Origin of the sequence: Bacillus sp. (in: firmicutes) (assembly GCA_017656295.1) — a bacterium.
Lineage (GTDB): Bacteria > Bacillota > Bacilli > Bacillales > JACDOC01 > JACDOC01.
In genome coordinates this window covers 1-57671 of the sequence record JACDOC010000005.1, presented here as the reverse complement: position 1 = coordinate 57671, position 57671 = coordinate 1, and the positions used below count along the sequence as shown (strand labels likewise).

Annotated in this window: 52 protein-coding genes and 4 pseudogenes (1 of these 56 running past the window's edge); 43 read left to right on the top strand and 13 right to left on the bottom strand. The window is 39.3% G+C overall.

Features of this window, described 5'->3' with window-relative positions:
* The 8 genes and pseudogenes from H0Z31_06700 to H0Z31_06665 all read left to right on the top strand — a co-directional run.
* Positions 1-364, top strand: the 3' portion of a protein-coding gene (locus H0Z31_06700) for a hypothetical protein (protein ID MBO8177127.1). The gene continues 1121 nt to the left of window position 1, outside the view; only the last 364 of its 1485 coding nucleotides appear in the window; its start codon lies off the left edge, out of view; the stop codon is at positions 362-364.
* Positions 365-392: 28 nt separating this feature from the next.
* Entirely contained in the window at positions 393-734 is a 342-nt protein-coding gene (locus tag H0Z31_06695; GenBank protein ID MBO8177126.1) for a hypothetical protein, read from the top strand.
* A 463-nt stretch (positions 735-1197) separates the two neighbouring features.
* A pseudogene (locus H0Z31_06690) lies at positions 1198-2096 on the top strand (Rpn family recombination-promoting nuclease/putative transposase).
* Between the two features lie 567 nt (positions 2097-2663).
* Positions 2664-4160 (top strand): TIGR02677 family protein, encoded by a 1497-nt coding sequence (locus tag H0Z31_06685; GenBank protein MBO8177125.1) that lies wholly within the window; start codon positions 2664-2666, stop codon positions 4158-4160.
* A gap of 47 nt (positions 4161-4207) precedes the next feature.
* On the top strand, positions 4208-5338 hold the full coding sequence (locus tag H0Z31_06680; GenBank protein MBO8177124.1) for a TIGR02678 family protein: 1131 nt from the start codon (positions 4208-4210) through the stop codon (positions 5336-5338).
* Positions 5328-9479: a TIGR02680 family protein gene (locus H0Z31_06675; protein MBO8177123.1), complete on the top strand. Its 4152-nt coding sequence runs from the start codon at positions 5328-5330 to the stop codon at positions 9477-9479. Before H0Z31_06680 ends, H0Z31_06675 begins: the two co-directional genes overlap by 11 nt.
* A gap of 87 nt (positions 9480-9566) precedes the next feature.
* Entirely contained in the window at positions 9567-10796 is a 1230-nt protein-coding gene (locus H0Z31_06670) for a TIGR02679 family protein (protein MBO8177122.1), read from the top strand.
* A 343-nt stretch (positions 10797-11139) separates the two neighbouring features.
* A complete protein-coding gene (locus H0Z31_06665; GenBank protein MBO8177121.1) occupies positions 11140-11664 on the top strand; it encodes a DoxX family protein in 525 nt (174 codons plus the stop codon).
* 130 nt (positions 11665-11794) lie between these two features.
* On the opposite strand, the gene H0Z31_06660 is transcribed toward H0Z31_06665, so the two are convergent.
* A complete protein-coding gene (locus H0Z31_06660) occupies positions 11795-12370 on the bottom strand; it encodes a helix-turn-helix transcriptional regulator (GenBank protein MBO8177120.1) in 576 nt (191 codons plus the stop codon).
* 197 nt (positions 12371-12567) lie between these two features.
* Between H0Z31_06660 and H0Z31_06655 the strand changes: the two genes are divergently transcribed.
* Genes H0Z31_06655 through H0Z31_06645 form a run of 3 tightly spaced genes read left to right on the top strand, consistent with a single transcriptional unit; the run spans position 12568 to position 13849 of the window.
* A complete protein-coding gene (locus H0Z31_06655; GenBank protein ID MBO8177119.1) occupies positions 12568-13257 on the top strand; it encodes an AzlC family ABC transporter permease in 690 nt (229 codons plus the stop codon).
* Positions 13250-13570 (top strand): AzlD domain-containing protein, encoded by a 321-nt coding sequence (locus H0Z31_06650; protein ID MBO8177118.1) that lies wholly within the window; start codon positions 13250-13252, stop codon positions 13568-13570. The genes H0Z31_06655 and H0Z31_06650 overlap by 8 nt, the downstream gene beginning before the upstream one ends.
* Entirely contained in the window at positions 13571-13849 is a 279-nt protein-coding gene (locus tag H0Z31_06645) for a hypothetical protein (protein MBO8177117.1), read from the top strand. It begins immediately after the preceding gene.
* A 34-nt stretch (positions 13850-13883) separates the two neighbouring features.
* Here the strand turns inward: H0Z31_06645 and H0Z31_06640 are convergent, their stop codons facing one another.
* Both H0Z31_06640 and H0Z31_06635 read right to left on the bottom strand, forming a co-directional pair.
* Positions 13884-14369 (bottom strand): hypothetical protein, encoded by a 486-nt coding sequence (locus H0Z31_06640; protein MBO8177116.1) that lies wholly within the window; start codon positions 14367-14369, stop codon positions 13884-13886.
* On the bottom strand, positions 14366-15940 hold the full coding sequence (locus H0Z31_06635; protein MBO8177115.1) for a sodium/proline symporter: 1575 nt from the start codon (positions 15938-15940) through the stop codon (positions 14366-14368). The genes H0Z31_06640 and H0Z31_06635 overlap by 4 nt, the downstream gene beginning before the upstream one ends.
* 775 nt (positions 15941-16715) lie before the next feature.
* On the opposite strand from H0Z31_06635, the gene H0Z31_06630 reads away from it, so the two are divergent.
* A complete protein-coding gene (locus H0Z31_06630; GenBank protein ID MBO8177114.1) occupies positions 16716-17654 on the top strand; it encodes a MarR family transcriptional regulator in 939 nt (312 codons plus the stop codon).
* A 102-nt stretch (positions 17655-17756) separates the two neighbouring features.
* Here the strand turns inward: H0Z31_06630 and H0Z31_06625 are convergent, their stop codons facing one another.
* Positions 17757-18347: a cell wall hydrolase gene (locus H0Z31_06625; GenBank protein ID MBO8177113.1), complete on the bottom strand. Its 591-nt coding sequence runs from the start codon at positions 18345-18347 to the stop codon at positions 17757-17759.
* A 610-nt stretch (positions 18348-18957) separates the two neighbouring features.
* Positions 18958-19983 (bottom strand): low-specificity L-threonine aldolase, encoded by a 1026-nt coding sequence (gene ltaE, locus H0Z31_06620; GenBank protein MBO8177112.1) that lies wholly within the window; start codon positions 19981-19983, stop codon positions 18958-18960.
* Positions 19984-20220: 237 nt separating this feature from the next.
* Here ltaE and H0Z31_06615 point away from each other — a divergent pair, with 237 nt between their 5' ends.
* The 7 genes and pseudogenes from H0Z31_06615 (at position 20221) to H0Z31_06585 (ending at position 29452) form a co-directional block, all read left to right on the top strand.
* Positions 20221-21045, top strand: a complete 825-nt coding sequence (locus H0Z31_06615) for a hypothetical protein (GenBank protein ID MBO8177111.1) — start codon at positions 20221-20223, stop codon at positions 21043-21045.
* Between the two features lie 351 nt (positions 21046-21396).
* On the top strand, positions 21397-22602 hold the full coding sequence (locus tag H0Z31_06610) for an aminotransferase class I/II-fold pyridoxal phosphate-dependent enzyme (protein ID MBO8177110.1): 1206 nt from the start codon (positions 21397-21399) through the stop codon (positions 22600-22602).
* Between the two features lie 380 nt (positions 22603-22982).
* Positions 22983-23511 (top strand): annotated as a pseudogene (locus H0Z31_06605) (2'-5' RNA ligase family protein).
* 528 nt (positions 23512-24039) lie between these two features.
* Positions 24040-25611, top strand: a complete 1572-nt coding sequence (locus tag H0Z31_06600; protein MBO8177109.1) for a long-chain fatty acid--CoA ligase — start codon at positions 24040-24042, stop codon at positions 25609-25611.
* Between the two features lie 437 nt (positions 25612-26048).
* Positions 26049-27269: an IS110 family transposase gene (locus H0Z31_06595; protein ID MBO8177108.1), complete on the top strand. Its 1221-nt coding sequence runs from the start codon at positions 26049-26051 to the stop codon at positions 27267-27269.
* 935 nt (positions 27270-28204) lie between these two features.
* Positions 28205-28969, top strand: a pseudogene (locus H0Z31_06590) (alpha/beta hydrolase).
* 264 nt (positions 28970-29233) lie between these two features.
* Positions 29234-29452 (top strand): hypothetical protein, encoded by a 219-nt coding sequence (locus H0Z31_06585; GenBank protein MBO8177107.1) that lies wholly within the window; start codon positions 29234-29236, stop codon positions 29450-29452.
* A gap of 575 nt (positions 29453-30027) precedes the next feature.
* On the opposite strand, the gene H0Z31_06580 is transcribed toward H0Z31_06585, so the two are convergent.
* The 3 genes from H0Z31_06580 to H0Z31_06570 all read right to left on the bottom strand — a co-directional run bounded on the left by H0Z31_06580 (position 30028) and on the right by H0Z31_06570 (position 32854).
* The gene (locus H0Z31_06580) at positions 30028-30897 is read right to left on the bottom strand and encodes a sulfite exporter TauE/SafE family protein (protein MBO8177106.1); all 870 of its coding nucleotides are present in this window, start codon (positions 30895-30897) and stop codon (positions 30028-30030) included.
* Positions 30898-31288: 391 nt separating this feature from the next.
* A complete protein-coding gene (locus H0Z31_06575) occupies positions 31289-31591 on the bottom strand; it encodes a hypothetical protein (protein ID MBO8177105.1) in 303 nt (100 codons plus the stop codon).
* Positions 31592-31606: 15 nt separating this feature from the next.
* A complete protein-coding gene (locus H0Z31_06570; protein MBO8177104.1) occupies positions 31607-32854 on the bottom strand; it encodes an MFS transporter in 1248 nt (415 codons plus the stop codon).
* 178 nt (positions 32855-33032) lie between these two features.
* Here H0Z31_06570 and H0Z31_06565 point away from each other — a divergent pair, with 178 nt between their 5' ends.
* Genes H0Z31_06565 through cysC form a run of 5 tightly spaced genes read left to right on the top strand, consistent with a single transcriptional unit; the run spans position 33033 to position 36826 of the window.
* Positions 33033-33800, top strand: coding sequence for a phosphosulfolactate synthase (locus H0Z31_06565; GenBank protein MBO8177103.1), 768 nt, complete (start codon positions 33033-33035; stop codon positions 33798-33800).
* Positions 33785-34357, top strand: a complete 573-nt coding sequence (locus tag H0Z31_06560) for a phosphoglycerate mutase family protein (protein MBO8177102.1) — start codon at positions 33785-33787, stop codon at positions 34355-34357. The genes H0Z31_06565 and H0Z31_06560 overlap by 16 nt, the downstream gene beginning before the upstream one ends.
* Positions 34342-35049 carry a phosphoadenylyl-sulfate reductase gene (locus H0Z31_06555; protein MBO8177101.1) on the top strand — a complete coding sequence of 236 codons (708 nt, stop codon included), beginning with the start codon at positions 34342-34344 and terminating at the stop codon, positions 35047-35049. Before H0Z31_06560 ends, H0Z31_06555 begins: the two co-directional genes overlap by 16 nt.
* A 25-nt stretch (positions 35050-35074) precedes the next feature.
* A complete protein-coding gene (gene sat, locus H0Z31_06550) occupies positions 35075-36214 on the top strand; it encodes a sulfate adenylyltransferase (GenBank protein MBO8177100.1) in 1140 nt (379 codons plus the stop codon).
* A 15-nt stretch (positions 36215-36229) separates the two neighbouring features.
* A complete protein-coding gene (cysC, locus tag H0Z31_06545) occupies positions 36230-36826 on the top strand; it encodes an adenylyl-sulfate kinase (protein ID MBO8177099.1) in 597 nt (198 codons plus the stop codon).
* 11 nt (positions 36827-36837) lie between these two features.
* Here the strand turns inward: cysC and H0Z31_06540 are convergent, their stop codons facing one another.
* Positions 36838-37455 (bottom strand): YitT family protein, encoded by a 618-nt coding sequence (locus H0Z31_06540; GenBank protein MBO8177098.1) that lies wholly within the window; start codon positions 37453-37455, stop codon positions 36838-36840.
* Between the two features lie 621 nt (positions 37456-38076).
* Positions 38077-38772 (bottom strand): hypothetical protein, encoded by a 696-nt coding sequence (locus tag H0Z31_06535; GenBank protein MBO8177097.1) that lies wholly within the window; start codon positions 38770-38772, stop codon positions 38077-38079.
* A gap of 158 nt (positions 38773-38930) precedes the next feature.
* On the opposite strand from H0Z31_06535, the gene H0Z31_06530 reads away from it, so the two are divergent.
* A complete protein-coding gene (locus H0Z31_06530; GenBank protein ID MBO8177096.1) occupies positions 38931-39113 on the top strand; it encodes a hypothetical protein in 183 nt (60 codons plus the stop codon).
* 43 nt (positions 39114-39156) lie between these two features.
* A complete protein-coding gene (locus H0Z31_06525) occupies positions 39157-39900 on the top strand; it encodes a DUF3784 domain-containing protein (protein ID MBO8177095.1) in 744 nt (247 codons plus the stop codon).
* A gap of 73 nt (positions 39901-39973) precedes the next feature.
* On the opposite strand, the gene H0Z31_06520 is transcribed toward H0Z31_06525, so the two are convergent.
* The 3 genes from H0Z31_06520 to H0Z31_06510 form a co-directional block, all read right to left on the bottom strand.
* Entirely contained in the window at positions 39974-40456 is a 483-nt protein-coding gene (locus H0Z31_06520) for a hypothetical protein (protein ID MBO8177094.1), read from the bottom strand.
* A gap of 215 nt (positions 40457-40671) precedes the next feature.
* Complete coding sequence (locus H0Z31_06515; protein ID MBO8177093.1) at positions 40672-40851, bottom strand: small acid-soluble spore protein H; 180 nt, start codon at positions 40849-40851, stop codon at positions 40672-40674.
* Positions 40852-41027: 176 nt separating this feature from the next.
* Complete coding sequence (locus H0Z31_06510; GenBank protein MBO8177092.1) at positions 41028-41675, bottom strand: hemolysin III family protein; 648 nt, start codon at positions 41673-41675, stop codon at positions 41028-41030.
* Positions 41676-41901: 226 nt separating this feature from the next.
* Between H0Z31_06510 and H0Z31_06505 the strand changes: the two genes are divergently transcribed.
* From H0Z31_06505 to H0Z31_06425, 17 genes and pseudogenes are all read left to right on the top strand, one after another.
* On the top strand, positions 41902-43746 hold the full coding sequence (locus H0Z31_06505) for a sigma-54-dependent Fis family transcriptional regulator (protein MBO8177091.1): 1845 nt from the start codon (positions 41902-41904) through the stop codon (positions 43744-43746).
* 183 nt (positions 43747-43929) lie between these two features.
* Complete coding sequence (locus H0Z31_06500; protein MBO8177090.1) at positions 43930-44925, top strand: thiamine pyrophosphate-dependent dehydrogenase E1 component subunit alpha; 996 nt, start codon at positions 43930-43932, stop codon at positions 44923-44925.
* 19 nt (positions 44926-44944) lie between these two features.
* The gene (locus H0Z31_06495) at positions 44945-45979 is read left to right on the top strand and encodes an alpha-ketoacid dehydrogenase subunit beta (protein ID MBO8177089.1); all 1035 of its coding nucleotides are present in this window, start codon (positions 44945-44947) and stop codon (positions 45977-45979) included.
* Between the two features lie 88 nt (positions 45980-46067).
* The gene (locus H0Z31_06490; protein MBO8177088.1) at positions 46068-47318 is read left to right on the top strand and encodes a 2-oxo acid dehydrogenase subunit E2; all 1251 of its coding nucleotides are present in this window, start codon (positions 46068-46070) and stop codon (positions 47316-47318) included.
* 337 nt (positions 47319-47655) lie between these two features.
* Positions 47656-48183, top strand: coding sequence for a DUF1641 domain-containing protein (locus H0Z31_06485; protein ID MBO8177087.1), 528 nt, complete (start codon positions 47656-47658; stop codon positions 48181-48183).
* The gene (hypA, locus tag H0Z31_06480) at positions 48176-48559 is read left to right on the top strand and encodes a hydrogenase maturation nickel metallochaperone HypA (GenBank protein MBO8177086.1); all 384 of its coding nucleotides are present in this window, start codon (positions 48176-48178) and stop codon (positions 48557-48559) included. The genes H0Z31_06485 and hypA overlap by 8 nt, the downstream gene beginning before the upstream one ends.
* Positions 48525-49220, top strand: coding sequence for a hydrogenase nickel incorporation protein HypB (gene hypB / locus H0Z31_06475; GenBank protein MBO8177085.1), 696 nt, complete (start codon positions 48525-48527; stop codon positions 49218-49220). Before hypA ends, hypB begins: the two co-directional genes overlap by 35 nt.
* Positions 49221-49293: 73 nt before the next feature.
* Positions 49294-50265, top strand: coding sequence for a hydrogenase (locus H0Z31_06470; GenBank protein MBO8177084.1), 972 nt, complete (start codon positions 49294-49296; stop codon positions 50263-50265).
* Positions 50266-50396: 131 nt separating this feature from the next.
* Positions 50397-52031 (top strand): nickel-dependent hydrogenase large subunit, encoded by a 1635-nt coding sequence (locus H0Z31_06465; protein MBO8177083.1) that lies wholly within the window; start codon positions 50397-50399, stop codon positions 52029-52031.
* Between the two features lie 164 nt (positions 52032-52195).
* Entirely contained in the window at positions 52196-52663 is a 468-nt protein-coding gene (locus H0Z31_06460) for a hydrogenase maturation protease (protein ID MBO8177082.1), read from the top strand.
* Positions 52653-52955 carry a hydrogenase maturation protease gene (locus H0Z31_06455; GenBank protein ID MBO8177081.1) on the top strand — a complete coding sequence of 101 codons (303 nt, stop codon included), beginning with the start codon at positions 52653-52655 and terminating at the stop codon, positions 52953-52955. Before H0Z31_06460 ends, H0Z31_06455 begins: the two co-directional genes overlap by 11 nt.
* A 195-nt stretch (positions 52956-53150) precedes the next feature.
* Positions 53151-54383, top strand: coding sequence for a tetratricopeptide repeat protein (locus H0Z31_06450; GenBank protein MBO8177080.1), 1233 nt, complete (start codon positions 53151-53153; stop codon positions 54381-54383).
* Between the two features lie 19 nt (positions 54384-54402).
* Positions 54403-54780, top strand: a complete 378-nt coding sequence (locus tag H0Z31_06445; protein ID MBO8177079.1) for a hypothetical protein — start codon at positions 54403-54405, stop codon at positions 54778-54780.
* Positions 54781-54782: 2 nt separating this feature from the next.
* Positions 54783-55634, top strand: coding sequence for a NifU family protein (locus H0Z31_06440; protein MBO8177078.1), 852 nt, complete (start codon positions 54783-54785; stop codon positions 55632-55634).
* Positions 55616-56716 (top strand): hypothetical protein, encoded by a 1101-nt coding sequence (locus tag H0Z31_06435; protein ID MBO8177077.1) that lies wholly within the window; start codon positions 55616-55618, stop codon positions 56714-56716. Before H0Z31_06440 ends, H0Z31_06435 begins: the two co-directional genes overlap by 19 nt.
* Before the next feature lie 108 nt (positions 56717-56824).
* Positions 56825-57106: a HypC/HybG/HupF family hydrogenase formation chaperone gene (locus tag H0Z31_06430; protein ID MBO8177076.1), complete on the top strand. Its 282-nt coding sequence runs from the start codon at positions 56825-56827 to the stop codon at positions 57104-57106.
* A 150-nt stretch (positions 57107-57256) separates the two neighbouring features.
* Positions 57257-57595: pseudogene (locus H0Z31_06425) on the top strand (hydrogenase formation protein HypD).
* Positions 57596-57671: the final 76 nt, after the last annotated feature.

The following is a 57671-nucleotide window of genomic DNA, read 5'->3' as shown; positions in this document are numbered from 1 at the left end:
ATCATGTGAAACACTTGGGATTAATTATACGTATGATTATAAAGGAATAAAAAAGATATATTGTATTACTGATGCTGGTCTTACCTGTCTTCAAAATTCCAATATTGATATTACAGAAGGAAATGATGCTGATACTAATCGAGGAATGAATGATCCACAATTTAATGATGATCCAATAGATCCAATGGAACTATTTCATCAAGAAAGAGTTCTTCTGAAAATAAAAAAGCAAATGTTAGAGAAAGCAATTGACGAAGGAGATGTAAATAAGATTAAAGGCATTGTGGCTGAATTAAGTAAAATGAATACCCCGGAAGCAAATGAAATAATCAAGGAATACGGATTAACAACTTCACGTTTCTAAGCTGTTTTACAGTGTGAGGTGATAAAAAATGTATTTTGTTAATCTGAGATATTTAAAAAACTACGATAGAGAATTGGTAAAAGCCTTAGATACTTTGTTAGTAAGCTTTCATTCTTCTTCGGAACTTTTTACTCCAAAAAGGGTGGGTAAAAATCTAAATATATCAATAGATTTGTCTTATCAATTATTGTTACGTGCTAGAGATTTGGGTGTAGTTGATACTATTTTTGTAAAAAAATGTTCTAATTGTGGTAGAATATATAAATTAAAGAAAAGTATTGAGGCTTGTACTATTTGTCAAAACTCTAACTTTAAAGAGGGATATTATTTTACTACAGATTTGCATCAAAAAGATGCAGTAAGAATGTAATGGATATTAAATAATAAAGGGTCTATTTTATTTCTTTTTCCCTATACGTTTAGCGAGTCAATAAGGTATCTTGGTCACCAAACTGGTCACATACTTTAAATAATTGACGATTACACCAGGATATTAATTAATCATAAAAGCGACCACAACCCTTGATACGAGTAGGGTTGCGGACATTTCGAGAAATTATCAGAAATTCCATAATTGGTTTTGACAGGGTAGAGGTCGCTGTTTCGAGCTAAGTCGTAATAAGGGATCGGTGCCTGGCACGCCCCGAAGTATGTCGAAGATGATTAGATTATCAGAAAAAGAGAGTCCGTAATTCCAAAAAATCACTCGGCTCTCTTACTATTTTTATCCAGGAAATTCAGTTTAGAATCTTGATTTTTCCCTCTTCATTCCGCTTTAATAAAATCGTATCCACCTATCTCCTCTCAAAATTTCCCCGAAAGGATGGTTCTCCATGCCAAAAGAATACCTCTACTTGAAAATGGATTTTATGTTTAAGCAGCTGTTCGGCCACCCGAGTCGAAAGCGTATCACAATTGCTTTTTTGAACGGGCTTTTGGACCGAATCGGCCGCGATCGGTTTGTTGATGTGGAATATGAAAATACCGAACTTCCGAAAGAGACGGAAGATGTCAAGATGAGCCGATTGGATCTGCTCGTGATCACTAACCTTGGCGAACGAATCAACGTTGAAATCCAAGTCGTCTATCAGTACGATATGCCAGAAAGGGTGCTGTATTATTGGGCGCGGTTGTTTTCGTTTTCTCTTTCAAAAGGACAGGAATATAGCGAACTTCCGCTAACGATTATGATCACGATCTTCAACTACCCGCTATTCCCTCACAAACGGACCGCTTCCACACCGTGTTTCACATCCGGGAAGATGAAGAACATTTCCTTTGGAGCCCTCACCTTGAATTCAATGCGATTGAATTGTCACAGTTTATGGTAAAATGGAAGAAATATAGACGTGAGATGAAAAAATCCGCCGAATGGCCATAGCTAATGATGTTATCGGCAGTCGATTCCCGGAAACGAGACGTAGATGAACAGATTATAAACGAATTGGAGGTGTTGGCGATGAATGAGGAGGAAATCCGCGAAGCGCTGGAAGAGTGGGAAAAACTAAGCGTTAACCCGGAAAATCGCTATGCCTATGAAATGCGGCTGAAATGGCTGCGCGACCAGCTTTCCAACATCCGCGGCGAACGGTAGGCGGGATTTGAGGAAGGAATGAAGAAAAAAGAGCGTGATTTAATTAGCAAAATGAAAGCAAAAGGAATGGGCATCGTACAAATTGTAGAGTTGCTGGAAGTAGAAGAAGAGGAAGTTCGTAACATATTGGAAGACTAAGGGGGCGTGCTTGGGAACCTTGAAAAACAAATATTTAGAAATCTGTCTTAATCAGCACGTCTAACAATGTAAAGGCTCTAAAATAATCGTGAAGAGTAATTAGTAAATTAGCATACCAAGGTGAAATAAATGACCCGTCCTTTTGTACTTTGGCTTGTTTGCGTGCCTGGCACGCCCCGAAGTAAATTTTTGACTATAGGCACACAACTGTGCCATCAAAGGATTCTCTGAAAACATTCCTCTTCAGAAGTGATCGAACTTAATAATTACAACCACCAATGATATAAGGTATCGACGAATAATGGTGAGTACATGATTTATAAGTTGTGCTTAGAAAAATCCAGGAGATTGTCGAGTTTGGTAGAATTTAAGAAACATAAAGCCTCTCGATTTGATATGATACCCTTATAATTGACAGATGTGCTTTCTTTTTTCTGTCTTCAATAAGGGGATTTATTTTGGTTGGTTATACCCCCTTGGTTTTACAAATTTTCGGGAATTTTCACCCAATCTTCTCTTTAAATCTATTACAATAGGGATGAAACATAATTCATAAGGTGATGCGTAATGGATTCTTCATGGCTGAAGCCAATTACAGAAGCAAAGTATTTGGCAACGGATAATGCATATCGCTATCGGGCGATTTTAAGATATTTTTATATGCAGCATGAACGAATGCGGCAATATTTGTTTCCTGAAGAAGTATTTGAGTTTTTAAAAAAGCATGAGGAGTTTCGGAAATATACAGAAGACGATCTGCAGCAGGATTTAGATCAGCTTGTCAAATGGAAAAACTTAATTGCCAGGCAAGAGACGGTGAATATCCGCACAATCGAAGAATTTAAAAAGAAACGGTTTCGTTATCAATGCAGTCCTTACACGGTCGAAATTGAGCGGATGATCCGCACGTTAGAAAAGCTGGGGGATTCATTCGGAGGGTCTTTGGAAAAAACGCGGTTTGACCGCTTATATTCTTCACTCGTTCGAATAGAAAATATTATACAAAATGATTTTAAAGAAAAACGTGAAGAGATTAATCAAATTTGGGAAGAAACGTTCGATTATTTCAAAAAAATCATTCAAAATTCTGCGGATTACATCGCTTACCTCAACAGTGAGAACACGGAAGAACGAATGATGTCGGAAGCGTTTCTTGTATATAAAGAAAAATTTACGACATATTTACGGGATTTCATCGTCGCCTTACAGAAAACATCATTAAAAATTGAAAAGTTGCTGGAAGATATCGCAGAAGATGATGTTCGCAAACTTGCTGCGACTGTTGCTGATTATCAAATGACGATTCCGAGATTAGAAGAAATGAAAGTTTCGAAAGAACAACTCGAGGAAGATTTGTTCGAAAAATGGAAAGGTTTAAAAGAATGGTTTTTAGGCAGAGACGGTCGGGAGAGTGAATTGTATTTTCTTCAGCATCAAACGAATGAAGCAATACGCCGCATGACCCGGGTTGTGCAAAGGCTGGGGGAACGTCATCACAATTTCCGCAGCCGCAAGAAAGATTTTCTCCATTTAGCAAAGTGGTTTTCCGAGCTTCCGAGTTTAGAAGATGCCCACCGGCTATCCTCTGTTGTTTTCGGATGTTTTCATACGAAGCATCTCATAACAGAAAACGATGCAACAGAAAACTTTTATCGCGATATTTGGGAAGAAGAGCCGACAGAATGGACGGTAAAGCCTCGCGTTCGCCATTACCGTGAAAAGACAAAACCTGAAGCAATCGAAACCCGTGAAAGAGAAAAACAGGAGATGATGGAGAAATTTTTGCTGGAGAAAAAACGTGAGAAAGAAGAGTTAGAGAGTCTCATTCAAGACAACAAAATTATTTTGCGTGAACTGCCGGTGATCGAACCGCACATTCGAAAAACATTGTTAAGCTGGATAGCAAAATCGATGACAAAACAAGACGGTGTCGTAAAAACGGAAAACGGTTGGAAGGTGAAGGTCATGCAAAAAGATTCATCCTCGATTCAATTGAAAGCTGCTGACGGAATACTTACGATGCCGAATTATGAACTTTATGTCCTCGAAAAGGGAGAGATGTAACGTTGGAAAAGACAGAGCAAGGGTTTGATGAAAAAGCGAAAGAAGCTATGACTGCCCTGTTTGAAAACTTCTGGATTGTGCGGGAAGACCAACCGGAGCTTTATCAAAAGATTAGAGAGCGGGAAAAAGTGTTGAAACGTTACTTGCAAGAAAAGTTTGGATACAGACTGATCGTTCACCGCTATTTTGCTAAGCTCGAGAAAATCCCTGCTGAGCCTGAATCTTGGATGGGTATTCAAGAATTTCAAGATATGTTAGATTATGCCTTGTTTTGCTGCTTGCTAGCATATTTAGAAAGCAAAGCCGTAGATGAGAAATTTCTTCTGTCCGATTTATGCGAAGAGATTCAAGCGCTGTATCCAGGGGAACTGCCAATCGATTGGACGAGTTATCAGCATCGGAAATCGCTCATTCGCGTGCTCAAGACGTCTGAACAAATCGGTATCGTAAAACGTGTCGACGGGGATCTTGAAGGGTTTGCAAGTAAAGAAGATCATGAAGCGCTCTATGAAGTCCCCGTTGTATCCCGCTATTTTATGAGATCGTATCCAAAAGATCTTTTTCAATATGAAACAATAGAGGAAATTTTAGAAGAAGAATGGAAAGCATCTCCGCAAGATTATCGCCGACATCGCATTTATCGTCAACTTTTTCTATCGCCGGTCATTTATCGCATGCAAAAAGACGACCCAGACTTTTATTACTTAAGAAACTTTCGTCATCGCTTGCGTGAAGATTTTGAAAAACACACTGATTTTCGCTATGAACTTTATAAAAATGCGGCACTTTTAACTTTACCAGAACGGCAAAGCCGATATACGCTGTTTCCAGATCAAAAAGGTACTTCAGAGATTATTCTTCATTTTTCTAACATTGTTCGCCAGCATCTTGAAGTATACATGCCTGATGAGTACGGAAAAATCCACTTAACACCAAATGATTTTTTAGGGTTATTAAAAAAATGTCGTGACGAATTTTCTGAAGGTTGGAGCAAAACATACCGCGACATGACAATTACTCAACTTTCTAATGAGGTAATGAATGCTTTAAAGGATTGGAAAATGGCCGAACAAGAAAAGGAGACCGGGATGATTATTTTATACCCGCTTTTAGGAAGATTAATCGGAACATATCCTGATGATTTTCTAACGAAAGGAACGAATGAAAATGACGAATAAATGGGAGTTACATCGCGCGGGACTGTTAAATTTTTGGTATTATGATGAAGAATATTTTCATTTTGCAGACGGAAAGCTTTTATTGCGCGGTAGCAATGGATCCGGCAAATCAGTGACGATGCAAAGTTTTCTCCCTGTTCTACTTGATGGAAAAAAGAGTCCTGACCGACTCGATCCGTTCGGTTCTCGTGCCAGAAGGATGGAAGATTATTTGCTAGGGGAAAAAGAAGTCGTCGACAGGGACGAACGAACAGGTTATTTATTTTTAGAGTATAAGAGGAAAAACTCTGACCAATTTATCACTACAGGCATCGGTTTACGGGCTAAAAGGCAGAAAAAAATGGATTTTTGGGGATTTGTCATTTTTGACAATCGACGCATCGGAAAAGACTTGCGTTTATATAAAATAGAAAAGACAGGTGGAGAAACGCAAAAAATCCCTTTAACCAAACGGGAGTTAATCAATGTTATTAGTGAGGGTGGAACGGTTGTTGATTCGCAAAGTGAATATATGGAGTTAGTGAATAAACATATTTTCCGATTCGAGTCCTTGGATGCGTTCCACGAACTGATTGAATTACTCATTCAATTACGCAGTCCGAAGCTTTCAAAAGATTTTAAACCAACCGTGATCTACGAAATATTAGAAAGCTCGCTGCCGGCGCTTACCGATGAAGAGCTGCGCCACTTGTCAGAAACGATAGAAAACATGGATCAGGCAAAACAACAGTTAGAACAACTTGAAAAAGACGAGCGAGCTCTCAAGAAACTTTGCCAGCACTATTCGACTTATAATGAATATATGTTGGCTGAAAAAGCGAATGAATATTTAAAATCGGAAAAAAGCTTTAAAAAGTTGAAGGAAGAAAAAGAGCAGTTAGAAAAGCAGCAGCGAGAATATGAGGACATGCAAACAACATTGAAAGCAGAGATCCAACAATTAACGAATGAACAAGAAGTACTGCGTAAAATGGAACTTGATTTATCAAATCATGAAGTGTTTCAGACGGAAGAAAAGCGGAATGAAACAGAGAAACATCTGAAAAATATAAATGATCAGATCAAAAAGAAAGAAAGGTTTGTAGAGGAAAAACGGGAGCAAGAACGGAAAATCGAACAAAACTTAAACACGTATGAAGAACGTTTCCATCAGTTATCGAAAAAGCTAGTAGAACAGTTAGATATGATGCGGAGCGATGCGTTAGAAAGCTCTTTTTCAGAGCATACAATCAACGAAGAGGATTTTCAGCGGAATCGAGAACATGAATTTGATTTTACCGTATGGAAACGGGAAGCTAGTGCGCATTTTGAAAGGTTGGAGCAAATTAACAGTCTATGGAAGGAACATGATGACATTCAAATCCGTTATGAAGAAACGTATAAAGAGCTCGGCGAATTAAACCGTGAATTAGATCAACTAAAGAATGAAGAGAAAAAATGGCACGAGCTGTTTGAAGATGAAAAATCACGTTTGCAGGAAAATGTGTTTGAATGGAGCAAAATGTTTCCAGATATAAAGGCGGATGACGAAACGTTTCAAGTATTTTTGCAGCGGTTGAATGAGCTTTATGAGCGCTATCATTTTGAAGAAGTGAAACAACCGTTTACAGATCAATATTATCAATCAATCGAAAAGTGGAAAGCAGAAAAAATTAAACAACAACATGAAATGAAATTGCTAGAAAATGAAATCCGTGAAACGGAAGAAAAATTGCGCTATTGGAAGGAACAAAAAGATCCAGAACCAGAACGAGACATGCAAACGGTGCAAACAAGGGCGTCGCTAAAAGAAAAAGGAATACCTTTTGTTCCGTTTTATGCGGCGGTGGAGTTTCAAGAGCAAGTGTCCGAAGAGTTACGGGAACGGATCGAATCTACATTAAATCATGCTGGATTGCTCGACGCTTTAATTGTGGAAGCGGAATTAGATATCCAATATGATCGAGTGATTACGCCAAACCCAGCAATGATGGCACATACGCTGGCGGATTATTTAAAACCTGATTTAGAGAATGACAGTGGTGTTTCTAAAGAAAAAATTGAAGCGGTATTACGAAGTATAATCGTATCGGACGAACAGCAAGGAAACGAATATTTTGTCATTAACGAAGCCGGACAATATTCCCTTGGACTATTAAAAGGACATGCCCCCGAAAGGGAAAAGGCGAAATATATTGGACGAGCTGCACGGAAGCGGCTGCGTCTTGAAAAAATTCAGCAATTTGAGGAAGAATTATGGCATTTAAACACTCAACTTAAAGAAAAACGAGAGCAGCTCGCGGCAGTGGAACAACGAATCCGCCACATTACGGAAGGGTTTCAATCGTTTCCATCTGACCAAAATGTCAAATATGCCTATGACCAGTGGAAGAAAACGAAACTTAAGGCAGAGAGCAAAGAAAAAGAAACAGAAAAGAAAAATGAAAAATTAGGGCAAATTGCTCGAAAGTGGCAACAAATCAAACATACTTTACGCAGTAAGACAGAAGGACTTGACCTGGAATATTCAAAAAAAGGGTACGAAGATGCTTTGTCTTTTATGGGAACATATTTGAAAGAGTTAAATGAGATACAAATTACGCATGGAAACATCGTCAACACCAGTGAAATGATCAAAAATTTAATAGATCAGCTTGAAACGGTACAAAGCGAAATGGACGATGCGAAAGGTGAATTCAACGTTCTTCTTGATCAACAACAGCGGGTATCACTTGAACTTGAGCATATCGAATCGATGTTAACGAAAATGGGAGCGGAACATATTCGTCAAGAGATTCAACGGATTCGAGAACGATTAACGTTTTTAACAACGGAAATTCCTGAGAAAATTAAGAAGCAAGAAGGTATAAGGAATCAGCTTTCAAACATGGAAAGCAAGTTAAGTAGTTTAGAGAGAAAACTGGAATTTGCAAAGGTTCTTGCCCAAGCATGGGAAGAGCTGTTTTCACAAGAATTGGAACGAGGACTAGTGTTTATTGACGAGAATAAAACAGGTTCGCTTTTGCACAAAGCAATGGCTATTACCAAGAAATTTGATTCTGTATTAAAAGAGAATACACGATCTTTTGTCAACGACCAATTAAACCGAATATTTTTCAAAGAACTACCAAATTTAATCGAATATCGGCCGACACAGGAACCTGCGAAATGGAGCAAACAAGATCCTTTTATCCAGTTTTCGTTAGATGAAGAAGCGGAGCTGAAAGCGAACGATTGGAAGGAAAAAGCAGGACGTATCATCATTTTGCTTGATTATAAAGGTCAACGCGTCACACCATATTATGTGTTAGAAGAGATTGAAAAAGATATTTTGCTGCAAAAAGAATATATTAACGAACAGGATCGCGAATTGTACGAAGACATTATTTTGAAAACGATCGGACGAATATTGCGAAGCCGCATACAGCGTGCTGAACGCTGGGTAAAAGATATGAACGCTTTAATGGAAAAACGTGATACTTCTTCCGGTCTGACATTTTCAATTCAATGGAAGCCGAAAACAGCGGAAACCGAAGAAGAAATGGACACGAAAGATTTAGTCGAATTGTTGCGAATGAATTCGCGGCTTTTGAAGGAAGAAGACTTACAGCGGGTTACGCTTCATTTCCGCTCAAAAATAAATCGGGCGAGAGAAATGCTTGAAGAACGTGGGCAAGGCAATACGCTGCACCAAGTCATTAAAGAAGTGCTCGATTACCGAAAGTGGTTCTCGTTTACCCTTTATTACCAAAAAACAAATGAACCGAAGCGGGAATTAACAAACCAAAAGTTTTATAAATTTAGCGGCGGAGAAAAGGCTATGGCGATGTATATTCCACTTTTTGCTGCGGCATATTCACGTTATCAAGAGGCGGCAGAGGATGCTCCATATATTATTTCGTTAGATGAAGCGTTTGCCGGCGTGGATGAAAACAACATACGTGATATGTTCGCGTTAGTCGAAGAGCTTGGTTTCAACTATATCATGAACTCACAAGCACTTTGGGGAGACTATGATACGGTACCAGCGCTTTCTATATGTGAATTAGTCCGCCCGAAAAATGCTCCGTTCGTAACGGTTATACGTTATCATTGGGACGGAAAGGTGAAACGACTTGCGACAAATCCGGATGAAGAATTTACTTTAGCATCATCCATATAGAGAGGATGGTTTTTGTTGGAACAAAAAATAGCGGAAGCTGTTGCGTTTTTTCGCGGTGAACCTGGTTTTCACCGTCTTTTTTTGCTAATGAAAAAGAAATACCAATCACTCGGGAGAGTTGGAGGAACGGTCAAATTAGACGGTTTTTCATTTGAAGAAAAAGAAGCGATCGGAGCTTTTTTTGGGAAGGATTTTCATCAAGAAACTTCTCCTTCAGTTTCATTGAAGATATTTACCGAACAATTAGAGAAAACGCGCTTTGCCGGTATACCGTTCGTTACATTACTTGAGAGTTATTTTGGTGAAGACATCACCACCAATCAAGAGAAGAAGGAAACAGATCGGAAGAAAAAAGAGGAATTTTTTCAAATCCTTATTCATCAATATCCTGAACAAGCGAGGTTGCTGTCTTCTTTAGCTGAAGCGGCTCCCCAAAACCGATTTATTCATATCGCCTATTCGCAAGATTGGGAAAATTTGGAAACGGTGTTAAAGAATGTGTGCACGGCACTTCACCATTTGCCGAAAAAAGGTGAATATGAACGCCTTTCGATTTTTTCGCAAAAAGTGTTAAAAGACCCGCACGCATTTGATTTGCATACGTTTCAAGGAAAAGTATTTCTTCATGCACTTCAATTTTATTCTGATCAAGATTATGACTTATCCTCAGTTGAGGAAGTTAATGAGCTCCTTCAATCATTCGGTATTTTACGGGAAGAGATATTAAACTTTGTGACGTGCGCGGGTATTTTGGCGGAAGCGGAACAGGGAATTCATCCTGTGTTTTCTTCTGCTGTAAAAACAAATTCGGTACTCAATGTGCCATTGCGTGAAATATTAAAGTTAAAGCGTGCATATCCGGAAAAGGGGCAAACCGTATTTGTCGTTGAGAACTCTGGCGTTTTTTCGGCTTTGTTGGATTTTTTTCTTGACGATTTTCCGCCGATGATTTGTACAAACGGGCAATTTAAACTGGCGTCACTGATTTTAATAGACTTGCTCATCAAAGAAGGATGTCATATTTATTATTCAGGAGATTTCGATCCTGAAGGATTAAAAATGGCGCAGCGATTAAAGGAGCGGAATCAAGAGCATATTCATTTATGGTATTTCCAATTAGAAGATTACTTGGCATCATCACCAGAAGTTTTGCTGTCGGAAGACCGAGTAGCGAAATTAGAATCCGTTACGTTAGAAGAATTGCAGCCGGTCAAAGAGAAAATACGGAAAATGAAAAAAGCGGGGTATCAAGAAGAAATCCTGATGAAGCTTTATGAAGATATTTATCGCCATATGAGCGATTACTACAAACAATGATTTGCAATTTCTGTTCCCATTCGTTTAGCGAACTGTGCCAGGTACTGTTCGCTAATGTAGAACTACAGTGACAATGAATTCTTAAAGGTTTGGAAATCTGACTAGAGCGTAATCGATTACCTGAAGCAGCAAAATCTGCTTTCGCTCGAGATGAGGGAAAGTGGATTTTTTTATGCTCTTGAGATGGCCGCATGGAATCGTCAAGCCATTTTGTTAACTTTACCAAATTTGTATAGACTTTATTAATAATTTGTGAAATGTTGAGCAAAGTCGACTCAATTACAGAAAAAAGCGCTACGATATAAGTGTAAGGAAGAATAAAACAAGTAAGGGGGAGTAAAAGATGGTAGTCCAATGGTTGAGGGAACATGTTAGTGCAGCTGCGATGTTAATGTTTTTTCGGTTATATCTTGGATATGCTTGGTTTACAGCAGGTTTGCATAAAATTACAGGTGGGTTTGATGCGACAGGATTTTTAAAAGGGGCGCTTGCGAAAGCTTCGGGAGAACATCCGGCAGTGCAAAGCTGGTGGGCTTCATTTATCGAAAACGTTGCCTTGCCAAATGTAGGGTTGTTTAACGTATTAGTACCGTGGGGTGAAGTGTTAGTAGGGATTGCGTTGCTTCTCGGTTTATTCACAACGTTTTCAGCACTGATGGGAGCCGTAATGAACTTTGCGTTTATGTTTTCAGGCACAACAAGTACGAACCCGCAAATGATCTTGCTTACATTTTTCATTCTTGTCGCCGGTGCAAATGCCGGAAAATTCGGATTAGATAAATGGGTCATGCCGTATATTCATAAATATTTCCATCATCATCATAAAGGACACAAAGGACCGCGTCAAAAAATAGCAGCAACTTCCTAACTTTTTACGAACGACCATGCACGTTCGATTGATTGAACGTGCATGGTCGTTTTATGGCAAACCTTTACTGTCATCACTCGAAAAATCTTGTTTTACAGAATTGTTCACAAGAAGAGGTAAACGTTAAGTTTTACAATGGATTATTATATGAAATAACAAAGTGCAATATCGTTAAGGAGGAGGAGGGGTTCGTATACCTATGAGGACGATCCCCTTTAAAACGAATGGAATCGTACTCATCCAAGTGATAAGTTTCGCCGTCCACTTCCACTGTTAATTGGCCGGACATAACGGTCACAAATTCCATTACCCCCGGTTGGTGGGGTTCCGAGACATATTCCCCATGAGGCTGTAGGTATCCTCGATAAAGCTCCATCAAGCCATGAGAACGAAACATTGGCTCAACGACAAAAACGTCGTTCGAACTTGTGAGTTTCAGTCCATCCTTCTTCCGGGAGATGGAGACATCCGATTCGATCGACAATAGAGCGGTAATTGGGATCTGTAGACCATTTGCGATTTTCCAGATGACGGACAATGTAGGATTGGCTTCCCCGTGTTCAATCTTGATTAATGTTAATTTACTGACCCCGATTTGCTTGGCCAAGGCCTCTATGCTGATTCCTTTACTTACCCGGAATTGCCGCAGGTTGGACCCGATAAGCTTCCCTACATTTCTTTCTTCCCACGTGTGATCTAAGTTCATTTTTTCCACCTTCGTTTAAAAAATGGTGTTTTTTTAATTTTTAGTATATTATAATAAACTAAAAGTTAAATTTATTATACCACTTCAACGTTAATTTTACATAATTTTCTTTCCTAATTTTTTTCTCACACCAAACGGAAGGGGATGGATTGTTTTGTATACTATTAGCAACATCAGAATAGGGGGGTTCTAGAAAGGTGGATGTAAAAAAACAAACGATCAAAACGGGTTTTACGGAATCTTTACCACTTGCAATCGCGATTGCGGCGTATGGTTTATCTTATGGTGTACTCGCCACTCAAGCCAATATTAATTGGGTGAGTGCAGTGGTCATGTCGTTGTTGGTGTTTTCCGGGTCCGTACAACTGGTAACCGTTGCTATGTTGACGGCGGGCGCAAATCTAACAAGTGTTCTTTTTACCTCCGTTTTGTTAAATTTACGCAATTTGTTATACGGAGCTGCCCTTGCCGAAGGTCTTGCACCTGCTAAGAGGTGGAGGTGGTTGTTATCTTTTGGTGTATCCGATGAAACGTTAGTTTTAGGGAGTTCAAGGTTTAAAAAATATGGACCGGACCCTCTTTATTTTGGGATCGTTGTTGGTACGTTCTATGTGGCTTGGTTTTTCTCTTCGCTTATCGGAGCTTTAATTGGAAACCAAGTTGATCCTCAAAAATGGGGATTAGACTTAGCGTTTCCGATTACTTTTGCAGCACTTCTTATCCCTAGTTTAAAAGAAAAACCAGTAATTGCAACGGCGCTCATTGCTGTCGTCATAGCCATTGGGCTCGAGTATTTCATACCGGGTAATGAATTGACGATTATGATGGCTGGTGTGTTGTCACCGCTAGTGGGTCTTTATGTAAAGAGGAGGTCCCAAGATGGTTAATCATTGGATTTTAATCGGATTACTAGCTGTTTCTACCTATCTATCACGTTTCATCGGCGTTGAAATCATGGCCAGACGAAAGATGAGTCCTACCTTGCGTTTATATTTTACTTATGTTCCTGTTGGAATTATATCGGCACTGATCATCAAACAAATCTTCATACCTACAGATGGACAACTACATATTTCATTTCCGGTTCTTATAGGCTGTCTTTCCACAGCGATTACCATTAAGATAATCAAAAAATTTCTTCCTTCTGTTGTCATAGGAGTAATAATCGGAATGTTCACTCGTTATTTTTTTATAAGTTAAATGGGAAAAGATTTTAATGAAGTAGGTGGAAAATGTATAGTTACATTTATAGCTCTAATTCTTACATTCTCACATCTATTTTTACGGATATTATTTGTTGATCCTGAGAAAACAAAACTTTCAGAAGATGGTAAGTATTTTGATTTATGTGGGAAGATTATAATTTCAGCTCTTGCCATTGTTTTTGTGATTTTCTTTTATGGTGTTGGGGCTGAAGTAACAAAGTGGTTTTGGATACTTGTTATCATAGCAGCATTAGGCTGTTTAACAGAGCTTTAGAAAAAAATTAGGCTTCCCCTTCCGGAAGCCCTTTTTATATGTGCAACGTATGAAATTTTCCTGTTATGGCATCAACCATTATGGACGGATACCCGTCTTTATGTTTCTTTTCGTGTAATATCCAATAAGGACGATAAAATGCGACTGAACGCAGCAAAGAAAAGTGAGGGGGTGTGAAAATCTTTAGCTTTATCGAAGAGTGCTGAACAAATTTTATTGCGATTCTACATGCCTCTTCTTTTGAAATCTTTGTTGGAATCAATGTTTCATTTAAAGTGTCGATTGGTTTTAATGCAGGAAATTGATCTGCTAGTGCACCGATCCCGCTGACAGCATCGATGATACAGGCAATTTTCCCTTGAATGGGAAGGAGCCCGCGGACCTTTATTTCGTATTCGAAAAAGTAGTACGGATAATAAATTAATGTATCTGCTTCATAATGAGCACTAGAATCAACTGCATGAATCATGCTTGTTGCCTCAATGTCGTTGAATTCCAAGTCTTGGACTAACACACTCATATCATTGATTTCGTCCCTTCTGGCATTTGCTGAAGAAATTCAGAAATGTTTTTGGATTCTGGAGATAAGTCTTTTGCGATATGTTTAGTAATTTTTCTAGATTCTTTTCTGATTCCTTTTGCTTTTTCAAACGCATCTAGTACCGGTTGGGATGGAGTTTGGCCAAATCGATTTCCTATGAATAAACCAATAAAAGAAAGAATTAGACCGGCAAGGAATGGATGAATAGCAGTCATTGCTTCTAAATTTCCTGCCGTCCAAATGATGTTTGTTGTTCCGCCAGCGATGATAGATGTCAATGCACCTACATTCGTTGTTTTTTTCGAATAGACACTTGCTACATAAGGAACCAAAAAGCTATTTCCAAGAACACCAAAAGCAAATACGACTAAGGTAAATACAGAAGGAGGTTCAAAAATGGCTACAATCACGCCAACAATTCCACCGGCTAAAATACATAATCGGGAAACGAGCACCATGTTACGATGATCGGCATCTTTTTTAATAAATCGCTGATAAATATCACGAGATAATATGGAACCAGCTTGCATTAAACACGAATCTGAAGTGGACATAATGGCAGCCATAATCGCGGATAGTAAAATTGCTGCAAAGAAACTTGGGAAAAACTGATAGGCTAATTCAGGTATAACCATTTCCGGATCGGATAGATCAGGTAACATGACAATCCCTACTAAACCTAAAATATATGGAGTAAAGACGAATAGTTGATTCCAAATAGCAGAATAGAGGATGGCGTGTTTAACCGTTTTTGTGCTTTTCATGGACATGTGACGTACGACCACATGTGGAAGACCCATATAACCGATGGAGTAGATAAGAATCGCACCTAATACCACACCCCATTGTCCATAGTACACTAAGTCTTTTCCCCAAATACTTAAATAAGTTGGGTCTATGTCAGCAATGGCAGCATTTAGACCAGATAAACCATTTACCGAGAAGAAAGCCATAATCCCAATTCCTAAAACTCCCAAAACCATGATAATTCCTTGAAAAAAATCGGTCCAAACGACTGCTAAATATCCGCCAGACACGGTATATAAAATAATCACACTTACGCCTATAATTAGACATACCTCATATGGAAAACCGGTCAGCATCGTTAATGTTTTTCCTGAGGCGATAAATTGTGCGAAAACATAAGCCATTAAAAAAATGATTGATATGATAGAACCTACCACGCGGATAGCTGGGCTTTCAAATCTTTTTTCAAGATATTCAATCGGGGAAAGTGCACCTAATAATTCTGAGAGCCTTCTCATTCTTTTTCCTAATACCGATAGATTGATAATAGAGCCGCCGGCATCACCAATTGCATACCATAATGCATACCATCCTTGTTGAAAAGCTAAAGCAGGGCCTCCCATAAACATATAGCCACTCATCGAGGTGCTTTGCATGGTTAATGCTGTCACTGCTGGTCCGATACTGCGCCCGCCTAATAAATAATTATCGATCGATTTGGATGCTTTTCGGGAAAACCAAACACCTATAAATAACAAGACAAATAAATAGATAATAAAAATAATGATCGATTCCGTTTTCATAAAAATCACTCCCTCTATAAATGTGGATATATCAAGGTTTCTTGGCTCCTCATGCGGACAAAAACCCTTAACAAGTTTTTTTAGTTTTGTTGTTATCGAACATTCCATGGGTGCGCTTTACGGTCACTGTTAGTTAAATTTGGTTGTAGTAGGGGAGGGTATGGGATGTACCTGGGTTCTCTGTGTAACTTATGATGACAAACGCGCCCATGTCTCCTGGAATCGGTGTGCCTATTCGGTCAAGTCATAAGATAGAGGGCCGCAAAGCTCTAATAGGGACTCAAGTTCGAAGTATATCGCTCCAGTTTCTCGGTGTCATCCTCCTATTCTTCCAGTTCTTCTTGCTCATCTTCTTTTTTCAACTTGAAAAACATAATAATTGCGATAAGCATCCAAATAATCGGCCAAGATAAAATAAATAACACAGTTTCTAATGGCATATTGAACATTTGTTTTCCACTCCTTTCATTGAACGAGAAATATTTACGAACAATTAATAAAACGAATATTTTTGAATATTATAACAAAATTGATAATTTTATATATTTTACAAAATGTAAAATCATCTAGCTTATTATTTTGACATTTTAAACACTTAAAAAGGAAGTAGAGTGTTCCATCTATACTCATTACATACAGCTGAAGAAGTGAAGAATTGGTCTACAAATATATTCGTTTTTAAAATCACCAACTTCAAAGAAAATAGTTGACCAAGGCAACTAGATGATTTTATACTATGATTAGTTTAAATTTTCAGATTTTAAGGAGGCCCTATATGGAATCAATTCGAAATGTAGAAAAAATCCGGAAATTCAATAGGTTTTATGCAAACGTTCTAGGTAAAATTGATCAAGAAATTTATAATCGGCCATATACACTAACAGAGGCCCGTGTGTTAACTGAAATTAATTCAAGAGAGGGTTACACGGCGACTGAAATTAGAGAAACCCTTGGAATTGACCGAGGATATATGAGTCGGATTATCCAACGATTTGAGGAAGAAAAAATTATTATTAAAAAACGTTCATCAGACGATAAACGTCAATATTTACTCTATCTAACTGATTATGGGAAAGAAATTTTAAAAGGCTTGGTTGAAAATGCTAATCGTGAAATCGCTAAAATGATTCAAGCAATGCCCAAACGTGAACAAGCAAAGCTTGTCACATCCATGGAAACAATCGAATCTATTCTTTCTCGAGTACATCCATCACACTCAGAAGTGTCCATTCGATCGTTTCAACCCGGGGATGTGGGCTACGTTGCCTATCTTCATGGAAAACTCTATCACAAAACATATGGGTTTGGTCGGACTTTTGAATACTATGTTATGAAGGGGTTAACGGAATTTTTGGAGAATTCCAAAGGGGGAGATTTATGGGTCGCTGAGGTCAATGGTGAAATCGTAGGTTCGATAGGGATTACTCAATCTAGTGAACAAATTGCACAACTTCGATGGTTTGTCGTTGATGAAAATTACCAAGGTTTAGGCATAGGGAAAAAACTAATGGACACAGCGATTGCTTTTTGTAGAAAACGAGGTTATCAGCATGTTTTCTTGTGGACTGTGAGTATATTAGACACAGCTAGACATCTTTATCAAAAGTACAATTTTAAACTTACAGAAGAGAAACCGAACGAGACATGGACTGGAACCAAATTAATTGAAGAACGTTGGGACTTAACTCTTACCGATGAAAAAACAGTCTCATAAATGATGTTTGGAGATAATAATAAATACTAGAATTCAATAACTGTCCTTAACGTATAGATAAGAAGCACCACATTCTATCAGTGGTGCTTCTCTCATCTATAATTATTTCGCAAAAACGTGATTACCGATTGTTAACGTCACGTTACGTGAAAGAACCCATGAACTGCTAATTTTATCTGGATTGTAAAAATATAAGGATCCATTTCCAAGTCCACGGAAAGCTAATGCTTCATTCACCGCACGATAGGATTCAGCATCTGCTGGTTTGTTTATCGTTCCGTTTTGCACAGGTGTAAATGCGTAGCTTCCGCCAGATACTTCATAAATAACGTCCTTGACTGTATTTGGGAAGTCAGGATGGTCCACGCGATTTAACACAACAGTAGCAACTGCGACCTTCCCCGCATACGGCTCGCCTTTCGCTTCCGCATGAACAAGACGTGCCAATAAATCTTTTTCATAAGGAGTAATAGACTCTGGGATTACAAGTTTTTCACCGATACGTAATACATTCGTAGATTTATTATTTACTTTTTTCAATTCTAATACAGAAACTCCATATTTTTTACCTAACAACCATAAAGTATCTCCATTTTGTACATGATGGACGGTTGCTGCATCAGTTGGTTGTTGGAATCCGATCATCGTCAATGCTAACGTTGATGCTATAACAAACTTCTTCAGTTTTTTCATGTTATTAACCTCCTAGCGTTTCGCTATTAGATTCAATAACTAGGCTAACATGAAATCTATCAATCTTCATTACCCAAAATTTTCCGCTTGTTTTTTTAGGTAAAAGAATTCCCATGATGAAGGGGTTTACTTGACGTCTAGTAATTTTTTCCGTCGATAAATTTTTACTTGCATTTTACTAAATTTCGTGATTTTAGAGGAGGACAAATTCAACACTTGGAATCTATTTTTTAAATAATCCTAGTCTATAACCACACCTTGCGTCTAAAGATAGGGGCTATCTGCGATTCATTTGGTAAATTTCCTTCCTGGGTTTGATTTGATTAAATCTTCAAATAAAAAACAACCCCTTTTTTCGAGGTTGTTTGAAGAGGGGGATATGGAATCAATTAATTTTAATCGGCGGGGATTGGTTGACTAAATAAATATTCTCCACCAAGGTTCCCAAAAAATTAAATAGCCTGAGTCTTATAAAATAGGACTCAGGCTGTTTATATGTGTTTTTTTATACTTGTCTACTTGACAGGGGTCACTTCATTATGTGAGGATCTTTATTTTGTAAAAAACAGAAACAGAAAGTCGCTCCATTGACTTCCTGTTTATTATGTTATTAACCAATTAATTGTCTAATTCGCTGTAAAGCCATTTCTACCATATCACTCGTCACTTCCCGATGGGTAACGAAACGAATGATGCCTTCATCGAATGGAACGGCTAATATTCCGGCTTCCTTCAGACGAGCAAGAAACTCTTCGTTTGATAGACCTGTTTCTTGAATATTGCATAGAATAATATTCGTTTCGACACCATTTACATCCACCTGTAAACCAGGAATGGTGGATAATCCTTCCGCAAGCTGACGGGCGTTCGCGTGGTCTTCTGCTAAGCGATCCACCATTTTTTCTAATGCAATAATTCCCGGGGCTGCGAGTACACCCGCTTGGCGCAATCCTCCGCCGAGGCGCTTTCTCCATTTGCGCGCTTCCTTAATAAACGATTTACTTCCGGCTAATATACTTCCGACTGGTGCAGAGAGTCCTTTAGAAAGGCAAACTTGGACGGTGTCAACATATTGGGTAAATTCTGTTACAGGAACACTAGCAGCTACGGCCGCGTTAAACAATCTTGCACCATCAAGATGGACCGGAATATCTTTTTCTTTAGCGATTTCGTAAATGGCTTTCATCGTTTCAATTGGAATGACTTTTCCGCCGGCTTTGTTATGGGTATTTTCCAAACAGATTAATCCGGAATAGGGATAATGAATGTCTTCACCGCGAATCGCTTTTTTAACATCAGAAGGGTCCATCGCTCCTTTAGTTCCGCGAATTGGTCTCGTTTGGACGCCTGCTAACGCAGAGGCAGCACCTGCTTCATATAGAAAGATATGGGATTCAGCTTCCAAGATTACCTCATCCCCCGGGCGGCAATGAGTCAAAATCGCCACTTGGTTTCCTTGTGTACCACTTGTGACAAACAATGCGTCTTCTTTTCCGAGGATTTTAGCTGCCAGTCTTTCCAAACGGTTGACGGTAGGGTCCTCGCCATACACGTCATCCCCAACCTCAGCATTGAACATCGCTTCTCTCATTTCTTCCGTTGGCTTTGTCACCGTATCGCTTCGAAAATCAATCATATTCATGCGGTTTCTCCCCTAAACGTTTTTTTATCACCATTATATAGAAGAAGTTGTCCAATCACCATTAAAATGAGTGAATTTTTGGGGACAGTCCCGCACTGCTTTAAAGCAGTGCGGGACTGTCCCTCAACGCTTTAAAGTAGTAGGGGACTGTCCCCAAATTACAATTTATTTTAAAATTGTTTTCCCCAATTCCTGCTCTACCTCCTATATAGCAGGTGGGAGGTAGATTGTATGATTCAACAAAAACCGATTGAGAATTTTAGAGAGTATAGTCAGTTTGAGTCGTTGAAGGATTTTAACAATAATATCGAGGCGTTTTTGTTTGAGCACAAAAAAGATTTTACGCGTTCGGAGTTAATGGCGTTTAAAGGACTTGTTCGCTTTTGTGCGAAAGTGTATGGTGTGTCGAATGCGTCCATAAATACGATTTTACGTGCCATTAAAGAACGGTATAACGGGCATGGGGTGTCTGAAAGTACCTTTCATCGGATGAAGCGGAAATGCGTCAAGTTAGGGATTTTAACGGTAAAAGAAACGGTTAGAAAAGATGGCTCGCAATCTAGCAACTTGTGGATATTTAATCGTTTTTTAAAGAAAGATGATTCTCGTTCGAACGGAAATGACACCCCTTGCAACCAACGAAAACAGGAAGATACCGCGAAAAATAAGCAAACAAAAGATGAGCAATTGACACCCCAAAAAACTAGTCATCATTCTTTTAAAACTAGCAATCTAAATAATAAACGTAATGACGTTCAACTAGACTACACATATACAAGCAATCGAGTGCCGAAGGAATTTCGTAATCTCGTGAACTGTTTTTTTGACAATTACAAAATGATCGAAGAATTGTGGAAAATTATCACCATCCAAACACGGTACTTAACGTATTACACACTTCAAGACAAAGTAGATCTTGCAGTGGACACATTTAAGCAATTAATCCGTAACTTGAAGCACGGACGCAAGATCAAAAACATGTTTGGATATTATTGGGGAATCGTAAATAATTTCTTAGACGCTGAAATGTTTGAAATTATGAACGAAGTGGCATAAAACGGACGAAAAAGCAGGTAAATCTTCAAAATCCGAAGTAGGTGAACATTAGTCAGACAGTGGAAGGAAATCTATCCATTCCACAAATTACTAAGGTTTTATAATTGGAGATTACCCATCCTTATTGAAATGTTGTAAGTTTCGATATTGTGACAACTTGGTTTCAAACATTCTTTTTAGTTTTATATTCTTTTTTGAAATTATATAATATCTTTAAGTTTTTAAATAATCAAAATTCTGTCAATTAAAAAGGGTAGATTTATCTATTCCGACCTATTACATCAAGCTAAGTTACTCCCAAATTGTGTTACTAGTATCCCAGTATAAAATCTATTTAGGAAGGTGGTACCTATGAGCAAACGAAATATTCAAGAAGACCTAAATCTTGAAGGACTCCGAACCGAAACCTTGGTCGTACACGGTGATGATTGGGTGACAGATGACCGAACCGTGGCTCCGCCGATTTATTACTCAGCTACATTCCGTGCACAAAATTCCAGCGAATTCGCGGAAATGGCGGAAACTCCTCGCCATCCCCAGTATTATACGCGTTACGGAAATCCGGTGCATGAACGTGTAAAGAAGATTATGGCAGAACTTGAAGGTACAGAAACCGCACTGGTAACTGGCTCTGGGATGGGAGCCATTGCTACGACCCTTCTAGCGCTTGTTAGCGCAGGCGACCATGTGATTGCGCAGACACGGCATTATATGAGTACTGCTAAGATCATGGACGAGATGTTGCCGCGATTTGGTGTCGAAGTAACCCTGGTCGAGCAAGCAGATATCACCGCCTTTGCCGATGCAATACGGCCTAACACAAAGCTAATCATGGTGGAGACGCCAGCTAATCCGACTTTAGTGGTAACTGATCTGGCCGCCGTGGTGGAGTTAGCCCGCCAGCATGGCATCATCGTTGTGGCTGACAATACGTTTGCGTCACCGATTAATCAACGTCCTCACGATTTTGGCGTCGATGTGGTTATTCACAGTGCAACGAAGTATTTAGGTGGACACCATGATTTGACAGCAGGAGTCATCTGTACCACTGAGGAGTTAGCCGAACGTATTTGGCACACCCATATCTCTATCGGCTCGGTCCTTTCGCCAATGGATGCGTGGTTGTTGTTGCGTGGTCTGCGTACGCTTCCGATGCGGATCGAACGCATCAATTCCAATGCCTTAGCTTTAGCAGAATTTTTAGAGCAGCAGCCGCAGGTCGAGCGGGTGTATTATCCGGGGCTTCCTAGCCATCCGCAACACGAATTAGCAAAACGCCAGATGAAAGGATTCGGAGCAGTCATTGCCTTTGCGATTAAAGGCGGTTATGAAGAAACGCAGCGATTCGTATCATCGTTGAAATTGCCTCCTAACGCGGTTAGTCTGGGCGGGATCGATTCCCTTGTCGTACATACAGCAGCGATGTGGGAAGGTGTGATGAACGAGGAGCAAATGCGGATCGCTGGGATTCCATCGAATTTTGTAAGATTCTCGGTAGGCATCGAGCATATCGAAGACTTGAAAGCGGATGTACTGCAAGCTCTGCAGAAAATTTGAGTACGCGAGCATTCTCCCTCCATTAAATGAAGTATAGGAGGAAGAGGTTCATAGGATAATAAAAATAAAGAAGTAATGGTTAAATGCGTAATCCCCTTAAAGAAAAAATCAGTCAAATGGAACCTTACAAATTTGGGTAAAATAGAATGGTTATTGAAATCACGTTTGTCATTATAAGTTCTATTAAATAAAACATACATAAGGACCAAAAAGTCGGTCCTTTTTCTTTTTTGTGAAAAACCAACAAACAGTGCCTCAATTTCCGCAACTTAACAATTGTTTTCTAAAAGATTGTTGTTTTTAGTTTAATACGATTGGTTGTGTATTTTAAATTTTCTACTAAAATTATAGAAAACTAAAAAAGTAGAGGAATGGGAAGAATGAAAGTAGAGTATTTTATTGGAATTGTCCCACCAGAAGAATATTTGAAACGGATTGAGAATTTTCAAAGAAAAGGGATAAACAATTTAGGTGTAGAACCACATATAACTTTGAAAGCACAAGGAGGATTAACTCCAGATAAAAAGTGGATAGACAAATTAAAAGTATGTAAGAATTTCAAACCCTTTCAAATATCATTGGAGACCTATGTATTTTGGAGATAACATTTTATATTTGAGTGTTAAGTCAAACGAGTTACACAACTTACATTAAAAATCGTGCAAGAAATTTCACCATCAGAAGATTTAATAAAACACTATTTTGAACTTGATGACTTTGTACCTCACTTAACATTGGGAAAAGAACAGGATGGTGGAAACATTTCAAGAACTGAAAAATACGGAAAAATTGGCAGAACAAGAATTAACGCCTTATCCCAAATTTGAAGTTGATTTTATTAGAATTTATGAACTAAACATTGATAAGCAAAGATATGATAGATATTTAGATATCCCTTTAAGCAATTGACCTCTCAAAGGTGAGGTCTTTCTTTATGCACTTCTCAACATTTCAACCGTACAATGTCTAAATTCCTTTCATATCCATCTTGCCACATTCTTAACCGCCTCCATAAACCGCATTATATACGTTCATCCAGTATGGTCAAGCAACAATCTATACGAAAACAGCCAATAAGAAAGAACACCAATCTTCGAATAATAGCTTTATTCTAAAAAGGGGGCATTGCGTTAGAGATTGAATTGATATTTTCTCTCTACTAAAAATGAAGTGTTTCTACCACATGAGAATACACGGAAAGTTATACGAAAGATTTAAATTGAAATTGCAGAATCTCGGTAATGAAAAAATTTAAACTGTTTAGTTATTAGTAAATCAAAGTGTTATTGTTTTTAATTCAAATTGTTGATTTTTATTAATATATAGATTATTCTTAATATTAAAAATATAATGATAATTTATGTATTTAGGTGGAGATTTTTGCGTATACGTATTTTACCGATAGATTGATAAATAGGAGGGAAAACCATGGGGGCAATGAATCTAGGCTATATGCTAAGCCGGTCGGCTGCGGCTTATTCAGATCACATCGCCATTATTCACGGTGACTTGGAGTTGACGTATCGGGAGTTTAACGAGCGCGTTAACCGGATTGCAAGCGCGCTTCGCCAACTTGGTTTAGAGGCAGGAGACCGGGTGGCCATATTTTCGCCCAACCGCGCTGAGATTCTGGAGGTGCTTTTTGCAACGTGGAAGGCTGGCTTGGTCGCTGTACCGATGAACTTTCGCCTCCACCATGATGAGGTGCGCTATATTTTAAACCATAGCGAAGCCAAGGTTCTTGTATACGCAGGTATTTTCCAGGATGCAATTGATCGGATTGCTCAGGAACTAACCGAAACTCGGATTGCGGTCTGTCTGGACAGGGTAGGGGAAGAACAGTTTTTTCAAACGGTTCTAAACTATCACGAACTTTTGAATCGTGGAGACGCTGCTGAATGGATGGAGCAGGTTGATGGGGACGATCTAGCGTGGCTCTTTTACACCTCTGGGACCACGGGGCGACCGAAAGGGGTCATGTTGACGCACCGTATTCTTTTGCTAGCCACTTTGAATGTCTGTGCAGATATTTATCCGTTTGGGCAAAATGACATAGGATTACATACAGCACCGCTCACCCACGGTTCTGGTTTATATGCCCTTCCACTAATCGCCAAGGGGGGCACAAATGTGATTATGACTGCATCCAGCTTTGATCCGGAAACAGTGTTTGCTTCGATTGAGAAGTACAAGGTCACTGTGCTTCCATTCATGGCACCAACGATGGTGAAGCGTTTGACCGAATCTGAAGTACGCAAAAAATACGACTTAAGAAGCCTGCAGTGCATCATTTACGGTGGAGCTCCTATGTATGTAGAGGATTTAATCGCGGGGAAAAAGGCGTTTGGACCGGTGTTTGCCCAGATTTACGGACAAGGCGAATGTCCTATGACGATAACTGGCCTCAGCCGAGAAGAGCACGATTTAAGTTGCCCTAAACGCCTCGCTTCTGCCGGTACTGCTCGTATGGGCGTTCAAGTACGCGTTCAGGATGCTGACGGCAATGAGTTATCTCCAGGGACTGTCGGTGAGATTGCCGTTCAAAGCGATCTCGTCATGAAAGGGTATTGGAAAAATCCTGAGGCGACCAACGATACTATCGTGAACGGCTGGATGCGTACAGGAGATGTCGGTTACATAGACGAAAAAGGGTACCTCTACATCTTGGATCGAACAAAGGACATGATCATCAGCGGAGGAAACAACATCTACCCGCGGGAGGTGGAGGAGGTATTGTTACGTCATCCTGCTGTGCAAGAGGCGTGTGTTTTTGGTGTTCCTGATCGGGAATGGGGAGAGTCGGTGAAGGCTGTTGTGGTGTTAAGACCAGGGCAAGCAGCCACTGAAGAGGAGTTGATTGCTTTCTGCCGGGATCATCTAGCCAGTTATAAAAAGCCACGGTCGGTCGACTTCGTCGAGGCGCTGCCAAAGAACGCCTACGGCAAAGTGCTTAAGCGTGAACTCCGCGCCAAGTACTGGGAAGGGTTTACACGTATGGGATCGATGTGACGCGGCGACTTAATACAAAACTATAAAAGTTCAAAAAGAAATAGATATAAGTGTGTGGTTAATATAAAAGGCGAAATAGATATTCCCGCTAGACGTATTTTACATTGGGTGACAAACCTATGACCTCTTTTTCATAAAATTAGTATAAGTAGTTCCGTTTTCGTGGAGAAGCATAAGAAATCACATAATAAATTAAAACATACTAAGATTAGTAGCACAGACCACGGCCATGGTCTGTGCTACTATTTTTTTATAGTAGAAGTGGAGAATAGGTCGTGACAGCCCCAGAACCTTGAGTTCGTAATTAAAAAACTGGCCTACTTCACTGCCCTTATAAGAATCAGTTTCAGTATGTTGGATCCTTGAGATCGTGTATAAGAAAAGGGAATCGATAAGGTGAAGTGAAGACTTCTACATAAAAATCAGGAGGAATGTATATGCAAAGCGTCATTGCTTTTGATGTCAGTATGGGAAAAAGTTATATGGTGATTTATAACGCTGCACGTTCTTGTATTTTTGAGGGGGAAATTTTGCATAATCGCCCCCATTTTGAACAGCTAAATAAACAAATCATCGATTTAGTACAAAAAGATGGACAAGTTCCAGCCATTGTATTTGAAGCAACAGGCGTGTATTCCCGACCATTAGAGCGCTTTATGAATGATCACGGTTTTCCGTACTGTCTGTTAAATCCCCTTGAATCAAAGATTCAAACGGCTACTATGCGCATTCATAAAACCGATAAAAGTGATGCCCATCGTTTGGCCCAAACTCACTTCACAACCGAACGGCGCATAAAAAAACCGCAGGACAACTACTTCGACCAAATGCGTGCGCTTTCCCGATACTATCATGAATTAGACGAAGAACTAGCGATGCTTCGAAGTAGAATGCACACTTTACTACAACTGACTTTCCCAGAAATGGAATCGCTGTTCACACAAAAATCCGAACTGTTTTTAAATATTCTACAGCTATTCCCACATCCTGATTACGTTAAAAATCTTTCAAAGACGGTTGTACGCAACCGACTACTTGCCAACACAGATAAGAAATTAGCGCCTAAAACGGCGGAGAAAAAGGCCGTACAGTTAATAGGTGCAGCACAGGATTCGTATCCAGCAGTGGATCAAGACGACATTCGCTGTGAACAGCTAAAAGATTATGCCAAACGTTCTTTAGCCATTTTGAGAAAACGTGAGGAACTGATTCAGCAGATGGTTGTTCTTTCAAAAGAACGAAATGAATATCAAATATTAATCAGTATTCCTGGTATAGGGAAAAATACAGCCGTTCGTTTGATTGGAGAAATAGGCGACATAACACGCTTCGAAAATCATAAGCAACTCAATGCCTATGCAGGAATTGATATAAGGCGTTTTCAATCAGGCACATTGTTTTACAAAGATAAAATCAATAAGCGTGGCAACAGTCATCTGCGCAAAATCCTTTATTTTACGATTCAAAATATGATCCGCCAACGACGCTTTGGACACAATCATTTTGTAGAATACTACGACAAATTAAAAACGCAACCCTATAACAAATGTCATAAAGTTGCGTCCATCGCATGTGTGAATAAGTTATTGAAGTGCCTCTTCCACCTTATTACACACAATTTAACTTACAATTACGAAATCGCTTCAGTATCTTCGTAATTGTGTAGGAAAAGTATAACATAATGGGCCTAGCGAAAAAAAGCAAAAATCGTTAGGTCTATTTGGCATGCGAAAATCTTTTTTTGGAGGAAGGGGTACCCCTTCCTCCAAAAAAAGATTAATTATCTCAAATAACTATTGATAAACCTCTTGACTAATCGTAAGAAGGGGCTGTCCGAAAAGTAGTATTTAATCCCGAAATCTAAAAAAAGCAAACCCAAAGAATGCTGTAAAATCAACATTCTTTGGGTTTTAATTTTGGCGGATTTTCAACTAAAATGGACTTTTTAGACAGCCCCTTTCTAATACTTGATGTATCAACAATTATTCGATTTTAACCATATAAATACGCATAGCAAATAACACATTATAAGGGACAATAGCTATTGGTCTACCTGATAATTTGGATGTTAAAAGTGGTGAGATTTACTTTATGGTTGAAAGAATAGCTAAAAACTATGTCGGTGCACTGAAAATTATTAAGGAATTTAAATTTCTCGAAAGTTATCACTTGAATACTGATACAACTAACGCTGCAAATATATATGAATAAGGATATATATTTTTTACAAAATGAGATCGAAACTGCAATTGAGCTAATGCAAAGATACTGAGACATGCTAAGTTATCCGACGAATGAATATGTCTTGGTTGTACTTATAGGGGGCTTGGGAAATATACAAAGCTATTGGATATAATCAACAGGCAGTTGCGTTTTTTAAGCTTTTTAGAGAGATGAATTAACCGAGTAAAAGAAATTGAGGGTTTAATGAATTAGTCACTCATTTTTTATTGTTCTAACGGATAGCATTAGTCAATAAACCTCACCCTTTTTCGCTTCGATAACCTACATCTCAGATAAGTACTCATTTATGTTGCCAAAATGAATATCTTATTGAAGTAACCATATTAATTACGGGGGAATCGAGCATGGGATACTTTGTTACTGTAGAGCAGGTGTAAATATATATGTGGAAGATATTAACCCAGGGGGTAGCAAGACTATAGTGTTTATACATGGTTGGCCGTTAAGCCATAAACAATTTGAATATCAGTTTGATGTTCTTCCCGCATTGGGTTACCGCTGTATTGGTATAGACTGGAGGGGTTTTGGGATTCGGATAAACCAATCAGTGGCTACACTTATAGCAGACTGGCAGATGATATCCGTACTATAGTTGGTACCTTACAATTAGATAATTTTACGCTCTTGGGTCACTCTACGGGTGGAGCAATTGCGATTCGATAGATGTCTCGATACAATGGTTACGGAGTATCCAAACTTGTCCTTATTGACGCTGCAGCTCCAACAGGCTTTTCTACAGAAACTGCTAATAAACTTCTTAAGGAAACGTTAAATGACCGCCCAAAGATGATGCAGGGAATAACAGATAGCTTTTTCTTTCAGTATATAACTCGGCCATTCTCGGACTGGTTTTTCCAAATGGGATTACAGGCTGCGGGATGGTCGACCGGGGCAGTCATTGTTTTATTAAGAGATGAGAAATGATCTTCCAAAAATAGTTACCCCCACTTTAATTATTCACGGCATTCATGATAAAGTTATTCCATTTTCACAAGCTCAAGAACTAAATCAAAACATAAGAAATTCAATACTAGTCCCGTTTCAATATAGTGGTCATGGAGCTTTCTGGGAAGAACGTGATAAGTTTAACCAGATATTGACACAATTTATTTAGTTAAAAATTTAATTTATTTAAATAAACGGAGAAAGGATTGCACAATAGTCGTGTCCTTTTATGGGCAGTAAAATTTGTACGCTGCTTATCAGGTCTAGTCCATTTTCAAATTAACTTGCTTCCTTTGTTTAAAGCAAGTATACTTTTTAAATTTTTATTTTAGTCATTTGGTCTAATTCTAACTGTAATCATATATTTTATATGAAGGATAAAATATGAGCATTTTTTATGTAACCCATACCATATGAAATAGGTGAGACTAAAATGTTTGTAGTTTATTTTTACGAAAACAAAAATCTTTTATTAAGTCAGTTGGTTAAACGTCTTCCATCCGTTGGTGAAGATTTAACAATCAAAGGTTGTAAAGGAAAAGTTTCAAGTGTAAATTGTATTGATGAAAAAATTTTTCATGTGCAAGTTATCTTAGAAAATGTTAGAAAAAATAAACTTATTGTTGATAATTCAAAAAAGAAAAAAAGGTAAGCAAGTAAAATTTGTTAATCCCTTCCCTAAGGGATCAAAACAGAGTAAAATTAATACAAATAATGTTTTAAAGAGTCCTTTGCAATTTTATTTAGGGTAGTTAAAAAAAGAACGCACATGTTAGAAATGTCTAATATGTGCGTTCTTTAATTAGCTGTTCATTATCTAAAGCACCCGTTAGCCATCTATGAAGCGCAAAAAACAGCCCTTCACCACAGAGATAGATTCATTAATCTACCTCTACTATTCATTTTGATTAAAAATAAAATCGTTTTAGGCCATATGTAAGTGGGGCGACAAACTCATGCTTGTACAAAACAGTGCATAAAAAAGTCCGCTTCCTTGGCTCCTATGATAGGGTTCCACTTCAACATAGAAGGAAGACGGACGATCATGATGGTTTTTTTAAAAGATCTATTCACAAACTCACGCCATATTATCGTGGTTTCACTTTATTGTGGGATGAAAGTAGACCAGACCCAACTAGATAAACCGAACTCGTTTAAGAAAAAATTGCATTTCTCAGTTGCTTCATTCGAAAGACTTTCTTTCGTTTGGACTCGTTAGGCTACTTATTATGAATTCACATGTTTTTTGTTATTCCGTACTGCAAAGATAATAGTACCTGTCCAAACAATTAATATAGATACGTAAATGATAGGGATCCATAAATCATTAATTGACCAAGCATTAAGTAATGTTTGGGCATTGGTTAATATGATAAAACCTCCTACAAGGACTCCTAATAAATGCGAAGGTAATCTTTTTACTAACCATGCCGCAATGGGGGCTGCAATAATTCCTCCTAACATAAGAACGATGACCCAAAACCAGTTAACTTCTTTCCAACCTAGCGAAATAAGAAATCCTATAGAGGCAGAAACAGCTATCGCAAACTCACTTGTATCGACTGTACCGACCACTTTTCTAGCTGAAGTGCCTTTTTTGGATAATAGGACCGGAGTTGTAATGGGTCCCCAACCGCCTCCACCAGTTGCATCTGCAAATCCGGCAATGAATCCTAATGAAATAGATTGTTTTCTAGATAAGTTGATCGATTTCTTCTCACTACCTTGATTGCATCGAAAGAGAAAGCGAAACAGAACATATATCCCAAGTGTTAATAAAAACAAAGAAATATACGGTTTTACAGCATCACCTGGTAAATTGCTTAAAAAACAAGCTCCTACAAATGCTCCAATAGAACCGGGAATGATTAATTTTTTTACAGCTTGGCGATCAACATTTCCAAATTTAATATGAGAAATACCAGAAGCTGCAGTCGTTACCACTTCAGAAAGGTGTACGGATGCCGAAGCTATGGCAGGAGCAATTCCAAATGTTAATAAAAGTGATGACGAAGTGACACCGTACGCCATTCCCAATGAGCCATCAATTAGTTGGGCTAAAAAACCGATAACCGCAAATATAATGAGTTTTCGCATTGTTGACATCCCACAAAAACAGCCTCCTTTTTTGCTTTTATAAACTGATGCACCTTATTATGGGAATTGTGCTAAAGCCTATATTATTAAATGCAGATCAAAAAAAAGTGATACAGTTGAAGCACAAAATTAAATATTTAGCTCTCGAGCGTAATAGTCATTTTGTTGGATCTTCTGAACCGGTTCTGGTGCAGAAATCAATCCAATCGAAGGGTATTGCAAAAGCATTACGTGTACATCATAGGGGCATAAAAAAATCCACCCAATATGGAGAATGTCCCATACCTAAAGGTGGATGCTTGTTTTTTATTTTTTAGTCAAATTCATGCTTGAATGTGTAAGAATTTTTCCGCAGATACACTTGCTCTTCATCGTATTTAATAAATCATTGTTATCCGTCTTTCTCTCCTGTATCCGATTCTTCTTCACTATTGATATCCATCTTTTCTCCGCCACAAGAAATATACGAATACACTTCCATATCTTCTTTTGTTTTCGACATTCCTTGAATATATGGTTTGATTAAATCCTTAAAATCTTCTGAAACCCCTTTATCTTGCAAATGTCCGAAAACATACATTTTTTTTTCGTCCATCAAAAAGGTTAAATATCCCACGGCTTTTTGATTTTGATTCACCACATTTAATACGTGAAAATAGGGCGTAAATACTTCTGGTGAAAAATAAATTTGCAATGAAGGTACCCCCTTTTAAGTAAACTGCAACTTTTGAAATAATGAGTCGCTCGACTCTTCGGGTGATCCTTGTTTTTTAACACGAATCAAAAACAAGCATAAAATAGCAACAATTAACGTTAAACCAGCAGTAGACAAAAACATCCCTGTCTTTGACCATTCCATTAACAAACCATAAATTGGCGGACCGATGGCAGCACCTAAAAATCGAACCGACCCGTAAAGGGAAGTGACAAAACCTCTTCGATCAGCTGAAACTGCCCCAGTTATAAAGCTGTTAATACAAGGAAGAACCAAACCTGTGCCAATGCTACTAATGACGAGAATGGATAAAAACGGAATAAGGCGATCAAAAAATACGAGCGTTGAAAATGAGACTGTCATTAGTAAAAGCCCAATAATAATTAACTGTTTCATTAGTTTCATTTTCTTGCCAATTTTGTTGCCTGTTATGTAGGAAGTGGTTGTCATAAAAAGCAACGGAATGGCTAATATCGCCCCCTTTAGTACCCCGTCTATTTTGTAGGTTTTCTCTACGATATCAGAGATATAAAAAAGGATTCCAAACAAAGTAAATAAACAAGTTGCTCCTGCTAAATAGGCCGTAAAGAGCCATCGGCCTTCATGCTTGAAGACTGTAAACAACCCCTTTACATAGTTTTTAACAGGCAGATGATCATTTTTCGTTCGTTTTTCTTTTATAAAAAATATTGTCAATAAAATGGAGATTAAACAAAAGATTGGAAATACAAAGAAAGCAGCATACCAAATAATTAAAGCGATTAAAGAACCAATAATGGGTGAAATAACTTTTCCAAATCCGTTGGATGCTTCAACCAATCCAAGTACTTTACTTTGCTGGCCTCCCTTAAACAAGTCTCCGGTTAAAGCCATGGCTATAGGCGCTGTTCCAGCTGCCCCTATACCTTGAATAACCCTTCCAGTTAAAATCCACATGTATGCATGTGAAAACCATGCGGCAGCAAAACCGGCTAACAGTCCTCCTGCTCCATACAAAATTAATGAGGGAATAATAATGGCTTTTCGGGTAAACCGATCGGACAAATACCCTAGTAACGGAATGGAAATCGCTGCGGCAACAGAAAAAACAGTAATAATTAAGCTGACTTTAAATTGTGTCAAATTTAGTTCAGCCTTTATCTTTGGAAGAATCGGGATAAGCATAGAGTTACCTAACACTAAAATTAATGGAATAGAACCAATCGCAGCTATTGTCATTCCTGTATGTTTATTTTTAGACAAAGGCGATATCAACTCCTTAACGAGAAAAATTGGAACACTTTCATATTTTAAGTCAACTTTCTTTCCTCTATTCGCTGAATAAATAGATAGTTTAAATACAAAGGTTGTATTTATACACCAATCGCCTATGAACTGAATAGCATAGCAATTGTAAGGAAAAGGAGGCGAGTACCCAAATATGAACTTTTTGTCATTACCTACAAGAGTAAAAAAAAACCGTCGTTACGGTATTACCGTTATAGCTGATTTTGGTATCCCAGTTGGTGAATTAACTCATATTTTATCCGATTATCATTCTTTTATTGATCTTGCAAAAATCGGAATCGGTTCAGCCTATGTAACACCCAATTTGAAAAGAAAAATCGAATTGTACAAGGAATATGATATTCAGCCATATTGTGGCGGGACATTGTTTGAAAAAGCCTATTATCAAGAAAAAATCAATGAATATGTTGAATTTTTAAAGGATCTCAAAATAGAGTGGATTGAAGTTTCAGACGGCACATTGGACATTCCGCTAGAGAAACGAATTGAATTGATCAACCAAATGAAAAGTTTATTCCACGTGATTGGTGAAGTTGGATCTAAAGATCACTCGAAGGTGTACACAAATACCCAATGGTTAGAAGAAGTTCAAGCACTCTTAGAAGCAGGCTGCGAATATATCATGGTGGAAGGAAGAGATTCAGGAACCGTGGGGATTTATGAAAGTGATGGAAAAGTAAAAAAACATTTAATAAATGATTTCATTCAATACACCGATATACGGAAAATTATTTTCGAAGCTCCAACACCAAAACAGCAAATGTTTTTCATTAATCTTTTAGGCCCAAACGTAAATTTAGGAAATGTCAAGCCTCAAGATATTTTAATGTTGGAAGCTCAACGCTCTGGACTGAGAAGCGAAACATTTTTTTTGGAGGAAACCAAATGCTTATTTTCTTAATTCGTCATTTACCGACGGATTGGAATAAGAAAGGACTGCTTCAAGGAAGAAGAGATGTCCCGATCGATCCAATCACACCAAATGTTTCGAAACAAATTCAAAAAAATAAACAACTATTAAATGAAATGGGTCCGTTTGATATCGTTCTAACTAGTACGTTAAAAAGAACCCAACAAACTGCCACTCATTATGGATTTACAAATTATAGATGTGAAGAACTCTTAGATGAGTTAGATTTTGGCTCATTTGAAGGCATAGAAAAAAGGAAATTAATTGAAAAATACCAAAGTGAGTGGTTGGAACATCCGAGACATCTCGTTTTGGGAGAAAGTCTTGCTGATTTTGAAAATCGGATTTTCGCTTTTTTAGAAAAATATGCATCCTATCAAAAGATTTTAGTATTTGGGCATGGTTCTTGGATCAGAGCAGTTACATCCATCCATGAAATCGGAAATGTCAATAAAATGAATCAGATTGTTGTTGAAAACAATACGTTAATACCATTGGATTTTATCAATCATTCTTTAGGGGGGAACCATCATTGGGTAGCACACTAACTTATGATCGTTGGGATCAAGACTATGTACAACAATTGCAAAATGGTTTCAAAGATTTTGTTGATGTCATTAAATGGGCGTATAAGGAATACGAAGAAAAAATGATTTATGCGTGCAGTTTTGGTGCTGAAGGTGTTGTATTGGTCGACATCATTAGTAAAATAAACCCTTTTGCGAAAATTATTTTCCTTGATACGGATTTGCATTTTAACGAAACATACGAATTAATCGATCGAATAAAAGAAAAATACCCGACTTTAAAGATTGAAATGATAAAATCTGATATTTCTGTCAATCAGCAAAACGCAAATTATGGTGACCGTTTGTGGGAGAAAAATCCGAATCTTTGTTGTTACCTACGTAAAATTCAGCCTTTGAAAAAAGTTTTAACCAATCATGATGCCTGGATGACTGGTCTTCGCCGTGAACAGTCTTCCACAAGGAAAAACATCAATTATATTAACAAAGATGATAAATTTGAAAAAATAAAAATTTGTCCTTTAATTGACTGGTCATGGGAAGATGTCTGGTCCTATATTCGTATTCATCAAATTCCATACAATCAACTCCATGACCAACATTATCCGAGTATTGGTTGTGAACCATGTACCGCTAAAGTGTTGGAAGGAACCAATTTGCGGGCAGGGCGTTGGATCAATAAAGAAAAAACAGAATGTGGGCTTCATAATTAAAGAGAAAAAATTGGAGGTAACAAAATTGACAAGAAGTATCCCTCATGGAGGAAAATTAGTCAATCGATTTTATCCAACATACAATGTATCTGATATTAAACATGACATTCCGTTGGATCAGATGGCATTAAGTGATTTAGAACTAATTGCTACTGGAGCATACAGCCCATTAGAGGGGTTTATGGATCAAAAAAATTACGAATCCGTCGTAAATGATATGAGGTTAGCATCGGGTGAACCGTGGTCGATTCCTATTACTTTAACGGTCAGCCGTGAAAAAGCCGCTCAATTAAAAATTGGCCAATTTGCCAAACTGGTGATGAACGGAGAAGTTTACGGTGTCATCGAAATATCGGATTTATTTTCCCCAGATAAAGAACAAGAAGCCATTAACGTCTTTCGAACAAAAGATCTTGCTCATCCAGGTGTTGCAAAATTATGGAGCCGTCCAGATGTATATGTAGGTGGCCCGGTCATTATGGTCAAACGTTTGAAAAAAGCAAAATTTAGTGAGTATTTACTTGATCCTTCTCATACAAGAGAAATATTTAAAAAAAGAAAGTGGAAAACCATTGTCGGTTTTCAAACGAGAAATCCGGTGCATCGGGCTCATGAATATATTCAAAAATGTGCGTTAGAAACCGTTGATGGTCTTTTTTTACATCCGCTCGTAGGTGAAACGAAATCTGACGATATCCCAAGCGATATCCGGATGGAAAGCTATGAAGTGTTGCTAAAAAAATATTACCCAACAGACCGTGTACTGTTATCCGTTTTTACAGCCTCTATGAGATATGCTGGACCAAGGGAAGCTATCTTTCATGCCATCGTTCGGAAAAACTTTGGCTGTACCCATTTTATTGTCGGACGGGATCATGCTGGTGTAGGAAGTTATTACGGTACTTATGATGCGCAAAAAATATTTTCCTATTTTTCTGACGAAGAATTAGGGATTCAGCCGTTATTTTTTGAACACAGTTTTTATTGTTTACAATGCGGAGGAATGGCATCTGCTAAAACATGTCCACACAATAAAGAAGATCGAGTGATATTGTCAGGAACCAAAGTACGACAAATGTTAAAACAAGGCATAAGACCTCCAAAAGAATTTAGTCGTCCGGAGGTCATCGATGTACTAATGAAGAATGAAAAGCAGCCAATATAGGGGAGATGAGGATTTATGAAACAAAGTCATATTATTTGGCATCCTGCGCTTGTAACCAAACAAGATCGGCAACGATTAAACCAACATAAAAGTTGTACATTATGGTTTACAGGACTATCTGGTTCAGGAAAATCGACATTGGCGAATACCGTTGATAAGAAATTATTTGAAAAAGGGATCAGAAGTTATGTATTGGATGGAGACAATATTAGACACGGTTTAAACAAAGATCTTTCGTTTAGCAAAGAGGATCGAAAAGAAAATATTCGCAGAATTGGGGAAGTAGCTAAACTTTTTGTTGACAGTGGTCAAATTGTTTTAACGCCATTTATATCTCCCTTTCGTAAAGATCGGGATATGGTTAAAACTCTTTTTTCTAAAGGGGAATTTTTTGAAATATACGTAAAATGTCCATTAAATGTTTGTGAATTTCGGGACCCAAAGGGTTTATACAGTAAGGCAAGAAAAGGGGAAATTCATGAATTTACAGGTATTAGTTCCCCTTATGAAGAGCCGCTGAATCCTGATTTAATAATCGAAACAAATTTGTTAACGATCGAAGAATCAGCGGAAAAGATCATTTCTTTTTTACAAGAAAAAGAAATCATCTAATTCTTTGATCGTTACTTTTTCCGCCAACCTAGAGAAATAAATGGAAAGCTTGGCCATTTTAAATAGTAAATGATATCAATTATATTCGTTGAAATGGTTTGACATAATATTGCATAAAAAACGATTTTAAAATCAATAACCGAGGCCGTTAATATAAAGATAAAAAGGTTGAGCCCAAGCATCACTTTCCCTGGACTCCAGCCTTTATAAGTTGCAATCATCAATGCAGGAATGACCATCCCTCCGCTAGAAGCTCCATGACGAATTAATATTCCTACTCCAATCCCAAAGAGAATGCTGCCGCATAATAGATCCAGCCAAAGGTTCACGTGCGGGAATGAAACGTATTCCGTTATTAGATTTACGGTAATAGATGTAATTGTCACCGAATACATGGTTCGAATCGTCCAAGAGTAGCCAAAGTATTTCAATGCTAAAACTAAAAAAGAGAAATTGGCAACCCATAATGCAAGGCCTAACGGAAGATGCAACCAATGGTTCATTAAAATCGTCAATCCTGCGGCTCCACCTGATGGAATGGAATGCGGGAACAAGAAAATGGCCATAGAAGTTCCTTGCACGACAGCACCAATGAAAAGTAAAACATATGTATATAAATGACGATTCATTTTCTTTAACGACCTTTCTAGGATGATATTTCTATTCATAATATCTTTAGATCTTTCTCTTGTCCATTTTATGAGAACAAGTGGACATATATGTTTGAAAAAATCGCCTGTATTGGGCGATTTTTTCGGGCAGTCTGAGAGGAGAATGAACTCTCCTCTTTTTTGTTGGATTTAACACTGAATTTATGTCCGGCTCTTTTACTGGCTTGTGTATATTAAATCATATGTTTCCTTGTGCGGGTAGTTCGGATCATGATGATCTTGCCTGTCTGTTAAATAGGATATGTATCTAAAATTTATATGTATAGGCGAGTATAAAAATCCAATGGAAGATTCTGTTTTTGTATTATGATACATCCAACAGATCCTAAAAATGAGAAAAGATATCGGTAAAGTGGCTTATTTTTGAAGTGGTTGCTCTCACTAAATTTAATGTTGACAAAAACATCCAGATTTTTCATTGTAAAATATGTAAAAAAATTACAATTATAATTCGTATTATTTTTCGCAGAAATCAGTCTAAAGGTGTCTGGCTATTTACTGCTACGTAAAAAACAAATTAATCCTTAATTAGGAATAACGATTAAAAGAGCAGCCACCAAAATAGCTGCTCTTTCTCTTTTATTCTTGCCGTTCGATTGTGTGGGCCATCGTCCAGAACGGTGAAAAACTTTCGACTTCATGAACGCCAACACAAGTAATTCTTAAATGTGGACGGGTTTTGTTTCCTTTAATTACATAAGACTCAGCTTTTGTTTCTTCGTTGTGAGCGGCCATCAGATAGACAACATCGTTGAACAATTCATGTTTCGGAATTCCTTCTGTAATTTCAAATACTTCATCGAACCCAGCCTCTAATGTCGCTTTCGTATTTTCTTTGATTACTACGAAGTTCACGTCATCTGAAAGTACTTCTATTCTCATGTAAATATCAGGATTGGCTTCTAACATGACGATGTCTCTGCCTGGTTCTTCTTCTGCAAATTGATACCCTTCCATCACATAAAAGGAATATCCTTGATTCTTGCTTTCCCGTAAGTAACCTATTTTTTCTTCTTTCATTCCCTCCATTTCATAAGTTAAAACCGTTTCGAATAAGCGAATCGTTTGATCCTCTTTGGCAGGAGAGGATACTGGCGTGTCAGGATCGGTACCGTTGTTATCATCCGATGGCTCAGTGTGATCAACCGGGTGGTCAGGAGCTGGTTCAACAACTGGATCGTCTTTTTCTGTCATAGGGGATGTATGTTGAGTGCTGCAGGCACTTAAAAAAACAAACAAAATGGTGCATATGATGGTCATTTTCCAATGTGTCATTTATTTTTCCTCCTTAGAGTTCAGTCAACAATTAGACTGATTTTGTTATGAAAAGGTTACGAATATTTGGATAGGTAAGAAAAAAATAGGAGAATTCACCATTCCTCCTAAGTTTTATTTTGCTTTCATCTTTATACATATGAGGAGGAGGGATAAACGTGAATTACACAGTCATTGTGGTTTTAGTTATTTCTGTGTTCATTTGTAGCTTAATTGATGTTTGGACAACCAAGATACAAAAACGAGCAGTAATTTTTTTTTATAAATACTTAAATATAGAGAGCACTTTTAATCAAGAGGCTCTTTTTTTGCAAAAAATACTGAAACCAATCGGTTCCTAGGACGTAAAAAATTACAAAAGAATACAAAGGTAATCGAGGTGAAATGACCGTGTCCATGATCGCTTTTCTTATCATCATGGGGTTTACGCTTATCATTCATGGTGGAATGACGTATTTAGTTTTGAAGAAAAAAGAATATAGTTTTATATCAGGTTTTTACAATCGCTCGAAAGAAGAACAACAGCAATTAATTGAAAACGGATATCCACAAGCCATCGGGAAATTGCTCCTTTATACGTTTATCATTTTATTCGTTTCGGTTGTTTTAGCTTTGTTTCGAGTGCCATTTGGTTTTGATATTGGTTTGGGGTTGTTCGTAATCGTACTCTTTGGCGGAACGGTGTATGTTCAAAAATACGAATTAGCTCATAAGCGCAAAAAAAATTACTGGATTTCGGGAATTATTACGGTAATTGTCATTGTATTCGTTACGGTGCTAGGCTATTTTGGTTTTCAAGAAAACGAGATTATCATTGATGATCAGCATTTGAAGGTGACGGGTTTCTATGGGGTGGAATGGCCGATTGAGGAGATCAGTCAAGTAAAATTGTTGAATGAACTTCCAGAAGTAATTGTGAAAACGAACGGTTTTGCAGCCTTTGGTCGATTGAAAGGCTCATTTCGATTAGAAAAACCTTACGGTGGAGGGAAATTATTTGTTCACAATGGATATGAACCGTATTTATATGTTGAAAAAGGTGATGATTATATCATTCTTAATCGAAAGAATAATAATGAAACACAAAAGTTGTACGACGAGTTATTGGAAAAGGTAAAAAAACGGTGATTCCACCAATGATGGGTGGGAAGATATTTCAATATGTCGTTTTCTAACGTTAACAGCAAACACGCTTTAATGGCTAATACATGTTTAAGGCATTTTTGACTCGCTTGATTTCTTTTTTGTTGTCAAACAATTCTTCCACGAGAATTTTTTGACCGTTTGCTACGTCAGTGAGCTGTTTGTCCATCTCTTTGATCGTTTGTTCAACTTGGTTCAGCCGATTATTCATGTCTGTCAATTGTTGATTCGTTTGTTCAAATTTTTGTTCGATTTGCTGAAAGTGTTGTTCAATTTGCTCAAAGCGTTGGTCAATTTGCTCAAAGCGTTGGTCGATTTGTTCGAATCGTTGGTCAATTTGTTTAAAGCGTTGGTCGATTTGTTCGAATCGTTGGTCAATTTGTTTAAAGCGTTGGTCGATTTGTTCGAATCGTTGGTCAATTTGTTCAAAACGACGATCGATTTGTTCAAAACGCTGGTTCGTTTGTTCCGTATGATTTTTTAGTTGATCCGCTAGTTCTTTAATCGCCTGTAAAATCATTTCATTTGTAATATTGGCCATGGATGTCTCTCCTTTCTTTATTTTGATCATCAATCCCATTATAACATGACTGGCTATATCGACGTATTTATGTTTGTCTTTTAAATTATTGGTAAAAAATTCTTGAGAACAAAAGAGTACAATAGTATCAGGCTAGTCTAAATAAACAATAAAACACCACTTGGAGGTGGTGTTTTCATAAAAATTATGATTGTATTGGGGAAATAAATCACAAATTAATGCTCTTTTAAGCTGTTTACAGATACTGTTTGTTTATTATCTGGTTCATCAAGGGGGTAGATAGTGGCTGTTCCACTTTCTTCATCTACTTGTTGAATATAGATAGGCACCCCATTATAGGTTACATTCGCCATAACTGGAGAGGCAGCAATTTCTTTTGCTCGTTCTGTGTTCATGTAATGACCTCCTTTTGATTTGGAACAGTTATAATATTTACACCACATTCTTTAGATATACATGTTGTTATTCAATTACTTACGAGCTAATTTTTTTAGATACAAAAAAACTCCACAAGATTGTGGAGGAAATCTACTTATATATAGGGGTTGATGTTAAACGAAAGAAATGCCTCTTAGTTGAAAATCGGAAGTAAATACAAGACTGCGAAAAAATGAGCGGTCGAACCTGCTAATACAAATAGATGCCAGATGGCATGGTGAAATGTAAAACCTCTCCATACGTAAAATATTGCCCCAATTGTATAGAAGATTCCCCCTATTACCAGGAATATCAATCCTTTAGAAGAAAGACTCGCCATTAGAGGTTTCCATGCAAAAACGACAAGCCATCCCATAACGACATATATAATGGTAGACGTGTATAAATATCGATTGACAAAAAAACATTTAAAAACTGTACCTATAACAGCCATGCCCCAAACGATAACAAACAACGTCCAACCGATGGCGCCTTTTACCGCTAAAAAAAGAAAAGGTGTATAGGTTCCAGCGATGAAATAATATATAAAGGAATGGTCGAAAATCTCAAAAAGTCGTTTTACCTTTCCTTCTGGGAGACCATGAGCAAGCGTAGATGATAAATATAACAAAAGCATGGTACTGCCAAACACACTAAAACTCACAACATGCCATGCATTTCCATAAATGGATGCCGATACGACCAAAATCACAAGTCCCACTATACTGAGCAATGCTCCAATCCCGTGAGTGATGGAATGGACTACTTCCTCCACTTTCGTAAACGTATGTGTATTTGCCAAACTTTTCATTCCTTTCCATCTAGAGCCGTTTCCTCTCATTTTACCATATTTATCTGGTGAGAAGACGGTGAAAATGTAAATATAACAGTCATTTGTGATGAAAGATAACTTGCTAGCATATTTTTCCGATTCTTCCGCTAAAATTGATTTGAATAAAGAGGAATCCTCTTTTTTGAAAAGTATTTATTTAAGTAGGGAATAGTTCTCTCTTTGTGGGGGTGGAGAAATGAAAGTCGTTGATCCATTAAAACGAGAGATTTGGGATCGGTTTGTTAGGGAAGGTGCACTCAATTCGATACGAATGAACAAAAGGGTCGCGGAGTCTTGGTACTTATGCCGCCAATCCGGGGTCAATCCATACGATGGAAAAGGTAGGGTGATCTTAAATCAAGATTCACTCAAGACACGAAAAAAAAGAAATCAAAAATTACTGCAACTGGCCATACCCTTTTTAGAAAAATTACAAAAGGTTTATGAGAAATCAAAATTTATATTCTTACTTGTAGACCGTAATGGTTATGTTTTGTATGCGAAAGGGAATAAGCAAACACTAAAGAGGGCTGAATCCATCAATTTTGTAGAAGGGGTAAAATGGACAGAAGATGAAGTCGGAACGAATGCCATCGGCACAGCTATACGAATCAAAGAACCTATTACCATTTCAGGAATGGAGCATTATTCTGTCGCTTCCCAGCCATGGGGCTGTTCCGCCGCTCCTATCTATAATGAACACGGAGAATTTGTAGGCATTATTGATGTTTCTTACCCTATCGATGACGATTTAGATAAACATGTACTTGCAGCTGTTGTTTCGACAGCATATGCAATTGAACAACGATTTCACATTCAGTCAAAAGAGGATGAATTGGAATTATTTAACCACGCTTTAAATATAGATAACCCCGATTTACCTATCGTTTTATGTGATGAAAAAGAAAAAATTGTTTGGATTAACCAATGTTTACGCAATTCTCTCTCCAACTGGCAGGATATGTATTTAAAGGATCTATACAATCAAGATTGGCTCATCCAAACTAAATTCCCGCTATACTCCAAAATTCGTCATGATATCATTGGTTATCGTCTCCATATTCGAAAAAATAAAGAAAAAAATAGACAATATGCTTCAACGATCTTTAAGTTTGATGGTGTAAAAGGAACAAGCAAGATATTTGAACATGTCATTAAATGTTGTGAAAGAGCAGCTAACACTGACGTAGCTGTTCATATAACAGGTGAAACTGGCACTGGGAAGGAAATAATTGCCCGTTCGATTCATTTCAACAGTCCGAGAAAAAATGGTCCTTTTATCGCGATTAACTGCGGTGCCATTCCAAAAGATTTAATCGAAAGTGAACTATTTGGATATGCCGAAGGAGCGTTTACCGGTGCAAAACGCAAAGGTCATAAAGGAAAGTTTGAACAGGCGAATGGAGGTACTCTGTTCCTTGACGAAATTGGTGAAATTCCTTATGAGATGCAGGTTGCTTTGCTGAGAGTGCTGCAGGAAAAACAAATCGTTCCGATTGGCGGAACAAAACCGATCTTGCTGGATATCCGTATTATTACCGCTACACACCGTAATTTATATGAACTTGTAAGGTTGGGAAAGTTTCGTGAAGATTTGTTTTACCGAATTTATGTCTATCCAATACATGTCCCACCTTTAAGACAAAGGAAAGAGGATCTTCCATCCCTCATCCAATATTACTGTAAAAAAAATGACTGGCCAATCTCTTTTACTCAAGATGTAATGGAAGTTCTTATGAAACATGATTGGCCGGGGAATATCCGGGAATTATTTAATGTATTGGAACGAATCCGTGTCCAATATGAGGATAACCTTCCGGATGCTTCCATCATTCAATCCATGTTTACACATTGGAATCAACGAGACAGAATTGAAAGCAACGAAAATACTCAGCAACTGTCCTTTCGGGAACAAATAGAGAAAAATCGCATCATGGAGATGCTTGAAAAAACTGCAGGAAACGTAACAGCTGCCGCTGCCAAATTAAATATTCCACGTAGTACGTTTTATCGAAAATTGAAGAAATATGGTTTATCATGAGACATATTGAGACGATATGAGACAATGTCTCAAATTGTCTCGTTTCATGGCAAAATGCAAGGAAGTATGATCAAAAAAAAACGTTTTTTGTAAGCGTTTTATTTTTTGGCATGATTCTTGCAAAAATTTGAAGCGAAAGGATTTTTTCCAACATGAACACCAAAACGATAGGAGGTACAAATAATGACAGTAATGAAATCAGAATTGAAAAGTCTCACCCGTGAGAAAGCAAAGTGGATGTATGAGAAAATGTGTGAAATTCGCCAGTTCGAAGACAAAGTGCATGAAATTTTCAGCAAAGGTGTCTTGCCTGGATTTGTTCATTTGTATGCAGGCGAAGAAGCGGTAGCCGTCGGTGTTTGTGCTCACCTTGATGAAAAAGACTATATTACCAGTACCCATCGCGGACATGGTCACTGCATTGCCAAGGGCTGTGATTTAAATGGAATGATGGCTGAAATTTATGGAAAAGCAACCGGTCTATGCAAAGGAAAAGGGGGATCCATGCATATTGCCGATGTTGAAAAAGGGATGCTTGGTGCAAATGGTATTGTAGGAGGTGGATTTCCTCTTGCAGTTGGAGCTGCTTTAACAGCTAAATTGAAAAAAACAGGAGCGGTTGCAGTTTGCTTTTTCGGTGATGGCGCCAACAATCACGGCACTTTTCATGAGGGTATCAACTTAGCGGCGATTTGGAATCTTCCTGTCGTTTTCGTAGCCGAAAATAACGGTTATGCTGAAGCGACTCCTTTTACTTATGCATCGAGCTGCAAAAATATTGCTGACAGAGCGGCAGCTTACAACATCCCTGGAGAAATCGTGGATGGAAAAGATGTTGTCGCCGTATATGAAGCGGCTGAGCGTGCGATCTTACGGGCACGAAACGGGGAGGGTCCGACCTTAATTGAATGTAAGACCTATCGAAATTACGGTCATTTTGAAGGTGACGCTCAAACATATAAAAAAGCTGAAGAAAAAGAAAAACATGAAAAAGAATTGGATGCCATAGATAAATTCCGTAGTTATGTTCTTTCCCAACAATTAGTAACAGAAAAGGAATTAGAAGAGATTGAAGGAAAAGTAACAGAAGCCGTTAAAAATGCTGTTGAATTTGCAGAACAAAGTCCGTTTCCTCAACCAGAAGATCTCTTAAAAGATGTATATGTTTCCTATAAATAAGTCTGGAGGTGTATCGAATATGACAAGAAAAATTTCTTTTTCACAAGCAATAAACGAATCCATGAAGCTAGCTATGCGTAAGGATGAAAATGTCATTCTCTTAGGTGAGGACGTAGCCGGTGGTGCGGCTGTTGACCATTTACAGGATGACGAGGCATGGGGAGGCGTCATGGGGGTTACGAAAGGGCTTGTTCAAGAATTTGGAAGAGATCGTGTTTTAGATACACCGATCGCAGAAGCTGGATATATTGGTGCTTCTGTTACGGCAGCAGCGACCGGACTACGGCCAATTGCGGAATTAATGTTCAATGATTTTATTGGCAGTTGTCTTGATGAAGTCATGAATCAAGCAGCAAAACTTCGCTATATGTTCGGTGGAAAGGCAAAGGTACCGTTAACCATTCGAACGATGCATGGTGCTGGATTCCGTGCAGCTGCTCAACATTCGCAAAGTCTTTATGCGCTTTTTACCCATATACCTGGTTTGAAAGTTGTTGTTCCTTCTACACCAGCAGATGCGAAAGGTCTTCTACTTTCCTCGATTTTTGATGATGATCCAGTAATCTTTTTCGAGGATAAAACACTCTATAACATGAAGGGGGAAGTAGAAGAAGGATTTTATACTATTCCGATTGGTAAAGCAGACATAAAAAGAAAAGGAAACGACCTCACGATTGTGGCAATAGGAAAACAAGTCCACACCGCCCTAAAGGCCGCTGATATGCTTGTGGAAAAAGGAATTGAAACAGAAGTAATTGACCCAAGAAGTCTGTCCCCGCTTGATGAAGATACTATCTTATCTTCTGTCGCAAAAACAGGACGTCTGATCGTGATTGATGAGGCCAATCCAAGATGCAGCGTAGCAACCGATATTTCCGCGTTGGTAGCGGATAAGGGATTTGATTATTTAGATGCCCCTATAAAATTGATTACTGCTCCACACTGTCCAGTTCCGTTTACACCTGTTTTAGAAGATCTCTACTTGCCAACACCAGAAAAAGTGCTTTATGCAGTGGCAGAAATGATAGGGGATGAAACATTCGTAGCTGTATAACATTCATTTTGGGATGATAGGTTGCCAGTAAAAATGAGTAACATAGCAACACGCGCTCGTTTTATCGGTCAAAGGGGAGTGAAAAAGAATGCCTGTTGAAATTATTATGCCAAAGATGGGAATGAGCATGGAAGAAGGTACGGTTGTTGAATGGTTAAAGAAAAAGGGAGATCCTGTTAAAAAAGGAGATTCCGTGGTTGTTATTAGTTCCGAAAAAATCGAGAAAGAAATCGAAGCGCCAGAGGATGGTGTGCTATTAGAAATCCTCGTCCAACAAGATGAAACGGTTCCGGTTGGAAAAGCGATTGGCTATATCGCCAAGAAGAATGAAAAAGTTGAACGTAATCAATCAACAACAACAACGCAACAAGTGAATCAAGAGAGTGCTGCCTCCGTTGAAACTTTAAAACGTATGGAAATGATTAGTCGTAAGCCAAGAGTTTCACCAGCTGCTAGGAAACTAGCAAAAGAAGCAGGAATTGATCTTAATAGTATTAAAGGTTCGGGTCCAAAAGGAAGAATTACAAGAGCAGATATACAAAAAGCGATCAAAGAGAAACATTCAGATGCTGAGCTTCAGATCAATAAGCAACAGGATATTGCACCGGTAGAACAAAAACAGATAAAACAAAATCCACTCAACCAGTCGGAGGTTACGGTTAAACCAATAAACGGAATGAGAAAAGTGATTGCATCAAGAATGTTTACCAGCCTGCAGCAATCTGCACAGCTCACAATTCATATGCGGGCTGATGTCACCGAACTGCTCAAAGTACAGAAAAAGGCAAGAGCAGAGCTAATAGATGAAAAAGACGTTAAACTAACGATAACAGATTTTGTTGCTAAGGCTACAATTTTAGCCTTACTCACACAAAAAGAGATGAACAGCTTGTATCAAGACGACCACATTTATACGTATGATTCCGTTCACCTTGGGGTAGCTGTAGCACTAGAAAACGGTCTTGTCGTTCCTGTCATTTCTCATGCAGAAAAACTGTCCATTAAGCAAATTTCCAAAAAGATCAAGGAGTTAAGTTTACGTGCAAAAGTAGGAAATCTACAAAGTGAAGAAATGAAGGGTTCTACATTCACCATTTCGAGTCTTGGGGCTTATGGGGTTGAGTTTTTCACGCCAATCCTAAATCCGCCGGAAGTAGGAATTCTCGGTGTTGGATCCATTACAGATACCCCTGTTTTTGTTGGAGATGAAGTGCAGCGCCGAAGCCTTCTACCGCTTAGCTTAACGTTTGACCACCGTGTCATTGATGGTGCTCCGGCCAGTAAGTTTCTATCAATCATAAAAGATTATTTAGAAAAACCATATAAAATGTTTATTTAACGTCTTTTGATTATTCTCCCTCCTCTAAGTGAATAGTAGGAGGGAGATCAATCAGAAACCGGTGTCTTCTGACAAGAAAATGACCCGTTTTCTGTATAAAAGAAAGGAGAAAATTCCCTCTTGCTACCGGCTATGCGAGCGAAAAATCACCCATTGTCGAAAAGGATACTACGAAAGTGAATCTTTCGTTTTTTATTTTATTGCAAAAATTTGGTAGTTAAATAGGAATTTTATAATATATATTTCTAAAAATTCTAAATTATTGTATTATTATTTTAGAAGCTGGAAATATGACACCATGTTGACGAAATATGGAAATCAGGAAGGAGGAATCGGAATGGGGGAAGCTGGGAATGGAGCAGTCATGGAGACGCCAATGGATCATCTGTTGGTTGAAAAGCTTTCAGATCCGCGAACGATTGAGCAACTAATCCGCCTGCTCGATCAGCTGGAGAATGTAACGTTTCTTCTAGATATGCTGGAAAATTTTCTTCGGCGCGGACCAGAATTTGCTGATTCGATTAACGAACTTGTTATTTTGTTGCGACAAAGCGTAACTAGTTCAGAATATGCTACGCGTTTGGAGCATGCATTAACCTCGTTGCAGCGAATGCAAGAATTCCTCGACTCTCCACAAATTCAAGAGCTGTTCAAATCTGATGTTTTAGATGTACGTTCGGTGCAAACAATTGGAAAAGTGTTTCGTTCATTGCATGAGGCCTCTAAAGAGTCGGAGGAAGCGGGAACGAAACGTGTGGGAATCATTGGTCTGATGAGAGCGTTAAGTGATCCCGAAGTGCAGCCAGCACTTAATTTTGTTCTTCATTTTGCACGACACTTATCGAAGGAGATCAACGATGCATGAGTTATCTATTGCCCACAGCTTAGTTGAACTAGCCATGGAATCAAGTAAAAATTTGGAATTAAAGCGAGTTAAAGCGCTGTATTTAAAACTTGGTGTTTTGTCGGGAGTGGTAAAAGAAGCTTTAGAATTTTCCTTCGATGTAGTCGTTCAAGGAACTCCTTTGGAAGGAGCAAAGCTGATCATTGAAGATGTTCCCATAACCGTTTTCTGTCCTGACTGCCAAGAAGCTCAAGTTTTGCCCGAACCATTTCCTATGCGTTGTCCAGTGTGCGGAACAAAAACAGGACAGGTGCTCGCAGGACGAGAGATGGAATTGTACGCTTTGGAAGGTGAAGAAGAAAATGCAAGAACTAATATTGAATCCAAGAATTGTTGAAATTCGCCAGAATGTTTTGAAGAAAAATGACCTTCTTGCTAGAGATTTACGGAAGCGCTTTCGAAAAGCGAGTGTTTATGTCGTCAATCTCGTTTCCAGCCCCGGAACGGGAAAAACGACGCTGCTAACAGAAGTGCTTACCCGACTAAGCAAACGGTATCAAGTAGCCGCTTTAGTGGGCGATTTAGCAACGGAGAACGACGCGGATCGCTTGCGGAAAAGCGGGGCAAACGTACGCCAAATTACTACTGGAACCGTTTGCCATCTAGAAGCGGAAATGATTGAGCGTTCGTTGCAAGATTGGGACTTGGATAAAATTGATTTTCTTTTTATTGAAAATGTTGGGAACCTCGTCTGTCCCGCAAGTTATGATTTGGGAGAAAATCAACGTGTTGTTCTTTTTTCGGTGACAGAGGGAGAGGACAAACCGGTAAAATATCCAACCATCGTCAACAGCGCTGATACAGCGATCATTACAAAAATTGATTTAGCGGAAGCGGTAGGTTTTCAACGGAATCGTTTTTATGAAGCGTTGAATGAGGTACGGCCAGGTATTCGCATACATGAAGTTTCTGTTCGTACCGGAGAAGGAATCGACGAATGGATTTCGCGTTTAGAAAAGGACAAATCAGAATTTGGTTCTATGTCTGGCACCCTATAAACATAATTACTTTGTTTAGCCTCAATGAAAAAATATAGTTTTTAACACTCATATTTTTATGGAGGTGGAGATTGTGGTAAATGTCCTTTGGATGCATGGCGGTGCGTGCAATGGAAACACTCAATCCTTTTTAAATGCGGAAGAGCCGACGGTCATTGATTTAGTTACCGATTTCGGCATTAACATCCTGTATCATCACTCTTTGTCGATGGAGTTTGGCGAACAAGTCCGCCGCCTTTATGAGGAAATTCTCAATGACGAAATTCCGCTCGATATCTTGGTGGTAGAAGGGACCATTATTCAAGGGCCAAACGGAACTGGACACTATGATATGCTCATGGATCGTCCGAAAAAAGATTGGATTTGGGATTTTGCCCAGAAAGCGCAATATGTCGTAGCAATTGGTGACTGTGCGTGCTGGGGAGGGGTACCGGCGACAAAACCGAATCCGTCTGAGTCGATTGGTCTTCAATACTTGAAAGAAAAACGCGGGGGATTTCTAGGAACACAGTTCCGTTCGAAAGCAGGATTGCCTGTCATTAATATTCCTGGATGTCCGGCTCATCCTGACTGGGTGACACAAATTCTTGTTGCTATTGCTACCGGCCGTTTGGAAGACGTTGTCTTAGACGAACTTCAACGTCCTCAAACCTTCTTTAAAACGTTCACCCAAACTGGATGTACGCGTGTTCAATATTTCGAGTGGAAAGAACCAGTCGAAGAGTTCGGACAAGGTACCCGAAAAGGATGTCTCTTTTATGAGCAAGGCTGTCGAGGCCCAATGACTCATTCGCCATGCAACCGGATTCTATGGAACCGTCAATCTTCGAAAACACGGGCAGGAATGCCTTGTATTGGCTGTACAGAGCCGCAATTCCCGTACTTTGATCTAGCACCGGGAACAGTGTTTAAGACGCAAAAAATTCTCGGTTCGATCCCAAAAGAAGTGCCAGAAGGAAGCGATCCGCTCAGCTACTCAGTGAATGCGGCATTGGCGCGGTCAGTGGCGCCGAAGTGGGCAAAAGAAGATATGTTTGTGCCGTGATAAATTCGTGACTTAAGTCATCGGAATGAAGGGGAAACCGGTAGAAACATCTCTTTTGAACACTAATCTTCGAAAAGAGGTTCAGCTGTCCTTTAAGGGAAACCATTTTAAAAGTGGGGTGCTTAATGAGCATGAAAAAACAAGATACGATTGTAAAAACAAATAAAAAAGAGATTAAAGTCCATTCTCTAGGACGCGTTGAAGGCGATTTAGATGTAAAAGTAGCCATTGAAGATGGAGTGGTTGTGGACGCTTGGACGCAAGCAACGATGTTTCGCGGTTTCGAGATAATTTTAAAAGGAAAAGATCCGCAAGCTGGTTTGATTGTTACCCCTCGAATATGCGGCATTTGCGGTGGAAGCCATCTCACGAAAGCCGTATATGCACTCGATACGGCGTGGGGCACGGAAGTACCGCCGAATGCGACGCTCATCCGCAATATTGCTCAAGCGGCGGAAACGATTCAAAGCATTCCTCGGTGGTTTTATGCGTTGTTTGCAATCGGTTTAACGCATAAAAATTACTCTTCTTCCAAGTTGTACGATGAAGTGGTTCGACGTTGGGCTCCTTTTGAGGGAGATCATTATGAGATAGGCGTCACTGTTTCAGCTAAGCCAGTGGAAATTTACGCGATCTTCGGTGGTCAATGGCCACATTCTAGCTTCATGGTTCCTGGAGGCATTGTTAGCGCGCCGACGTTGTCCGATATTACTCGCTCTATCTCGATTTTGGAATATTATCGTGAAAATTGGCTGGAGAAAATTTTGCTTGGTTCGTCCGTTGAACGATGGTTGGAAAACAAGACTTGGGACGATGTGCTTGCGTGGCTGGATGAAAAGCCAGAACACCGCGATTCCGATCTTGGTTTGTTCATTCGTTATAGTATGGAAATTGGCTTAGACAAATATGGAGCAGGTCCGGGACGCTATTTAGCTACTGGAACCTTTTTCAATCCACAGCAATATCGCTATCCGACGATTGAAGGACGCAATGCTGCGTTAATTACTCGTTCTGGAATATTTGATGGAGAAAATTTCCATGATTTTGATCAGGAACGGGTACGGGAAGACCACACGTATTCTTACTATCGTGGCAGTGGTGCTTACCATCCATTTGAAGGAGTTACCGATCCAGTGGATCCAATGGAAGGACAAAAAGAAGGAAAATACACCTTTGCTAAAGCACCACGTTACAATATTCCACTCATTGGAGAATCTCCGCTGGAGGTAGGACCTTTAGCTCGCCAAGTCATCGCCGGACGCCCTGGTGCGCAAGAATGGCAAGATTATGATCCTCTATTTTTGAATATTTTGAAAGAAATTGGACCAAGTGTGATGGTGCGTGTATTGGCACGTCTACACGAAGCTGCCAAATATTATTTGCGCATGAAAGATTGGTTGAAGCAAATCGATTTAAACGAAAAATTTTATATCAAGCCGAAAGAATTGCCTGAAGGACGTGGATTCGGGGCTACGGAAGCAGCTCGTGGCGCTTTGGCGGACTGGATTCAAATTAAAGATGGAAAAATTGAAAATTATCAAGTCATCACTCCGACAGCATGGAACATTGGACCTCGAGATCGTCACGATCAGCGCGGGCCAATCGAAACAGCGATGATTGGCGTCCCTATTAAAAATCCTGAAGATCCGGTCGAATTGGCTCATATTGCCCAAAGCTATGATTCGTGCCTTGTGTGCACCGTTCACGCTTATGACGCTAAGTCACAGAAAGAGTTAGCCAAATATGAAGTCGTTAAAATGTGTTGATAGCTCATTCATGCGAAGTTTAAGATGAAGTGTTTTTCTACTGTGCCAGCATATCAGCCCGCGTTTCACATTCACCTGTAATCTAATAGTCTAGTAAACAGAAAAAGAGAGATCGATATGCTCCTTGAGGTGGCACGCTTGGCTTTCAGAAGGAGGAATTTTGTATGACCGTTATTATTGGATGTGGTAATTTACTCCGATGTGATGATGGGGCAGGACCTATGCTAATCCGCAAATTATGGGAACAGGGGGTTCCCGAAGGAGTCCGTTTAGCTGATGGCGGAACTGCTGGCATGGATGTAGCTTTTCAAATCGGGGATACAGATGAACTGATTCTTGTAGATGCCTGTAAGTCAGGAGCGGAGCCAGGCACAATTTTTGAAATTCCCGGTGAAGAGGTGGAAACACCACCACTAAAGGATGTTAATCTTCACAATTTTCGCTGGGATCATGCGCTTGCCTTAGGCAGGTGGCTTCTTAAAAGCCGCTTTCCAAAGAAAGTGACTGTTTTCCTGATCGAAGCCGAAAACTTATCGCACGGATTTGGATTGTCCCCAACAGTGGAAGCTGCCTTGAATGTTTTGACAGAGGAGTTGCTTCAACGATTAGGAGGGAAGACAAGTGAAGTTTGAACTGACGTCAACAGGTTATCTGCATATTCCCGCCGAAAAAGCGGTGCGGTTCCCAACGGGAACCGCCATCGCTTTAGTACGTGGAGAAGAACTATTGGTGATGCCGGTAAGTCATTTAGGAGCGGGCGGATTATTGTTAAAATTTCGTAATTCTCGTGGAGATCGAAGCATGTTTGTCCAAGAACTATTGCCAGAAGGAATTCCGCCTGGAATCCGCGATGCCGTATGGGATGATCAATATGGAGCGTTTCGAATACCACTTTATTGTTCTAGTACGATGACGAAGAAGTGATCATTTAAAAAGAGAATAGCCCCTTTATCTGGTAACAGGATTGAGTGGGGTCAAATAAACAAGATTTTTAACTAGCTGACAGGGTGCCTTGCACGGAGGTGTAGGTAATACCTTTCGGACATCAGAACGACTTTAGTCGTTTAAAGGTTCAGTTTTCTTTTCCGGTTTAGTTAATAAAAAGGGGGAATAACAATGCTGCAGCCACAACCAATCGGTGTTTTTCCTGGAGCGGCAGGTTTTTTTCTCTTACCACCAGTTCCAGAAGCTGATCAATTCGTATCCTTTCTTCTTCGTGGACAATTCCCGGAAAGCTGGCCCGAGAGCTGGCGCTTTTTTGCTGCGGCGATTGAGGGAAAGAGCGAAGAAGAAGTTTTAACATTATTGCCGGCAGGACCGGAAGCTGCCTACAATCGTTTTATTTTGGATCCACAGGCACATACGTATACTACAGCAAAAGAAGTACTTTCAGGAGATTTCTCCTTTCTTTTGGATGCAGTGGCTTGGCGCCTTCAATTGTGTGAAACTCCCCCACCGCTTGGTGATACTACAGGAGAAATTCGGGCGTTTTTATTGGCAACTAAGGGGTACGATGCGTTTCAACGAAAAGATTGGTCGACGGGGCTTTCCTTTATTTTGGAAGCTGCCACTACAGTAGAGGACGTATCTCCTGTTTTTTCCGCACGGCTTTATGCGGAATGGGCCGCGACCAAACAAATGCTTGGTGATTACGGAACGGAAACGATAGAAGGATACCGCAAAGCCCTTGCACTTTTAGAAACGTCTTCCTTCCAGGAAGCTAAGGCTGAACTGTGGTTTCAATTAGGTTCCGTGTATCAAACAGCCGCTGAAGGACGGAAAGGTTTTCTGTTAGAAGCAGTCAGGTGCTATCATGAAGCCTTAAAAGTGTATCGAAAAGATACTTATCCAGATGACTATGCTACCCTTCATATGAATCTCGCGTTAGTATATTTGGCCATGCCGTCTTTAGACCGTAGTTCCTATCTTCGCTCTGCGACAGCGATTCAGTCATTGAGAGAGGCTTTGCGCATTTTTAAAAAAGATACACATCCAGAACTTTGGGCAAGCGCCACGGTCAATCTGGCCAATGCGTTACAGCATGTGAAAACATCTCATCTCGAAGAAAATCTTTGGGAAGCAGTTGCACTTTATGAAGATGTGCTTGAAATACGCCGTCCTGAAGACGATCCATTAGGATATGCTCGCGTCTTAGCTAATCAAGGGAATGCTTTGGCTCATTTAGGTGCGTTTTCTCGAGCAGTACCTCGATTGGAAGAGGCCGGTCAATTGTTTCGTACATATGGAGAACAAGAGGCAGCGAATGCCATCAATGACATCTTAGCGGATATTGCCCGTAAGCGAAAGCAAGCAGCCTCAAATGAAAAATTAAACAGTAAACAGTCCCAGTGAGAAAGAGAGGGAGGATAACATGAATCCCCACGAACAACAATACTTTAATCTTTTGTTGGCTATGGCTGTTGACCGATTTAGTGAACGCATTATCCAGCGTAATGAAGGAGCAATAAATGCACTAGAACTGCTTCGTACAAATCCTCAAGGAGAGGGAATATGGCTGAACGAATTTGTGGAAGCTTTCTTTCGTGATGCTCTCCTTGATAATCCGGCGGGTTCATGCTTAATTTTGCAGGCTTTAGCCAATCAACGTGTCAATGACCTTTCTAACATTGTGGTCCGTGAGACGGTTGGAGACATATTGCAGGCATTGGCTAAACAAACATTTGCCACTTTATTGTATCGGAAAACCGAAGAAGCGCTTGAGCAAACATTGGCTTTTGGAGGTGAATGAGGATGAAAGTTTATCAAGAAGAGGACTTTCAAGCCTTGGCCGAACGGGTGGACCGACTATTGGACTCGATTAAGGGAATGCCAGAAGATGCTCGATCGAAGGCGATGGAATTGAAAAAGGCCATTGAAGCGGTTCACGAACATGCTCTTAGAAAACTTGTCCGAACGTTTCGGGAAACGGAAGCAGGAAAAGAGTTACTGCTGAAGGCGGTAGAAGACCCTTCGATATATGCCATGTTTTTGATGCACGGAATCATTAAACAAGATTTGTTTACCCGTGTTGCTGCCGCGCTTGAAGAGGTGCGTCCTTATATGCGTTCTCACGGGGGTGGCGTGGAACTAGTTAAAGTGGAAGGAAAGACGGCTTATGTTCGCCTCGAAGGAGCTTGTTCCGGTTGTTCTCTATCCGCTGTGACGCTGAAAAATGGAGTTGAGGAAGCGATTAAAGCTCGCGTTCCAGAAATCGAACAGGTTGCAATGGTCGAAGAGGAAGTGTCTTCAGGATACTTGCCGGTGCATGTTATGGGTGATACTGACAATTTAGAACAAAATGGATGGGTGCAAGGACCATCCGTCTCGGAACTTCAAGAAGGGCATCCTGTTCGTTTTTCGCATGAGGAGTCCGACGTTTTACTAGTGCGCATGGATGGAAAAGTAATGGCCTTTCGCGATCAGTGTCCTCATATGGGGATGCCTCTAAACGGAGGACTCGTGGACGGCCCTACGATTACTTGTCCATGGCATGGCTTCCGTTTTGATTTATCGACCGGGGAATGCATAACCGCACCACACGTACAACTAGAACCATTTCCAGTACGGGTGGAGGAACAGAAAATATGGATACGCTTAGGTTAACCGCTTATCCCGAGCGATGGTTAGGTGGACCAGCTCCCGGCGGTCTTGCATTGCCCCCGGCTCAGCCAACCAGAAATCATCTATATGCACCACGTGGAGTATATGTTGACAATGATGTTCTTGTGGTGGCCGATAGCGGCAATCATCGAGTACTCATTTGGTACGGTTGGCCGGAAAACGACCATGCGCCAGCTGACATCGTTTTAGGTCAACCCGATTTTGAAACTGAGGGACCAAAATTGTTTCATCTCCCTACTGGCGTTGCGATTATTAAAGGAAAGTTGTTTGTCGCCGATGCATGGCACCATCGACTGCTCATTTGGGAAACGTTACCAAAATATAATAACCAGCCTCCCGATGATGTTTTAGGACAGGATAATTTGTGGGGAACATCTCCTAATCGGGGCGGAAACGTCTGTCCAACTGGATTTTATTGGCCATATGGGTTTGCTTACATTAATGGATGGTTTTACGTAGCTGATACGGGAAATCGAAGAGTTGTAGGATGGAAAGGTTTACCGGAAGATGGGACAGTTCCCGATTTGATTCTTGGACAACCCAATGGTTATGAAAATAGAGAAAATAGGGGGAAAGGGGTGGGAATAGATACGTATCGCTGGCCTCACGCACTTGCCGGCGATGAACATACATTATACGTTGCGGATGCAGGCAATCACCGCATCCTCGGTTATACGCCACCGCCAGAGAGTGACCGCCCAGCTGATTTAGTTCTCGGTCAACAAGATTTTACTCAGTCATTTGAACTTCCCCATGTTCCGCAAGGCCCCCGGCGATTCCGGTTTCCTTATGGAATCGCACGATGCGGCAATTGGCTTGCTGTGGCAGATACATCCAACAGCCGAATCCTTCTATATCCAAAGTTGCCGCGAAAAGGCGCGTTTCACCCTGCTTCTTATGTTATTGGTCAGGCGGATTTCGAAGGGATGGGAGAAAATCGCTGGCAAGCGGTAACGACGGAATCATTATGCTGGCCTTATGGGATTTGGTTTCATCAAAATCGGTTGGCCATCGCTGATTCAGGAAATAATCGAGTCATCATTTGGCGTCTTGAATTCGAGTAATTGCTACTCAACATAGAGAGTAAGAGAAACAATTGATTCTATAAAAGTTGCAGAAAGATGTTCGGCGTTTTTCTATAAAAAATTTTTTACAAATAGGGGGACGCATTCATGTGTTTAGCGATTCCAGGGCAAATTGTAGAAATGTTTGATGATGATCGTCGTTATGCCATGGTGGATGTTTGCGGAGTACGCCGCAAAATTAACATTGACCTATTGAAAAATGAAAGACCCCTTCTTGGAGATTGGGTGCTTATTCATGTTGGATTTGCGATGAGTAAAATTAGCGAGGAACAAGCAAGTGAACAACTGAGATTGCTAAGCATGTTAGATGAATCGGAGGAAGCGATAGAGGAAGTAAAAGGGTACCAATTTGATAAAGAAAAAATTTAAACGTATCATGCCTTCTAAATAAACAACGTTGGAAGCTTGATACAACAAAAGTCAAGTCGTTCGTTGATGATTATCAGTCTGTGGAAGGCGATTGTTTACAAAAGGGTGTCGTGTTGATCCAAATACGGGAGGTGTCGTTTGATGACAACGATGAAATATGTTGACGAGTTTCGCGACCCGGAATTAATCCACAAGATATCAGAAGAAATCCACCGTCTCGTTAAACCAGATGATCAATATCGTTTTATGGAAGTTTGCGGAGGACATACATTTTCTATTTTTCGATTCGGATTGCAACATCTGCTTCCGAAAAATATAGAACTTGTTCATGGACCGGGGTGTCCTGTCTGTGTCCTTCCAATGGGTCGTATGGACGATGGTCTATCTATTGCCCAGCAGCCGAACGTGATATTTACCGCTTTTGGTGACGTGATGCGCGTTCCTGGAAAACAAGGAACACCTCTCGAATTAAAAGCAAGAGGGGCCGATTGGTCTAGCCCCAAAAAAGTGGAAGTTTAAAAAACCCCGGGAGTAATTATCCTTAAAAGGAAATTGCTCCCTTTTT

Coding starts and splice junctions, on each gene's coding strand:
- H0Z31_06695 (MBO8177126.1), top strand. CDS start 393: ATGTATTTTGTTAATCTGAGATATTTAAAAAACTACGATAGAGAATTG.
- H0Z31_06685 (MBO8177125.1), top strand. CDS start 2,664: ATGGATTCTTCATGGCTGAAGCCAATTACAGAAGCAAAGTATTTGGCA.
- H0Z31_06680 (MBO8177124.1), top strand. CDS start 4,208: ATGACTGCCCTGTTTGAAAACTTCTGGATTGTGCGGGAAGACCAACCG.
- H0Z31_06675 (MBO8177123.1), top strand. CDS start 5,328: ATGACGAATAAATGGGAGTTACATCGCGCGGGACTGTTAAATTTTTGG.
- H0Z31_06670 (MBO8177122.1), top strand. CDS start 9,567: ATGAAAAAGAAATACCAATCACTCGGGAGAGTTGGAGGAACGGTCAAA.
- H0Z31_06665 (MBO8177121.1), top strand. CDS start 11,140: ATGGTAGTCCAATGGTTGAGGGAACATGTTAGTGCAGCTGCGATGTTA.
- H0Z31_06660 (MBO8177120.1), bottom strand. CDS start 12,370: ATGAACTTAGATCACACGTGGGAAGAAAGAAATGTAGGGAAGCTTATC.
- H0Z31_06650 (MBO8177118.1), top strand. CDS start 13,250: ATGGTTAATCATTGGATTTTAATCGGATTACTAGCTGTTTCTACCTAT.
- H0Z31_06645 (MBO8177117.1), top strand. CDS start 13,571: ATGGGAAAAGATTTTAATGAAGTAGGTGGAAAATGTATAGTTACATTT.
- H0Z31_06640 (MBO8177116.1), bottom strand. CDS start 14,369: ATGAGTGTGTTAGTCCAAGACTTGGAATTCAACGACATTGAGGCAACA.
- H0Z31_06635 (MBO8177115.1), bottom strand. CDS start 15,940: ATGAAAACGGAATCGATCATTATTTTTATTATCTATTTATTTGTCTTG.
- H0Z31_06630 (MBO8177114.1), top strand. CDS start 16,716: ATGGAATCAATTCGAAATGTAGAAAAAATCCGGAAATTCAATAGGTTT.
- H0Z31_06625 (MBO8177113.1), bottom strand. CDS start 18,347: ATGAAAAAACTGAAGAAGTTTGTTATAGCATCAACGTTAGCATTGACG.
- ltaE (MBO8177112.1), bottom strand. CDS start 19,983: ATGATTGATTTTCGAAGCGATACGGTGACAAAGCCAACGGAAGAAATG.
- H0Z31_06615 (MBO8177111.1), top strand. CDS start 20,221: ATGATTCAACAAAAACCGATTGAGAATTTTAGAGAGTATAGTCAGTTT.
- H0Z31_06610 (MBO8177110.1), top strand. CDS start 21,397: ATGAGCAAACGAAATATTCAAGAAGACCTAAATCTTGAAGGACTCCGA.
- H0Z31_06600 (MBO8177109.1), top strand. CDS start 24,040: ATGAATCTAGGCTATATGCTAAGCCGGTCGGCTGCGGCTTATTCAGAT.
- H0Z31_06595 (MBO8177108.1), top strand. CDS start 26,049: ATGCAAAGCGTCATTGCTTTTGATGTCAGTATGGGAAAAAGTTATATG.
- H0Z31_06585 (MBO8177107.1), top strand. CDS start 29,234: ATGTTTGTAGTTTATTTTTACGAAAACAAAAATCTTTTATTAAGTCAG.
- H0Z31_06580 (MBO8177106.1), bottom strand. CDS start 30,897: ATGCGAAAACTCATTATATTTGCGGTTATCGGTTTTTTAGCCCAACTA.
- H0Z31_06565 (MBO8177103.1), top strand. CDS start 33,033: ATGAACTTTTTGTCATTACCTACAAGAGTAAAAAAAAACCGTCGTTAC.
- H0Z31_06560 (MBO8177102.1), top strand. CDS start 33,785: ATGCTTATTTTCTTAATTCGTCATTTACCGACGGATTGGAATAAGAAA.
- cysC (MBO8177099.1), top strand. CDS start 36,230: ATGAAACAAAGTCATATTATTTGGCATCCTGCGCTTGTAACCAAACAA.
- H0Z31_06540 (MBO8177098.1), bottom strand. CDS start 37,455: ATGAATCGTCATTTATATACATATGTTTTACTTTTCATTGGTGCTGTC.
- H0Z31_06535 (MBO8177097.1), bottom strand. CDS start 38,772: ATGACACATTGGAAAATGACCATCATATGCACCATTTTGTTTGTTTTT.
- H0Z31_06525 (MBO8177095.1), top strand. CDS start 39,157: ATGACCGTGTCCATGATCGCTTTTCTTATCATCATGGGGTTTACGCTT.
- H0Z31_06520 (MBO8177094.1), bottom strand. CDS start 40,456: ATGGCCAATATTACAAATGAAATGATTTTACAGGCGATTAAAGAACTA.
- H0Z31_06515 (MBO8177093.1), bottom strand. CDS start 40,851: ATGAACACAGAACGAGCAAAAGAAATTGCTGCCTCTCCAGTTATGGCG.
- H0Z31_06505 (MBO8177091.1), top strand. CDS start 41,902: ATGAAAGTCGTTGATCCATTAAAACGAGAGATTTGGGATCGGTTTGTT.
- H0Z31_06500 (MBO8177090.1), top strand. CDS start 43,930: ATGACAGTAATGAAATCAGAATTGAAAAGTCTCACCCGTGAGAAAGCA.
- H0Z31_06495 (MBO8177089.1), top strand. CDS start 44,945: ATGACAAGAAAAATTTCTTTTTCACAAGCAATAAACGAATCCATGAAG.
- H0Z31_06490 (MBO8177088.1), top strand. CDS start 46,068: ATGCCTGTTGAAATTATTATGCCAAAGATGGGAATGAGCATGGAAGAA.
- H0Z31_06485 (MBO8177087.1), top strand. CDS start 47,656: ATGGGGGAAGCTGGGAATGGAGCAGTCATGGAGACGCCAATGGATCAT.
- hypA (MBO8177086.1), top strand. CDS start 48,176: ATGCATGAGTTATCTATTGCCCACAGCTTAGTTGAACTAGCCATGGAA.
- hypB (MBO8177085.1), top strand. CDS start 48,525: ATGCAAGAACTAATATTGAATCCAAGAATTGTTGAAATTCGCCAGAAT.
- H0Z31_06465 (MBO8177083.1), top strand. CDS start 50,397: ATGAAAAAACAAGATACGATTGTAAAAACAAATAAAAAAGAGATTAAA.
- H0Z31_06460 (MBO8177082.1), top strand. CDS start 52,196: ATGACCGTTATTATTGGATGTGGTAATTTACTCCGATGTGATGATGGG.
- H0Z31_06445 (MBO8177079.1), top strand. CDS start 54,403: ATGAATCCCCACGAACAACAATACTTTAATCTTTTGTTGGCTATGGCT.
- H0Z31_06440 (MBO8177078.1), top strand. CDS start 54,783: ATGAAAGTTTATCAAGAAGAGGACTTTCAAGCCTTGGCCGAACGGGTG.
- H0Z31_06435 (MBO8177077.1), top strand. CDS start 55,616: ATGGATACGCTTAGGTTAACCGCTTATCCCGAGCGATGGTTAGGTGGA.
- H0Z31_06430 (MBO8177076.1), top strand. CDS start 56,825: ATGTGTTTAGCGATTCCAGGGCAAATTGTAGAAATGTTTGATGATGAT.